Source organism: Streptomyces canus (assembly GCF_030815415.1).
Lineage (GTDB): Bacteria > Actinomycetota > Actinomycetes > Streptomycetales > Streptomycetaceae > Streptomyces > Streptomyces canus_F.
The window spans coordinates 8,201,054-8,257,859 of record NZ_JAUSWW010000001.1; the positions used below are offsets into that span (position 1 = coordinate 8,201,054).

A 56,806-nucleotide genomic window follows, 5' to 3' on the forward strand; every position below is an offset into this window, starting at 1 on the left:
CAACCACCTCTCGTCGAAGGGGGATTGAACCCGTGAAGGGTGATCGCGTGGAGATAGTCGTGGACGCAGGGGACACGACACGCACATACGAGGTGGTGGCGAGCAGGGCGGGCCGCCGAGTGGAGACAGCGGTACGCCGAGGCGTGGTGGAAGTGAGCGAAGTCACCCGCAACGGCTCAGTCGTCCGCACGGCCCGCTTCATGGCGACCCGGGTCCTGGCGCTGGTCGAGCAGCCGGTGCCGCGGGAGGACGGCTCGGAGAAAGCGGGATAGACCGGTCACCCCCTCCGGGAAGACCCGGAGACCTAGGCCCTCGTCTCCACCCAGGGGAGTACTCCCCAGGTCACGGCTCATCCTCCGGGAGGCCCGCCAATCGGTACGAGGGCATGACGTGCGGCGGGCGCCGTCCGCCTAGATTTGAGGTCAAGCGGCGGGTGCAGCACTCGTCCCCCGAGGTCAGACACCCGCCGCTGCCAAAGACAACGCAGACAGGTCAGGAGAGGGACCATGGCCCACACGGCACCGCGGACGATGATCCGCACCAAGGAGCGCACCGCGCTCCACCCCCGCCGACAGGGCCGTCGCCACCCCTTGGTGGCGACGCTCATGGCCCTTCCCCTGGCGGCCCTGCTCCTCCTCGTTTTCGACGGCTGGGAGACAGTGGCCACACAAGCGTCGTCCGTGGGCGTGATGCTGGGGCGCTGAGCGGCGACCCCAGGCCCGGAAGAGCGGTCCGGGCGGGGACATCCACCCATGAAACCCCGTGGGGACGGGGGTGCGGCGGACGGCACAAATGCCGGCGCAGCTGGGGAGCTGCGCCGGCATTGCTGTGCCCGCACCTTTGGGCCCTTTCGGCGCCCGAGGACGAGGGTTTGCCATCCCGATTCTCAGCCCGTCCGGCGTTTGAGGACGAGGCCCTTGGGGGCCGACGGGGGTCTGGGGGCGGAGCCCCCAGGGGCCGGGGTCGAAGGGGCCGTGCCCCTGGAGGATGGGACGGGTAGGGGCGGCGGGGGCGAGAACAGCCCGAGCCCGGCCACAACACCGAGCACCTGACGACGGCCACCCCTCCCCGTACCCTCACGACCAGACAACGCACCACCCCTCAGGGAGCCCCGTGACCACCACCCCCTTGCTCTCCGAGCTCACCGCCCGAGTCAAGGCCAGGGCCCACTCCCACCCCACCCCCTGCCCCTGCGGAGCAACCCGCGTACTGGCTGACCGCCCTGACGCCACAGTCGTCCGCCACGCCGACACCGTCGCCAAGGCCCACGCCCCGGACACACCTCCCACAGAGTTGACCTCCCGCCTCACCATGGCGGCCGCCCTCCCCGACGTCCTCCTCCCGCCACTCACCCCGACACCGGTCCCCCTGCACGGCCGCCTGGTCACGTTCTGGCCCTACGGCACCCCCGTAGACCCGGACACCCCGGACAAGGCCCCCTGGGAGGAGGCGGCAACCCTCCTCGCCCACCTCCACCGCACCCCCGCCCCACCCGGCACCCCCCTCATGCGCGGCCCCGCCAAAGCGGCCCAGTCCATCGCCCGCCTCCGCGCCGCACCCGCCGCCCCCGAACCCCTCGTACGCCCCGTCCTCGCCGCCTGGGCGGCCCTCCCCGCCTGGGCCCGCGCCGAGACCCCGATGCCGGACACCGGCACCCTGTGCCACGGCGACCTCCACCTCGGCCAGCTCGTCCGCCACCCCGCCCCCGACGGCCCGTGGCGCCTCATCGACGTCGACGACCTCGGACGGGGCGTCCCCGCCTGGGACCTCGCCCGCCCGGCCGCCTGGTACGCCTGCGGCCTCCTCCACCCCGAGGAGTGGACCCGCTTCCTCGACGCCTACCGCGCGGCGGGCGGCCCGGCCGTCCCCGCGGACGGCGACCCCTGGCCCGCCCTGGACGTCCCGGCCCGCGCCCTCACCGTGCAGACCGCGGCCCGCGCCCTGGCCAAGGCCGCCGCGGCGAACCGCTCCCTGGACGAGGTCGAACAGCTCGTCGTCGACGCCTGTGCACGAATGGGTTCCGCCCCACCCGAGTTGACCCGCACCGACGCGAAGTAGGGTGCAACCGACCGGAGCCGGACAGTGTCTGTCCTGGCGTAACGCGAAGCAGGACCAACCGGCGAGGAGTTGAGCCGACGATGCAGTGTCCGAAGTGTCACGCGCCCATGCACACGTACAACCGCAACGGTGTTCAGATCGAGCAGTGCAGCGGCTGCCGCGGGATCTTTCTCGACTACGGCGAGCTGGAGGCGCTGACCCGTCTGGAGACCCAGTGGACCCAGCCCGCCCCGCCGCCCCCGGCTGCCCCGCAGGCCTACCCGGCGGCGCCCGCGGCCCCCATGGCCCCCGCCTGGGGCGCCCCGCAGCACGGCGGTCACGGTGCCCACTACGGCCACAAGCGTCACAAGAGCTTCGGTCACATGCTGTTCTCCAGCTGACAGCCGGCAGACACGAAGAAGCCCCCGGCCGCAGGGCCGGGGGCTTCGGTGCGTGGACGATACTGGGATTGAACCAGTGACCTCTTCCGTGTCAGGGAAGCGCTCTCCCGCTGAGCTAATCGTCCAGGTCAGCCACCCCGATAAGAGGGGCTGCGTGCGCGATACTGGGATTGAACCAGTGACCTCTTCCGTGTCAGGGAAGCGCTCTCCCGCTGAGCTAATCGCGCGGGTTCGGACCTTGCCGTAGGAGCTGGAAGATCCAGTGGACGATACTGGGATTGAACCAGTGACCTCTTCCGTGTCAGGGAAGCGCTCTCCCGCTGAGCTAATCGTCCTTGGAGGTGGAGACGGGATTTGAACCCGTGTAGACGGCTTTGCAGGCCGTTGCCTCGCCTCTCGGCCACTCCACCAGGAGTGTAGGGGGTCGGGAAGATCCCCTTGCTCTTTCGAGCGAACGACGAGGTTCGAACTCGCGACCTCAACCTTGGCAAGGTTGCGCTCTACCAACTGAGCTACGTTCGCCTGTCTTTCCGATCCGCTCACGCGTCCCGGCGACGTGTTGAACTCTAGCGGATTCCGGGGCCAGCACAAAAACGCGTTTGTGCAGCGTGCTGCGCTGCACCCGCTCGCGCACCTGGTCACAGGCTCCGGAGGGACATGACCAGGTCACCCGCAGGACACCCGCCATAGACTCGACGCGTGCTCGACCTCGCCCCTCTCGCCCGCTTCGGCGGCCGCACAGCCACCGGACTCCTCGATGTCACCAGTGATCCCGCGGCCCTGGACTCCCGTGGCTTCTGGGCCGTCTGCGCCGACTTCGAGGGCCGTCTGACCTGCGCCCGCTTCCAGGACGTACGACAGGAGCAGGTGCCCGCCCCGGTGCCGGGGGCATGGCACGGACCGGCGGCCGACGACTGGACGTCCTCCCTGGACCGCGCCGGATACACGGCGGGCGTCCGCCGGATCCGCGAGCACATCGCGGCCGGCGAGGTCTACCAGGCCAATCTCTGCCGGGTGCTGACCGCGTCCGTCGCGCCCGACGCCGACGTGGACGCACTGACCGCCCTGCTGGCCCGCGGCAACCCGGCACCGTACGCAGGAACGATCCGGCTGCCGGAGCACGGCGTGGAGATAGCCACCGCCTCCCCCGAGCTGTTCCTGCGCCGTGACGGCCGGATCGTCGAATCCGGCCCGATCAAGGGCACCGGGCGCACCGAGGCGGACCTCCTGGAGAAGGACTACGCCGAGAACGTGATGATCGTGGACCTGGTCCGCAACGACATCGGGCGGGTCTGCGCCACGGGCAGTGTCAGCGTCCCCGACCTGTGTGCGGTCGAGAAGCACCCGGGCCTCGTCCACCTCGTCTCGACGGTCCGCGGCGAACTGCGCGAGGGCGCCGGCTGGCCCGAACTGCTCGACGCCGCCTTCCCGCCCGGCTCCGTCACCGGCGCCCCCAAGTCCAGCGCCCTGCGGATCATCGACGCCCTGGAGACGGCCCCGCGCGGCCCGTACTGCGGAGGCATCGGCTGGGTCGACGCCGACCGGGGCACCGGCGAGCTGGCCGTCGGCATCCGCACCTTCTGGATCGACCGCGCGGAAGGCGTGCTGCGGTTCGGCACCGGCGCCGGCATCACCTGGGGTTCGGACCCCGAGGGGGAGTGGCGGGAGACCGAGCTGAAGGCGGCCCGGCTGCTCGGGGTAGCGTCGGGTACGTACGAGGTGACTGAAGGGACCATCAGGTGAAGATCTGGCTCGACGGCGGGCTGCAGGACATCGAGTCCGCCCGTGTCTCCGTCTTCGACCACGGGCTGACCGTGGGCGACGGCATCTTCGAGACGGTGAAGGCGGTGGACGGCGAGCCGTTCGCGCTCACCCGGCACCTCGACCGGCTGACCCGCTCCGCGCGCGGCCTCGGCCTGCCCGACCCCGACCTCGACGAGGTGCGCCGCGGCTGCGCGGCCGTCATCGAGGCCAACCCGATGCCGCTCGGCCGGCTCCGCATCACCTACACCGGTGGCCACGGCCCCCTCGGCTCCGACCGCGGCGAGCACGGCCCCACCCTGGTCGTCGCCCTCGGCGAGACCACCCGCCGCCCCGACTCCACCTCCGTGATCACGGTCCCCTGGACCCGCAACGAACGCGGCGCCCTCGCCGGACTCAAGACCACCTCGTACGCCGAGAACGTCGTGGCACTCGCCCGGGCCCGCGAGCACGGCGCCTCCGAGGCGCTGTTCGCCAACACGGTCGGGCAGCTCTGCGAGGGCACCGGGTCGAACGTCTTCGTCGTCCTCGACGGTGAGCTCCACACCCCGCCGGTCGCCTCCGGCTGCCTCGCGGGCATCACACGCGCGCTGACGGTCGAATGGACCGGCGCCAAGGAGACCGACCTGCCCCTGGACGTCCTGGAGCGGGCCGACGAGGTCTTCCTCACCTCCACCCTGCGGGACGTACAGGCCGTCCACCGCGTCGACGACCGGGAACTGCCGGGCGCCCCGGGGCCGGTCACCGCCAAGGCCATGCGGATCTTCGACGAGCGGGCCGGGAACGACCTCGATCCGTAAAAGCCGTCGAAATTGGGCTGACGCGGCGGGGCGCGGCGGGTAGAACACCCGTGATGACCACGACCCTGCGGCCGACCGAGCCGCTCCAGCACAACGTCGACGGCACGCGTTCACGCCGCTACCAGGTATGCGTGAACAGCCGCCCTGTCGGCGCGATACACCTCGGCACGTCCCCCTCGTTCGGCGACTCGGTGGCCCGCATCCACGATCTGCGGATCGAGGAGCCCGACCGGCGGCGCGGCCGGGGCACGGTGGCCGCGCTCGCCGCCGAGGAGGTGGCACGTGGCTGGGGCTGCCGCGAGATCGAGGCGGTTGGCGTACCGGCGTCCGCTGAGGCGGCCCTGCGGCTGGTCAGGGCGCTGGGCTACGTCCTGCGCAATCGCGGCATGGTGAAGGAACTCGGCGACACCCCGCCCGAGCTGCCCGTCGGCAGCGTGGCCCGCCCCATGACGGAGGCCGACTTCGACGCCTGGCTGGTGCACGAGTCGGAGGACTACGCGCGCACCTGGATCGAACGCGGCGTACCGGAACCCGAGGCGCACGCCAAGTCGCGGCGCGACCACGACACGCTCCTGCCGCAGGGCTTCGCCACCGAGAACATGCAGTTCAGCATCCTGGAGCACGAGGGCACCCGCGTGGGCGTCCTCTGGCTCGCCCTGCGCGACGGCAAGCCCTTCATCTTCGACGTCGAGGTGGACGAGGCCCACCGCGGCCGCGGACACGGCCGCACCCTGATGTTGCTGGCGGAGACCCAGGCACACGCCCTCGGCAAGCGGACCCTGGGTCTGAACGTCTTCGCGGGCAACACCCCGGCCGAGCGGCTGTACGAGTCACTCGGCTACGAGACGACGCAGTATGCCTTCTACAAGTCGCTGCTGTAGCCGTACGACGGGTCAGGCACCCGGCGCGGCCAGCAGCCGGTCCGTGATCTCCTCGATGCGCTCGCGCAGCCCCTCCTGGCTCTTGCCGCCGTCGAGGCGCTCGCCGTCGATGACGTACGTCGGAGTGCCGGTCACGCCGATCGCCTTGCCCTCGGCCTGGTCGGCGTCCACGATCAGGATGTGCCGGCCGTCGATCAGCGCGGTGTCGAACTCCTCGGCGTCCAGCCCCAGTTCGCCGGCCACCTCGACCAGGAAGGGTTCTCCCCTGCGGTCCAGCTCCTCGACCCGGCCCAGCACGGCCTCGACGTAGTCCCAGCCCTTCCCCTGCTCCGCGGCCTCCTCGGCGGCCTGCGCGGCGGCGAAGGCGTGCTTGTGCTTCTCCAGCGGGAAGTGCCGCAGCCGCAGCTCCAGCCGGTCGCCGTAGCGCGCACGCAGGGCCCGGACGTCCTCCAGGGCGCTCCGGCAGTCCGGGCACTGAAGATCGCACCAGACGTCGAGCACGGGGACGACGGGACGCACGGGGGAGGAGTCGCTCATGTCCCCAGTCTCCCAGCAGCACCCTGGACGACCCAATCGGCCCCGGAACGCCGCAGGGGGCCCGCACCGCGACCGGCACCTACGGAGGATCCGACCCGGAGATGTCCCTGATGTCGGCTCGGAGCATGGCCCCGCGGGGTGGGGGCGGTGCAGGATGGAAGGGACGAACTGCCCTGCCGAGCCCTGCCTGGAGGACCGGATGATTGCCGAGACCGTCTGTTCCGCCGCCGCCGCGGCCGGCCTGGGCATCGCGGCGGTGACGGCGTACCGCAAGCGCTTCCTCGCCGCCGCTCGTCTCGTCGCGTACTCTCTCGTGCCCCTCGGCCTGATGATGACCGGTGTCGTCGATTGGGTGGCGGACACCGCGTTCAGCCCGACGGCCTGGGCCGGCTTCGGTGTGCTCGGTGTTTCCTGGCTGCTCTTCGTGAGCACGCGCGCGGTGGAGCGCAGGCGCGGCGGTACCCGCAAGGAGCGCAAGGCGACCCGGGCCGCGCAGAGCGAGGCGATCGCCCCGGCGGCCTCGGCACCCTCGCTGGGCCAGGCCTCCCGACCGACGGCCCGGCCCGCCGCCGCACCCCGTGCCGGTGCCGGGGACGACTTCAGCGACATCGAGGCCATTCTGAAGAAGCACGGCATATGACGGGTGCAGGCTGACTGAAACGACACAGTCAACCAGCATCTGTCCCGGAACCGTCCACGCCTTGAACCGTTCGTCACGGGATCCGGCGAACTGCCGTCCCGTCCTGGCGTGTTGGTCACCCGACCGGTGCCGACTGCGTCATCATCGCCCGCGAGATGCTGGACACGACACAGAGCGACGCCGCGCCGCCGCAGGACGAGCCGCGCGGGTGCCTTTTCGCCCTTTCCCAGCCACCGCTGATGATCTTTCTTGCGGTGATCGGGTGTCTACTGCTCATGGCTGCGCTGCACGATCTGCTGCTGCTCTGAGCCGTACCCGCGGTGCCCGGCGTCACCCGCCGGGTACCGCGTCGACACCACCCGGGGCCGGAGCTCAGCCCGCCGCCTCCTTGCGGCGCGCCCGGTAGGCGGCGACATGCAGCCGGTTCCCGCACGTACGGCTGTCGCAGTAGCGCCGTGACCGGTTGCGGGAGAGGTCGACGAAGGCGTGCCGGCAGTCGGGGGCCTCGCAGCGCCGCAGTCGCTCCTGCTCCCCGGCGACCACGAAGAAGGCCAGCGCCATGCCGCAGTCCGCCGCGAGGTGGTCGGCGATGGACGCACCGGGCGCGAAGTAGTGCACATGCCAGTCGTAGCCGTCGTGGTCGGTGAGCCGGGGAGTGGTGCCCGCCGCGGCCACCAGGTCGTTGATCAGTCCGGCCGCGGCCCGAGGGTCCGAGGCGGAGAAGATCGAGGCGAACCGGCCGCGGATCTTGCGCACCGCGGAGAGATCGAACTCCGAGAGCACCCCGACATCGCTGATCTCGTGCTTTTGTACGAAATCCTCGAGAGCCGCGACGTCCGGCAGCGCGTCCGGGGTCGTGGTGTCCTCCGGTGCGGTGTTCACCAGATCCACCACGGCATCGAGGGCGCACCGGGTGTCATGGGTGATCAGCACGTTTCGCTCCCTGGCCTGGGGGGTCGGGCGGGCGCCCGCCGATGCTGGCCGATGGTAGTGGCTCCACGAGCGCCCGTACCGGCCCCGGACCTCGCGAACCGGTGGTAACGCGCATACGCACCGGCGCCGCCCCGCGAGAATCCGCGGTGACGGCGCCGGTGTGCGTACCCATATGCGGTTGTCTTGGCCCGAGCCGTCACCCCGAGTCGACGGCGCCGGGCGGCTTGGTGGGACCTCTCGCCCTAGCTCTCCGCCAGGATGTGAGAGAGCTCCTGATCGAGGTCGAAGTGCCGGTGTTCCGTGCCAGGGGGCACGGCGGCGTCTGTTCGCTTCAGGAACGACTCCAGGGCCCGGGCCGGGGCCTCGAGCAGTGCTTCGCCTTCAGGGGAGCTCAGGGCGATGCACACGACGCCCTGACCGTGACTGCGCGACGGCCAGACACGGACGTCGCCGGTTCCGGTGGGCCGGTGGAGGCCCTCCGCGAGAAGGTCGCGGGCGAACACCCACTCGACGGTCTCCTCGGCTCCGGTGTGGAAGGTGGCGTGCACGGCGTAGGGATCGGCCGTGTCGTACCGCAGGCCTGCGGGGACAGGCAGGGAGGACTCGCTCGACACAACGAGGCGCAGGTGCAGCTCGCAGCTGACCGTGGTGTTCATAAGCGCCAGGGCCTTTCGCTCAGTGTGCGCTCGGGGATTCGCACGTCGGCGAAATCGACATGCCACCTACGGTGCCGTTGTAAACCCCTCTGAGTGTTTTGCGTGCCTTTACGTAACTCTTCCGGCCGAGACCCTGTTCGCGAGGTACGCCCATTTCGGTGACCGGTTTCCCTCGGGTAAAGTTTGGCCGTATGAATACGGGGAGTGACGAGCAGGCCGAGGTGGCCGTGGCAGCGGACGAGTCGAAGACGAGCGGGGCGCAGAGCGGGCACGGGCTCGGCTCGAAAGCGCCGGAATTCATCAAGGCGCGCCGCGTGCTGCACCTGAGCTGGCAGGTCGGGATCTTCATCATCGGCCTGGCCGTCGTGGTCCTGGGCATCATCATGCTTCCGCTGCCGGGGCCCGGCTGGGTCGTGATCTTCGGCGGCATGGCGATCTGGGCGACCGAGTTCGTCTGGGCCCAGCTGGTGCTGCGCTGGACCAAGCGCAAGGTGACCGAGGCGGCCCAGAAGGCGCTCGACCCCAAGGTGCGCCGGCGCAACATCATCCTGACGTCGATCGGCCTGGTGATCGTGGCCGCGATCGGCGCGGTCTACCTCTACAAGTTCGGCTTCGAGATGCCGTGGAACATCAAGAACCAGTGATCGGCGGCCCTGCGGGGGGTGCGGAAGCACCCCCTGACATGGGGTAATGTTCTTCCTGCGTCCGGGCGATTAGCTCAGTGGGAGAGCGCTTCGTTCACACCGAAGAGGTCACTGGTTCGAACCCAGTATCGCCCACCCGGACCGTCGGCCCGTCTGCTTCAGTGCAGACGGGCCGACGTCGTTCCGGGCCCTCCGCGTCGCCGACGAGTTTCGGCCGGACAACGTCCGGGCGCGACAGGCCAGTTCGCGTTCGATCCACCGAATGTCCGCGTCTCACCTGCGACTTCGCCGCCCTGGCGGGATCACTCGGCTCCGATGTGTCGTCAACTCGCCCGGCGGCCCCGCAAGAAAATCCTGTCCGAATCATTGACGCATTCCTGGGCCCCTCGTAGCTTGTGCCAGCAAGCGCTTACTTGAAACGATTCATGCAGGCGGCAATGACGCTGCGGGGAGGGGGCCCAACCATGGGAACCAGCAAGAATGTTGAGAGGCGTACGATCCTGAAGGTGGCCGGGGCCTCGGCCGCCACCATCGGGCTGGGAGCAACGACCGCATGTGGCGGTGACAGCGGTTCCGGAGACGGGACGGTGACACTCCGTTACGCATGGTGGGGTGGCGAGCCGCGCACCATCGCGATGAAGAAGGCGATCGCGGTCTTCGAGAAGAAGTACCCGAAGATCAAGATCAAGCCTGAATTCACCGACTACGCCGCGTTCTGGGAGAAGTTCCAGACGCAGGCCTCCGGCGGGAATCCGCCGGACGTATTCCAGAATGCTGTCGGCTTCCTGCGCAAGTACGACAAGCGCGGCATTCTTCTGGACCTCAAGGCGCAGGCGGACGCCGGGAATCTGAACCTGGAGAACTTCCGCAACGGCGTTCTGGCGAACGGTCAGGTCGACAGCAAGCAGCTCGGTGTCCCCGTCGGCGCCAACACCATGGCGCTGGTCATCGACCTCAAGGCCTTCAAGAAGGCCGGTGTCGAGGCGAAGATGGGCTGGACCTGGGACGAGTACTTCGACGCCCTCCAGACGATCCAGGACAAGCTGAAGATCGCCGGTGACACGGGCTACTTCGGCATCATGTACCTCTACGACCTGTATCTGCGCCAGAACGGCAAGGCGTTCTTCACCGACTCCGATCTCGGCTTCACCGAGGACGATCTGACGCAGTGGTGGACGGACGGCTACAAGCGCGTGAAGTCCGGACTCGTCGCCGACCCCAAGAAGATCGAGCAGGTCTACCCGAAGTCGGGCCTGTCGGCCGGGCTCGCCGCGTCCGAGTTCACCTGGGACAACTTCTCCATCCGTTACGAGGGCGAAGGCGAGTCGGACTACGGGCTCGCGCCGATCCCCACCACGGACGGCAAGCAGACCGGCCAGTACCTCGGTTCGCTGATGCTCAGTGCCTTCTCCGGCACCAAGCACCCCAAGGAAGCCGCCCAGTTCATCTCCTTCATGGTCCACGACCCCGAGGTCGGCAAGATCATGGGGTACGACCGCGGCATCCTCTCCACGACCGAGCAGTACGACGCGTTCCAGCCCACTGACGCCCAGAACAAGGGCGTGAAGGCGTACGAGGAAGAGGTCGCCAAGGCCGGTGTGCTGGGGAAGATCACCCCGCACCCGTCCGGCGCCGATGTCATCGAGGCGGCCTTCCTGCGCATCGGCGGCGAGGTCTCCCAGGGCAAGACCAAGCCGGCCGACGCCGCCAAGGCGCTGTTCAGCGAGGCCAAGGCCGCGTTCGCGGGCTGAGGGGACGTACCACCATGACGCTCGTCAAGGAAGCGCCCGCGCGCCCGGCGAAGAAGCGGTCCGCCGCTCCTGCCGCCGGGCGGCGCGGGCGGCGCCGCGAGAACCTCGTCGGCTATCTCTTCATGTCGCCGTGGATCGCGGGATTCCTGGTGCTCACGGCGGGGCCGATGATCGCGTCGCTGTACTACGCGTTCACCCGCTACAACCTCTTCACTCCACCGGAGTGGGTGGGCTTCGACAACTTCACGACCATGTTCCAGGACCCGCGCTGGCAGAAGTCGGTCGAGGTCACGCTGAAGTACGTCGTCGTGGCCACCCCGCTGAAGCTGCTGCTCGCGCTCGGTGTCGCGCTGCTGCTCGCGCAGAAGCGGCGCGGGCAGGGGCTGTACAGGGCCGCCTTCTACATGCCCTCGCTCATCGGTGCCAGCGTCTCCGTCGGCTTCGTGTGGCGGGCGCTGTTCTCGGACCACGCGATCGTGGACCGTACGCAGAAGGTCTTCGGGATGGACGTGGGCGGCTGGATCGGCAACCCGGACTACGTCCTCTACGCGCTGGTGGCGCTGAGCATCTGGCAGTTCGGCGCGCCAATGGTCATCTTCCTGGCCGGTCTCAAGCAGGTTCCGCAGGAGCTGTACGAGGCCGCCGAGATGGACGGGGCCGGACCCCTGCGGCGGTTCTGGAACATCACGCTGCCGATGATCTCCCCGGTGCTGTTCTTCAACGTGCTGCTGGAGTCCATCCACGCGTTCCAGGTGTTCGGGTCCGCCTACGTGGTCTCCAACACCCAGTGCGGGCCGGCCGACGCCACCCTCGTCTACACCTGTTACCTCTACCAGAAGGGCTTCAAGGAGGCCCAGATGGGCTTCGCCTCCGCGATGGCCTGGACGCTGGTGGTCGCGGTGGCGCTGGTCACGGCGGTCCTGTTCTGGTCGCAGAAGAAGTGGGTGCACTACGAGGAGGCCGCCAAGTGACCAGTGTCAGCACCCCTGTCGTGCGCACCGCCGACGAGCGCAAGCGCACCGGTTCGATCGCCTGGCACGTGGGCTCCCTCGCCGTCCTCGCGGTCGTCCTGTACCCGGTGATCTGGGTGCTCGGTGCCTCGTTCAAGCCCAGCAAGGACATCATCGCCAGCATCGACCTGCTGCCCGTCAAGCCGGTCTGGGAGAACTTCTCCGGGCTCGCCGACGGTATCTCCGGCATCTCCATCAGCACGTTCTTCACGAACTCGCTGATGTACGCGGGGCTTGCCGTGGCCGGGGTCGTGCTGTCCAGCTCGCTGACCGCGTACGCCTTCGCCAAGATCCGGTTCGCCGGGCGGAACCTGCTGTTCACGCTGATGATCGGCACGCTGCTGCTGCCGTATCACGTCCTGCTCATCCCGCAGTACGTGATGTTCCGCAAGCTCGAGCTCACCGACACCCTGGTGCCGCTCGTCGCGGGCAAGTTCCTGGCCACGGAGGCGTTCTTCGTCTTCCTGATGGTGCAGTTCATGCGCGGCCTCCCCAAGGAACTGGACGAGGCCGCCAAGCTCGACGGCTGCGGGCATCTGCGGACCTACTGGTCCATCGTGCTGCCGCTGTGCCGCCCCGCCCTCATCACCAGCGCGATCTTCACCTTCATCAATGCCTGGAACGACTTCATGGGGCCGTTGATCTACCTCAACACCCCCGACAAGTACACCGTCTCGCTCGGCCTGATGATGTTCCGCGATCAGGAGGGCATCTCCAACTACGGCAGCATGATCGCGATGTCGCTGGTGGCGCTGGTTCCGGTCATCGCCTTCTTCATGGCCTTCCAGAGGTATCTCATCGACGGTATGGCGACGTCCGGACTGAAGTGAGCGGAAAGGGCTGAGGCGGTCACCATGGCGGAAGCACGAGTGAAGGCCCGCTCCCGGCGCAGGGAGTCCATGTTCGGCGAGCGGTTCGCGGTCTTCGCGGAGTCGCTGCTCACCGGGGTGTGGATCGCCGTGGCCTGTCTCGGGGTCGTCACCTATCCCGCGGCCTTCGCCGCCGGCGCACGGCATCTGCGGCGTCGTACGACGCACGAGGCAGGTGGCTGGCGGGAGTTCGTCGTGGACTTCCGTACGGCCCTGCGCGGCGGGTGGGCCGTCGGGCTCGCCGGGTGGGCGGTGGCCGCCGCGGTCTGGGTGGACGTGCTGGCCGCGCGGGCCGGCCTGCCCGGTGGGCCGCTCGTCGGGGCCGTCGGCATCTTCGCGCTCATCGGGCTCACCGTGGCGCTGCTGCGCGCGGCGGCGCACTGGGCGCCCGGTGACGCCTGGCGGCTGCTGCTCGCGGACGCCGTACGGCGGACCGTGCTCGATCCCGCCGGGTCCTTCCTGATCGTCTGCGGACTGGGCGTCGTGGCCCTGTCCGCCATGTTCATCGCACCGCTGGCGGTCCCGGTCCTCGGGGCCGTCGCGGCGGCGGCCGTCGCCGTCGAGGAGCGCTACCGGCGCCGCTGACGCCCGGCGCCCTCGCACAAGGTCGGCGCCCCGGGCGTCGTACCTCTCTCTGTCATGCCCCTGACCAGCTGCACGGAAAAAGCTTCCCGCACGGAAGGAAAGGCAGGACCCCTATGTCTCCCATCCCCCGCAGGTCCATCCTCAAGGCGGCCGCCGTGGCCGGCGCCGCCGCACAGTTCAGCTGGGCCCTAGGAGCCAAGGACGCGCAGGCCGCGCCGAGAGCCGCAGAGGCCGACGACGGTCCGGTGACCCTGGACTGGCTGGAGGACGGCGGGCTGGGCGCCGCGCCCGGCTCCACCCTCGGCGTGCCCTGGCCCAAGGGCACCTATCAGGAGGACCAGACCTTCGCGCTGACGGACGCGGACGGCAAGTCCGTACCCGTGCAGTCCTGGCCGATCGCCTACTGGCCGGACGGATCCCTCAAGTGGACCGCCCACGCCGTGAGTTCGGGCAACGGCAAGCTCACCCTCGCCGCGGGCGAGGCCGCCGTACCGGACAAGAAGGTCACCGTCGACAAGAGCGGCGGCACCATCACCGTCTCCACCGGCGTCATCACCGCGAAGATCGGCAAGTCCGGTGCCACCCTGATCAAGTCGGTCACCCGCGGCTCCACCGAGATCGCCAAGAACGGCAAGCTCGTGCTGATCCGCCAGCCCGAGATCGAGGACGAGGACCAGGGCGCGGTCAAGACCGAGCGCTTCGACGGCGCCATCTCCGAGGTCACCGTCGAGCAGGACGGACCGGTCCGCGCGGTCGTCCGCATCGACGGCAAGCACCGCAAGGGCAGCCGGAGCTGGCTGCCGTTCTCCATCCGGCTGTACTTCTACGCCGGCGCCGACTCCTTCCGCATGGTGCACACCATCACCTTCGACGGCACCCAGGAGCCGGGCAAGGCCAGCGGCGACTTCATCCGCGGCATCGGCGTCCGCTTCACCGTGCCGATGCGCGACCAGTCCTACGACCGTCACATCCGCATCGGCGGTGACGGCACCGGTCTGCTGCGCGAGGCCGTCAAGGGCATCACCGGTCTGCGCCGGGACCCGGGCGCGGCCGTGCAGGCGGCGCAGTACGCGGGCGAGAAGCTGCCCGACCCGGCCACCTGGGACCAGCGGGTCACCACCCGCCTCCAGTACATCCCCGAGTGGGGCGACTACACCCTCTCCCAGCTCTCCGCCGACGGCTTCACCCTGCGCAAGCGCACCAAGAAGGGCCACGGCTGGATCGGCGCCGGCGGCGGCAAGCGGGCATCCGGTTTCGGCTACGTCGGTGGCGCGAGCGGCGGACTCTCCTTCGGCCTGCGGGACTTCTGGGAGAAGTTCCCCGCCCAGCTCGACATCCGCGACGCCCAGACCGACGAGGCCGAGGTCACCCTCTGGCTCTGGTCGCCCGAGGCACAGCCGATGGACCTGCGCTTCTACCACGACGGTATGGGCCAGGACACCTTCGCCGAGCAGCTCGAAGGCCTCAACATCACCTATGAGGACTACGAGCCCGAGTTCGGCACGCCGTACGGCATCGCGCGTACGTCGGAGCTGTTGTTCTGGGCCAACGAGACGACCCCGGCCCCGGCGAAACTCGCCGAACAGGTCGAGGCCGTACGGGTGCTGCCGCAGCTCGCCGCGCCGCCCAAGCAGCTCATCAAGGCCAAGGTCTTCGGCCCGGGCCTGTACTCCGAGCCCGACCGCTCCACGCCCGCCAAGGCGAAGATCGAGGACCACCTCGACTTCCTCTTCACCTACTACAAGGACCAGGTGGAGCAGCGCCGTTGGTACGGCTTCTGGGACTACGGCGACATCATGCACACCTACGACACGGTGCGCCACCAGTGGCGGTACGACGTCGGCGGCTACGCCTGGGACAACTCCGAGCTGTCGCCGGACCTCTGGCTCTGGTTCGCGTACCTCCGCTCGGGCCGCGCGGACATCTTCCGCTTCGCCGAGGCGATGACCCGCCACACCGGTGAGGTCGACGTCTACCACCTGGGCAAGTGGGCCGGGCTCGGTACCCGGCACGGAGTGCAGCACTACGCCGACAGCGCCAAGCAGCAGCGCATCGCCAACACGACGTACCGCCGCTACTACTACTTCCTCACCGCGGACGAGCGCGTCGGCGACCTCATGCACGCCAACGTCGACTCCGACGAGACCTTCCTCGTCCTCGACCCGATCCGCAAGATCCGCACCGAGCCGTACACCCCCGACCGGCACGCGCTGTCGATCGGCTTCGGCACGGACTGGAGCGGGCTCGTGTCGGCGTGGCTGACCGAGTGGGAGCGCAAGGGCCCGAAGTGGGAGAAGGCCAAGGCGCGCGTGCTCTCGACCATGGAAACGATCGGCGCCCAGCCGAACGGGTTCGTCCAGGGGACCGGGCTGTACGACCTCGACACCGGCAGGTTCGCGGTCGCCTCGGCACCCGTGGTCGGGGTCTCGCACCTCTCCGCGGTCTTCGGGCTCAACGAGCTGTGCGCCGAACTCATCGACCTCGTCGACATCCCGAAGTTCAACGAGGCGTACTACGACTACTGCCGCTACTTCAATGCCACCAAGGCTGAGCAGGCGGCGCGGTACGGGTCCAACTTCGGCTCGCTGCTGCTGTTCCAGGGGCACTCGCGGCTCGACGCGTACGCGGCTGTGCAGACCGGGGACGAGAAGCTCGCCAAGCGGGCGTGGGACAAGTTCTACAACTCCGACGGGTACAAGGAGTCGGCGCCCTGGAAGACGGAGAAGCTGAGCGGGCCGATGGCGTTGGTGCCGGGTAGTGAGGCGGCTTGGGTGTCCACGAACGACACCGCGTTGTACGGGCTTGCGGCCATTGAGAACCTGGCGCTGCTCGGGGACAAGATGCCTTCGTAGGGGTTGAGGCCGTGGGGAACTGCGCGACCGTTGTGGCTGGTCGCGCAGTTCCCCGCGCCCTGAGGTCAGTTCATCTTCCCCAGGACATCACGCACCCTGCGGACATTCCTGATGCGCTGCTCGTACGTCGCTCCCAGTGCCAGCAGCAGGAGGCCGGCCAGGGCCGGGGGCACCCAGCGGGGGAGGGCGTCGGTGACCTGGACGATGTACGGGGCCAGCTCGTGCAGGGCGTCCAGGGTCAGGACCGAGCCACCGAGCACGAGCGGGGCCTGGAGGTTGTGGCCGGCGCCCAGCAAGGTCAGCGACAGTGCGGCCAGGCCCAGCAGGAGGGGGCGGGTCCAGTGCGGGTCGGTCCAGGCCGCTGCGAGGCTCGGCAGGAACGTGGCGGCGAGGCCGGGGCCGAAGGCCGTCCAGGACGAGGTCAGGGGGTCGCGGCGCAGCCGCAGGAAGCCGACGACCAGCGCCGGGACGGTCACCGGGATCGTGTACGCCTCGGGCATGTCGACCTCCCAGGCCGCCAGGCGTACCCAGGCAGCCAGGACGAACAGGACGGCGGCCGCGTAGCCGACGGGGCGGCGGTCCGGGCGGATCGCCGTGCCCGCGGCGATCACCGCGCACAGGGCCAGGACCAGGGCGAGCATCGGCAGGTCGGTCGCGGCGAGCCCGATGGCGAGCAGTCCGGCGACGGCGCCCGCCACCTCGAGGGGAATCCGCTCGGTCACGCGCGGTGCGATCAGGGCCGCGGCCACCGGCGCCACCAGGACCAGCAGTGCGGTGTGCTGCGGCTGCCAGTCCGCGGCTGCTCCCGTCGCGCAGGCCAGCGCGGTGGCGTACGCGAGGGCGGCCGGGGCCGTGACGGACGTGAGCCGCCAGGAGACCGCCGCGAAGAACGCGGTGAGGGCGCCGAGCGCGGTGAGGGTCGCCGTCTGTGAGGCCAGCGCGGTGAAGGCGAGGTCGGCGGAGGCGGCGAGGGCGAGGATCGTCGCCGTCGGCTGTCCGTACGGGGCGGCGAGCGCGACCGCCGTCAGGGCGCCGAGCGTCAACAGGCCGGTCGTGTAGGGGAGTTCGAGGACGGCCGGAACCGTCAGGGCCGCGGCCCAGGTGAGCACCAGTGCGCCGGTCAGGGCTCGGGCGTGCCGGTCGGTGTTCCTGAACGCCAGGGCGAGCACCGCCGCGACGGCCACCAGGACGAGCGGAGCCGCCGCGATGTCCGGCGGCCAGGGCACGTCCACCGTCACCGCCTCACGCATGGTCGCCGGCGCTCCGGACCATGCCCGGAACGTCCAGGCGACCGGCCCCAGCAGGGTGATCGCCACGAGCGGCAGCGCCCACAGCACCGCGAGCCCCTGCACGACGGCGGAGGACCAGGCCAGTCCCTCGCGTACCGCCTCCGGCAGCCGCCCGGTCCGCACGGCCGCCAACAGGGCGATCCCGCAGGCGAGCTGCACCGGAACCGTCCACGCGTCCGGCACGGCGGGGCGGACCGCGCCGCCCAGCGCGGCGACCGTGAGGAGACCCGAGGTCACGGCGAGGCCGACGGCGTGGCCCTTGCCCGGGCTGCCGCGCCAGGCCGCGCCCAGAGCGATCGCCGCCGCGAGGAGGATGAGCGCCGCCGCACGGGCGGCGGCGCTCGGACCGGTGGCCGTCCAGGACAACCAGCCGGCCGTCAGTGCGCCCGAGGAGCCCAGGCCGTACGCGCCGACGGCGGCGACGACACGTACGGACCCGATCGTCACCCGGAGCGCGACAACTGTGTCGAACGCGGCCGTCACCAGCAGCGCGGCCGCGATGCCGTGGGCGCCCACGGAGGACGAGACCGCCCAGAAGAACAGCGGGAGTTGGGCCGCGGCCAGCGCGGCCGGGAGGGGCAGACGCAGCTCCGCCGCCCGCGGCAGCAGCCCGTACGCCAGCCAGAGCCCCGCCAGCAGCGCCGACGCGGCTGCGGTGTAGCCCGCGCCGCCCGTCCCGGGCAGGGCGACCTCGTACAGGGCGTACGCGTCGAGCACCGTCAGCGCCAGACCCAGACCCGCCACCGCCTCGGCCGTCGAGCGCAGCCCGCGCTTCACCAGGGGCAGCGGAGCGGCGAGCGCGGCCAGCGTGAGCGCGCCGAGTACCAGACCCCGGCCGGCGATCCCCAGATGCCCCCAGCTGACCAGCGTGAACACCATCGCGGCGATCGTGAGCAGGACACCGCCCAGCAGCAGGAGAAGGTTCTGCACGCCGGGCGCGCTGGTCTCCGGGCGAGGCGAGCCCACGGTGGCCGGCCGCGTCGTCGGCCGCGGCTGCAGCGCGGCGACCAGCCACGCCCGTCGGGCCAGCAACTGGGTCCGGCGGCGGTCGAGTTGCCACAGTTCGGCATCGAGGAGCCGCAACTCCTCGGCCGGGGGCGGAATGTGCGTCATGCCTTGGAGTGTGGTCCGCGTCACGTCGTAGGACATGAGTGCGCGTACTCAGACCGTACTCAGATCCGTGCGGGCAGACTCTGTGCATGGACTGGACCCATTACCGCTTCCGTACGCAGTGGGACCTGAGCGCGTCGCCCGCCACCGTCTACGACGCCCTGGAACAGGCCGAGGACTACCCCCGCTGGTGGCCCCAGGTCCGCGGCGTCGACCGTCTCGACGACACCACCGGCGTCATCACGATCCGGGCCACCCTGCCCTACGACCTGGTCTTCACCGCGCGAGAGGTGCGGCGCGACCGGACGGCCGGAGTGCTGGAGATCGCCATGACCGGGGACCTGGAGGGATGGGCGCGCTGGACGATCGACGGGGACGGAACGCGCAGCCTCGCCCGCTACGAGCAGGTGGTCGACGTGAACAAGCCGCTCCTGAGGCGCCTCGCCGTGCCCGGACGGCCGGTGTTCCGTGCCAACCACTGGCTGATGATGCGGGCCGGACGGCGGGGTCTGGCCGCGTACTTGGAAGCGGTTTGAAGGAAGGGCGCGGGGACCTGTATTGTTCAGTCCGTTCCCGGGCGATTAGCTCAGTGGGAGAGCGCTTCGTTCACACCGAAGAGGTCACTGGTTCGAACCCAGTATCGCCCACCGGGAGAATGCCGGTCCGCGTCACGCGGACCGGCTTCTTTGTGCCGAGACCCTGCTCAGGCGGCCGCCGCGGGCAGCTCCGGACGCAGCGGCCATGCCGTGTCCACCACCTCCGGGGTGCCACTGCGCGCGAACCACGCCTGCAGCCCCCGCGCCTGTGCCGCGTGCCACCCGGCCTGGAGCGCGTGCAGCTCGCCCGCGCTCAGCCGCTCGAGCCGGGCCGCGAAACGGCGCCCCACGGCCCGTACGACATCCAGCGCGGCCAGCGCGTCCGCGCCCGCGTCGTGCGCGCCGTCCAGCGTGACCTCGTAGTGCGCGCACAGGTCCGTCAGCGTGCGACGGCCCTTGCGGTAGCGGTCCAGATGTTTGTCGAGGACTCTCGGGTCCAGCACCAGCAGCCGCGACGACTCGAACCAGCGGTCCAGCGACGAAGCCCGATGGCGACGCAACTCCCGGTCCAGGATGGTCAGATCGAACGGCGCGTTCATGACCACCAGCGGGCGGCCCGCAGCGGCCTGTTCGGTCAGGTGTTCCGCTATCTCGTACATCACCGGCGCCGGCCAGCGGCCGTTGCGCTGCAGATGGTCGTCCGTCAGTCCATGCACCTCCGTCGCCGCCTCCGGCACCGGAACACCCGGGTTCACCAGCCATCGGGTCACCCGCGGACGGGTACCCGGGGCGTCCTGGACGACGACGGCGGCCGACACGATCCGGTCGGTCTCGACGTCGACACCCGTGGTCTCCGTGTCGAAGGCGGCCAGGGGCCCTTCGTACCAGCACGTCATTCCACTCAACCCCTCGTTCACCCACGGCAGCTGACGCACCGTCTTCTGCCTGTTTGGTGATACCCGGGCTGTTTGCGCCGTACGCCGGAAGGACACAACAGGAATACGGGTCCTTGCAGTTCAGCGACCCACGGTGCGGATTCACCGAACGTGGAAGGCTGTTGGTCATGGCGATAGCGCAGCCCGAGCGGGGCGGGCTGCTGCCCGAGCTCACGGGCCCCCTTCGCGGCACACTCGCCACCACCGCCTGCATGGAGACCTTGCAGGTGGGCTATCTGCACGCCGTCGCCGCGGCGGCCGGCTGCTCGTTGTCGCAGCCCTTCCCGGACAACGGCATCGACTGGCACGTCAGCCACGGCTCGCCCGGGCACACCGTCGACGACGAGGTCACCATCAAGGTGCAGCTCAAGTGCACGTACCAGGTCCCGCCGAACCCCCCGGGACGGTTCTTCTCCTTCACGCTCGACAACGACCATCTGCGCAAGCTCGCGCGCACCCCCGTCTCGGTGCACAAGATCCTCGTCGTCATGCTCGTGCCGAGATCCCAGGACGACTGGCTGCGCGCCAGCCACGACCGGCTCGATCTCCGGCACTGCTGCTACTGGGTCAACCTGGCCGGCCACCCGATCACCGGCCGCACCCGCACCACCGTGCGGATACCGACCTCACGCATCTTCGACGACCGGGCGCTGTGCGAGATCATGACGCGGGTCGGCACAGGAGGCAGACCATGACCCATCGCCCCCTGGAGGAGGCGCTGCGGCCCGTGCGGCCGCACCCGGCCGACGCCGCCTGGGACCGCGCACCCGAGCCCGACGAGGTCGACCCCGCCGTCCTTGCCGCCCTGCTGCACCGCCACGGCTGGCAGCGCCGCGGCGGCGCCCCGGGGCGCTACGGTCGCTGGACCCCACCCGGTCAGGGCACCGGTGGGACCAGCCTGCTGGTGCCCGAGAGTCGCGCCTTCCCCGACAGCGACGACCTGCTCGGCGAGGCGCTCGTCGCCCTCGCACGCAGCGGCACGCCCTCCGCCCGCGAGGTCCTCGTCGGCCTCGCCGTTCCCAGCGACGAGATCCGCTGGTGGCGGGACGCGCCGACCGGACCGGGCGGCACCGCGCCCTGGACGGTGGCGGAACAACTGCGCGCCGCCGCCCGCCAGATGCTGCTCGCCGGCGCGCTCGCCACCCGCGCGCGTGCCGGGTACCACGGCGCCCGCCACCGTCGCGCCGCCGCCACGCTCATGGAGAGCGTGCTCGTCGGTACGGCGACCGGCGGCGGCCTCACGGCCTTCGTGCCCGTGGGCAACGGGCGCCCCCTGGCCGTACGCCTCCACCAGGCCCTGTACGCCGCCCGCGAGGCCATCGACTACCAGCGCGCCACCGGTGGCATGGACGCCTTCGACGGCGCCGTCGAGGCGGGCGTCAGCCGTGAGCTCACCGAGGCGCTGATCGCCCTCGTGCGCGGGACCGAGGGCGCGCGCATCGCCGTCGAGTGGGCACCGGCCGCCGGGGTGCCGGCGGGCTGCGCCGCGGGGGTCGAGCCCGTCGAGTTCTCGCCCGGCGACCTGCCGGTGCTGCGCGAGGCAGGGGCCCGCTATCTCCGCGAGGAGCCGTCCGTGCCGGTGCGGATCACCGGTGCGGTGGTGCGGATGCGCCGGTCGGGGCCGCGCGGGGACGGCAGCGTACGGCTGCGGGTGATCGCGGGCGCCGAGGTGCCGCACATCCGGCTCACCCTGGACGAGGAGGCGTACCGGATCGCGGGGCACGCGCACCTCGTCGGGCTGCCGGTGCGGGTGCACGGCCGGCTGGAGAGCCGGGGCGGGTTCCGCCGGCTCACCGGAGCCTCCGGGGTCGCGCCCGTGCAGGTGGACGAGGCGGAGCGGGACCGGCTGATGAAGTCCCTCCAGGAGAATCTCGACTTCTTCGAGGAGGCCTGCGGGGAGGCCCCCGCAGGGGACTGATTTCGCGGAGGTGGCTCCGGGGTCGGTACGATCCCCTATTGCGCGCGCTCACGGTACGGCGCCCGCATCCACCTTCAGTCAGGAGAGACCGGTGTCAGACGTCCGTGTGATCATCCAACGCGATTCCGAGCGGGAAGAGCGCACGGTGACGACGGGCACTACGGCCGCCGAGCTCTTCGCCGGCGAGCGCTCGATCATCGCCGCGCGCGTGGCCGGTGAGCTGAAGGACCTCGCGTACGTCGTCGCCGAGGGCGACGAGGTCGAGGGCGTCGAGATCTCCTCCAAGGACGGTCTCGACATCCTGCGCCACTCCACCGCCCATGTCATGGCGCAGGCCGTGCAGGAGCTCTTCCCCGAGGCCAAGCTGGGCATCGGCCCGCCGGTCAAGGACGGCTTCTACTACGACTTCGACGTCGAGAAGCCGTTCACGCCCGAGGATCTCAAGGCCGTCGAGAAGAAGATGCAGGAGATCCAGAAGCGGGGGCAGCGCTTCTCCCGCCGTGTGGTGACCGACGAGGACGCCCGCGAGGAGCTGGCCGCCGAGCCGTACAAGCTGGAGTTGATCGGTCTCAAGGGCTCGGCCTCCTCCGACGACGGCGCGGACGTCGAGGTCGGCGCCGGTGAGCTGACGATCTACGACAACCTCGACGCCAAGACCGGCGACCTGTGCTGGAAGGACCTCTGCCGCGGTCCCCACCTGCCCACCACCCGGAACATCCCGGCGTTCAAGCTGATGCGCAACGCGGCCGCCTACTGGCGCGGCAGCGAGAAGAACCCGATGCTCCAGCGCATCTACGGCACCGCCTGGCCCTCCAAGGACGAGCTGAAGGCCCACCTCGACTTCCTCGCCGAGGCGGAGAAGCGCGACCACCGCAAGCTCGGTTCCGAGCTCGACCTGTTCTCCATCCCGGAGCAGATCGGCTCCGGCCTCGCCGTCTTCCACCCCAAGGGCGGCATCATCCGCCGGGTCATGGAGGACTACTCGCGCCGCCGCCACGAGGAGGAGGGCTACGAGTTCGTCTACACCCCGCACGCGACGAAGGGGAAGCTCTTCGAGCAGTCCGGGCACCTGGACTGGTACGCCGACGGCATGTACCCGCCCATGCAGCTCGACGAGGGCGTGGACTACTACCTGAAGCCCATGAACTGCCCGATGCACAACCTGATCTTCGACGCGCGCGGCCGCTCGTACCGTGAACTGCCGCTGCGCCTCTTCGAGTTCGGGACCGTGTACCGGTACGAGAAGTCCGGAGTCGTGCACGGACTCACCCGCGCGCGTGGCTTCACGCAGGACGACGCGCACATCTACTGCACCCGTGAGCAGATGTCGGAGGAGCTCGACAAGACGCTCACCTTCGTCCTCGGCCTGCTGCGGGACTACGGTCTGACCGACTTCTACCTGGAGCTGTCCACCAAGGACCCGGAGAAGTTCGTCGGCACCGACGAGGTCTGGGAAGAAGCCACGGAGACCCTCCGCCAGGTGGCCGAGAAGCAGGGCCTCCCGCTGGTCCCGGACCCGGGCGGCGCCGCGTTCTACGGTCCGAAGATCTCCGTCCAGACCAAGGACGCGATCGGCCGGACCTGGCAGATGTCGACGATCCAGCTCGACTTCAACCTGCCGGAGCGCTTCGACCTGGAGTACACGGGCCCCGACGGCTCCAAGCAGCGCCCGGTCATGATCCACCGCGCGCTGTTCGGTTCCATCGAGCGGTTCTTCGCGGTCCTCCTGGAGCACTACGCGGGCGCCTTCCCGGCGTGGCTGGCCCCGGTCCAGGCGACCGGCATCCCGATCGGGGACGCGCACGTGGAGTACCTGGAGAAGTTCGCCGCCGCGGCGAAGAAGCAGGGTCTGCGGGTCGAGGTGGACTCCTCCTCCGACCGGATGCAGAAGAAGATCAGGAACGCCCAGAAGCAGAAGGTGCCCTTCATGGTCATCGCGGGCGACGAGGACATGGCCGGCGGCTCGGTCTCCTTCCGCTACCGCGACGGCTCGCAGGAGAACGGCATCCCGTTCGACGAGGCCATCGCGAAGATCGCGAAGGTCGTCGAGGAGCGGGTCCAGGTCTGATCCCTCGCGGGGTCGGCGAAGACCTTCGAGAGGCCCCCGGGAGGCTCAGCTTCCCGGGGGCCTCTCGTCGTCCTCCCGCGCGAACATCTGGAGCAGCCAGGAGGCGAAGGCAGGAGCGCCGACAGACCGACGTACACGATCACGCGCGTGTGCAGGGCGAGCCGGGGCCGGCCGTGCCGTCGCCGGACGGCCTCGTAGACCTTCATGATCCGCAGGGGGCGGAGAAGGGGCAGCACCAGCACGACCATGTCCAGCCCCAGGGGGTTTCGCCGCAACCCCGCCGACACGCCGCGAACGGGCGAAGCCATATGCTTCCCTGCATGACGAGTGAGCCGGAGCAGCAGTGGGGAGTGGGGACCCAGGACGCGTTCCAGCGTCTGTGGACGCCCCATCGGATGGCCTACATCCAGGGCGAGAACAAGCCGACCGGCCCAGGCGCCGACGACGGATGCCCCTTCTGCTCCATCCCGGCCAAGTCCGACGAGGACGGCCTGATCGTCCGGCGCGGTGAGCAGGTCTACGCCGTGCTGAATCTTTATCCGTACAACGGTGGCCACCTGATGGTCGTGCCCTACCGGCACGTCGCCGACTACACGGACCTGACCGAGCCGGAGACCATCGAGCTCGCCGCTCTCACCAAGCAGGCGATGACCGCGCTGCGCACCGCGTCCGGCGCCCACGGTTTCAACATCGGTATGAACCAGGGCACGGTGGCCGGCGCCGGTATCGCCGCCCACCTCCACCAGCACATCGTCCCGCGCTGGGGCGGCGACACGAACTTCATGCCGGTCGTCGGGCACACACGGGTGCTGCCGCAGTTGCTCGCCGACACCCGGAAGATGCTGGCGGAGGCCTGGCCCTCGTAAGCGGCTACGCGTCGTACAGGTCGGCCTTCCTCGGTGACGGGTCCTGCACCGCGGTGCTGAGGAACGCCGACCGGTTGCCGAACTTCTCCGTGTCCACGCCGTTGTCCTCCAGGACCTTGATCGCCGCCGCGTGCACCACGCGCAGCACGGGCGTCGCGGCGCGCATCGCGTCGTCGGCCATGAAGCGGTGGCGCCACGGCTTGTCGGCCCAGACGTGCCGCAGACCGAACGGCTCGGGGAGGACGATCGTCCCGCCGAGCCAGTTCAGCAGCGGCGGGTACCAGGAGAGCGGGGCGCGGACGGCGAGACGTACGACCTCGTTGGTGGGGACCAGCGGGAGCTTCACCGTGCGCGTCTCCCACGGCCGGAACGACCTCTGGACGTTCCTCGTCGGGTCCTCGGGCTTGCCCATGAACAGCGGGTTGACCGGGCCCAGAGCGTGTCCGGTCACCTCGATGCGCAGCGTCTGGTGCAGCACGGTGACGGTGATCATCATCGTGATGATCAACTGGCCGTCCCACAGCGTCCACTGCACCCCGAGGTAGTGCCGGTCCCCGCTGCCGAACTGCTGCTTGTTGCAGATGTCCTGTATGGAGTGGGCCCGGTGCTGGAACGCCTCGATGTCCGTGGACTGCTCGGTCCGGGCCACCGCCTTGGCGTTCTCCCCGATCGGCGTGACGATCCAGTGCCGTATGGAGGCCTTCGGGAAGCCGCCGGTGTTGATCGTGTTCCGCTCCAGCATGCCCAGCTGCTTGTGGATGGCGCGGATGACGTCCCAGCTGCGGAACGGGTGGATCTCCCGGTCCGGGTCGGCCGGTGTCAGGTCCTCGGCGAGCTGCCAGCTGGCCCAGCGCGTGCCCATGCCCAGGATGCCCTTGGGGCCGGCGTAGAAGACGGAGTTGGACTGCTGCTCGGTGCTCAACCTGGCCAGCGACTGGCGCAGTTGCTCGGCCTGGGTCTCGCCGGGGCTGCTCGGCACTGCTTCGGGGACCTGGGCTCCGACACTGCTGCCCGCGATCAGTCCGTCCCAGCGCCCCCGCAGGTCCCTGGTCGAGCGATCGCAGATCTGCTTGGCCCAGAACCAGCCGACGACGGGAAGGACCACGCATGCGCGTGCGTACCAGCCCCAGAAGCCCGTGAACGGCATCTTGACCAGGAAGAGGACGGCGAGCGCGCCGACGCCGACGAGCAGGGCCGTGGCGAGGGCGGAGGCCTTCTTGTTGGGGTTCTTGTCGATGGTGGTGCGGATCGTGAAGACCAGGAGCCAGACCAGGAGCCCGGGCAGGAACAGCACACCGCACAGCACCATGACGGCGGACAGCCGTTTGTCCCGCTCCCGGCGGAGGCGGTAGGCCGCCAGGCAGTGGTCGACGACGACCTGCGGTTCGGTGCCGAAGGACTGGATGAGGGGCTTGCGTCCCGGGCCGATCATGCGCTCGATCACGGCCCGGGAGAACGCCTCACCGAGGTTGGGCTTGAAGAGGCCGCCGGTCCACCGCTGGCCCTCCTTGACCGTGGTCTCGTGCCATTCGCCGTTGGCCTTCGTGATGTCCTCGACCGGATTGTCCCGGTACGCGGCTGAGGCGAGGGCGAACGTGGCTGTCTGGCTCTCGTCGCCCGAGCGCGGAACCTGTGGTCCGAAGACGCTCTCGTAACCGGTTCCCACCGTCATGCCCGCCCCCGATCGCCGCCTGGTCGCTCCTGCGGCCTTCCCGACTTCCTTGCCCCGCACACCTGTTGATCAGGCCGTCCCGGTATCCGGGCCCGACTTGATCACCGCCATCAGCGTATCCGCCGCCACCGACATTCGTCGGCGGACGGCCGAAGCCGCCCGCCGACTCGGAGGGGAGCGATCCAGGAAAGCCACTTGTAGTGTGCCCAGCGCCAACTCCTAGGAGTCGCGCGCCTCTTCACGGATCCTCTCGGCGATCTGCGGCGGCATGGGTTCGTGCCGTGCGTAGGAGCGGTTGAAGCGTGCCGTGCCGTGCGACAGGGAGCGCAGGTCGACGGCGTACCGGCCGATCTCGATCTCCGGTACCTCGGCCCTGACGACGGTGCGGTTCCCGCTGGTCTGCTCGGTGCCGAGGACCCGGCCGCGCCGGCCGGACAGGTCGCTCATCACGGCGCCCACGTAGTCGTCGCCGACCAGAACGCTCACCTCGGCCACCGGTTCGAGGAGGTGGATCCTCGCGTCCGCCGCGGCCTCCCGCAGCGCCAGCGCGCCGGCTGTCTGGAATGCGGCGTCGGAGGAGTCCACCGAGTGCGCCTTGCCGTCGACCAGTGTGATCCGTACGTCGACGAGCGCGTGGCCGGCCGCGACGCCCCTGGCTGCCTGGGCCCGCACGCCCTTCTCGACGGAGGGAATGAACTGCCGGGGCACCGCGCCGCCGACGACCTTGTCCACGAACTCGATGCCCGAGCCGCCCGGCAGAGGCTCCACCTCGATCGCGCAGATGGCGAACTGCCCGTGCCCGCCGGACTGCTTGACATGCCGGCCGCGGCCCGCCGACTTGTCGGCGAACGTCTCCCGGAGGGAGACCCTGTGCGGTACGACGTCGACCTGGACGCCGTACCGGCTGCGCAGCCGCTCCAGCGCCACGTCGGCGTGTGCCTCGCCCAGGCACCACAGGACCACCTGGTGGGTGTCCTGGTTCTGTTCGAGCCGCATGGTCGGGTCCTCGGCGACCAGTCGGCTCAGGCCCTGTGAGAGCTTGTCCTCGTCGGCCTTGCTGTGTGCCTCGATCGCGAGCGGCAGCAGCGGGTCGGGCATCTGCCAGGGCTCCATCAGGAGCGGGTCGTCCTTGGCCGAGAGGGTGTCGCCGGTCTCCGCGCGGCTCAGCTTGGCCACGCACACCAGGTCGCCGGCGATGGCGTGCGTCACCGGGCGCTGCTGTTTGCCGAACGGGGTGGACAGGGCCCCGACGCGTTCGTCGACGTCGTGGTCCTCGTGCCCGCGGTCGGCCAGACCGTGTCCGGAGACGTGCACCGTCTCGTCGGGGCGCAGGGTGCCGGAGAAGATGCGGACGAGGGAGATACGGCCGACGTAGGGGTCGGAGGACGTCTTGACGACCTCCGCGACCAGCGGGCCCTCCGTGTCGCAGGCCTTCACCTCGCGCGGTGTGCCGTCGATGGTGGTGACGCCGGGCGTGGGGTGTTCGAAGGGTGTCGGGAAGCCCCTGGTGATGAGCTCCAGCACCTCGACCGTGCCGAGCCCCTGTTTGGCGCCCTCGGCCGCGGGGGCGGCGGCGAGGACGGGGAAGAAGACACCGCGCGCGACGGCTCGCTCCAGGTCCTCGATCAGTGTCTTGACGTCGACCTCTTCACCGCCGAGGTAGCGGTCCATGAGGGTCTCGTCCTCGCTCTCGGCGATGATCCCCTCGATCAGCCGGTTGCGGGCCTCCTCGATCTGCGGCAGCTGGTCCTCGCCGGGCTCGGACTCCTTGCGCTCACCGGAGGAGTAGTCGAACAGCTTCTGCGACAGCAGGCCGATCAGACCGGTCACGGGTGCGTGCCCGTCCGGCGCCTGCGGGCCGTGCAGCGGCAGGTACAGGGGGAGCACGGCGTCGGGGTCGTCCCCGCCGAACGCCTCCGCACAGGTCCGTGTCATCGCCTCGAAGTCCGCCCGCGCGGACTCCAGGTGGGTGATCACGAGCGCGCGCGGCATGCCGACGGCCGCGCACTCCTCCCAGACCATGCGGGTCGAGCCGTCCACGCCGTCGGAGGCCGAGACGACGAAAAGGGCCGCGTCCGCCGCTCGCAGACCGGCCCTCAGTTCCCCGACGAAGTCGGCGTATCCGGGGGTGTCGAGGAGATTGACCTTGATGCCGTCCCATTCGACGGGCACCAGGGAGAGCTGCACCGAACGGTTCTGCCGGTGTTCGATCTCGTCGTAGTCGGAGACGGTGCCGCCGTCCTCCACGCGACCCGCCCTGTTCACCGCCCCCGCTGTCAGCGCGAGAGCTTCCACCAATGTCGTCTTGCCCGATCCGGAGTGGCCGACCAGCACCACATTCCGTACGGACGCGGGGTGGTCGGCCGCTGTTGCCCTGCCGGCGGCTCCGGGGTGTGCGTTCGCCTTGTCGCCCATGGCCTTGCCTCCCGTGCACGGTGAGGTCACTGTGGGCGCTGCGGATCCTCCTCCGGACTTCGTCCGGGAGGTGCCCCCAGCGATGGCGGCTCCGGTGACGCCCGCGGTTCTTCGAGCTTTCCACTCCGGTCACGGTGCGTCCATACGGGGGACGCGATCCTGCCGTTACCCGTATGCCGTGCGGCCGTGACGCGGGGCGACAGTGCCCGGCGTTCGCACATGCGCGCGCGTGGCTACGATGGGCCAGCCGGTGGCCAGCAGGGGCCGCGCGGCCACACCGACCCTCGGGAAGGCCATGCTGAACAAGTACGCGCGTGCATTCTTCACGCGTGTCCTCACGCCGTTCGCCTCATTTCTCATCAGAAGGGGCGTCAGCCCTGACACGGTGACGCTGCTCGGCACCGCGGGGGTGGTCGCGGGGGCGCTGGTCTTCTTCCCCATGGGCGAGTTCTTCTGGGGCACGATCGTGATCACGCTGTTCGTGTTCTCGGACCTGGTCGACGGCAACATGGCCCGGCAGCTCGGCCGTTCCAGCCGCTGGGGCGCCTTCCTGGACTCCACGCTGGACCGGGTCGCCGACGGCGCGATCTTCGGCGGCTTCATCCTCTGGTACGCCGGTGGCGGTGACGACCTCGTCCTGTGCGCGGTCTCGATCTTCTGTCTGGCGAGCGGCCAGGTGGTGTCGTACACCAAGGCCCGGGGCGAGTCGATCGGTCTGCCGGTCGCCGTCAACGGTCTCGTCGAGCGGGCCGAGCGGCTGGTGATCTCGCTGGTCGCGGCCGGTCTCGCGGGTCTGCACACGTTCGGCGTGCCGGGCATCCAGTACCTGCTGCCGGTCGCGCTGTGGATCGTCGCCGTCGGCAGCCTCGTCACGCTGATCCAGCGCGTCGTCACGGTCCGTCGCGAGGCGGCGGAGGCGGACGCGGCCACCCCGCAGGAGACCCAGGGGAGCGAGGCGGCGAAGTGAGTGCCCAGGACCGGCTCACCGACGCGCTGTACGGCCTCGGCTGGGGAGCGGTGAAGAAGCTCCCCGAGCCGGTCGCCGTACGCCTCGGCCGGACCATCGCCGATCTCGCCTGGAAGCAGCGCGGCAAGGGCGTGCAGCGGCTGGAGAGCAACTACGCGCGCGTGGTGCCCGACGCGACCCCTGAGCGCCTCGCCGAGCTGTCCCGCGCGGGCATGCGCTCGTATCTGCGCTACTGGATGGAGTCCTTCCGGCTGCCCGCCTGGAGCGAGGAGCGCATCAAGGGCGGCTTCGAGGCCAAGGACCTGCACCACCTGACCGACGGCCTCGCCTCCGGCCGGGGTGTCATCCTCGCGCTGCCGCACATGGCCAACTGGGACCTCGCCGGCGCCTGGGTCACCACGAAGCTGGACACCCCGTTCACCACCGTCGCGGAACGGCTCAAGCCGGAGACGCTGTACGACCGGTTCGTCGCCTATCGCGAGGGCCTCGGCATGGAGGTCCTGCCGCACAGCGGGGGCACCGCCTTCGGCACCCTGGCCCGGCGGCTGCGCGACGGCGGTCTGGTCTGTCTGGTCGCCGAGCGCGACCTGTCCTCCTCCGGCGTCGAGGTCCAGTTCTTCGGCGAGGCGACCCGGATCCCCGCGGGCCCGGCGCTCCTCGCCCAGCAGACCGGCGCGCTGCTGCTGCCGGTGACGCTCTGGTACGACGACTCGCCCGTCATGCGGGGCAGGGTGCACCCCCCGGTCGAGGTGCCCGAGACAGGTACCCGCGCCGAGAAGACGTCTGTCATGGCACAGGCGCTGGCCGATGCCTTCGCCTCGGGGATCGCCGACCATCCGGAGGACTGGCACATGCTGCAGCGGTTGTGGCTCAAGGATCTCGACCCCAGTAAGGGGCCCTCGTGAGGATCGGCATCGTCTGCCCGTATTCCTGGGACGTGCCGGGCGGCGTCCAGTTCCACATCCGCGATCTCGCCGAGTACTTCATCCGCCTCGGCCACGACGTGTCCGTCCTGGCCCCGGCCGACGACGACACCCCGCTGCCGCCCTACGTCGTCTCGGCGGGCCGCGCGGTGCCGGTGCCGTACAACGGCTCGGTGGCCCGGCTGAACTTCGGCTTCCTCAGCGCCGCGCGGGTACGCCGCTGGCTGCACGACGGCGAGTTCGACGTCGTCCACATCCACGAGCCGTCCTCGCCCTCGCTCGGCCTGCTGGCCTGCTGGGCGGCGCAGGGCCCCCTCGTCGCGACGTTCCACACCTCGAACCCGCGTTCCAAGGCCATGATCGCCGCGTACTCCATCCTCCAGGCCGCCCTGGAGAAGATCAGCGCGCGCATCGCGGTGAGCGAGTACGCCCGCCGCACGCTGGTGGAGCACCTCGGCGGGGACGCGGTCGTCATCCCGAACGGCGTCGACGTCGACTTCTTCGCCAAGGCCGAGCCCAACCCCGAGTGGCAGGGCGACACCCTCGGCTTCGTCGGCCGCATCGACGAGCCCCGCAAGGGTCTGCCGGTGCTGATGAAGGCCCTGCCGAAGATCCTCGCCGAGCGCCCGCAGACCCGGCTCCTGGTGGCCGGGCGCGGCGACGAGGAGGAGGCCGTGGAGAACCTGCCCGCCGAACTCCGCTCGCGCGTGGAGTTCCTCGGCATGGTCAGCGACGAGGGCAAGGCGCGCTTCCTGCGCAGCGTCGACCTGTACGTCGCCCCCAACACCGGCGGCGAGAGCTTCGGGATCATCCTGGTCGAGGCGATGTCGGCCGGTGCCCCCGTCCTCGCCTCGGACCTGGACGCCTTCGCCCAGGTGCTCGACCAGGGCGCGGCGGGTGAACTCTTCGCCAACGAGGACGCCGACGCACTGGCCGACGCGGCACTGCGGCTGCTGGCCGATCCGGAGCGGCGGGCCGAACTGCGGGAGCGCGGGAGCGCCCACGTACGGCGGTTCGACTGGTCGACGGTCGGCGCGGACATCCTGTCGGTGTACGAGACGGTGACGGCGGGCGCGGCCGCAGTGGCGGCGGCCGACGACGACCGCACCACGAGCCTGTTGTCGCGGTTCGGGCTGGCGCGGGACTGAGGGGCGCGTAGGACCGGGGCCCGTACGTCGGTAACCTTTGCGCCCGTGACCCCAACCCTCATCTGGACCCTCGTCGCCCTGATCGCGATCGGCCTCTACCTGAGCTGGACCGCAGGACGACTGGACCGGCTGCACGCCCGGATCGACGCCTCCCGGGCCGCGCTGGACGCGCAGCTGCTGCGGCGCGCCTCGGTGACCCAGGAGCTGGCGACCTCCGGTGTCCTCGACCCGGCCGCCTCGATCGTGCTCTACGAGGCGGCGCACGCCGCGCGGCAGGCCGAGGAGGAGCAACGGGAGGTCGCCGAGAGCGAGCTGACCCAGGCCCTGCGAGCCGTCTTCGCGGAGACGCCGCAGGTGGAGACGGTGCGGGAGGCGCCCGGGGGAGTGGAAGCCGTCCGGGAGCTGACCGAGGCGGTGCGCCGGGTGCCGATGGCCCGGCGCTTCCACAACGACTCCGTACGGGCCGCCCGTGCCCTGCGGCGCCACCGCAAGGTCCGCTGGTTCCGGCTGGCGGGTCACGCCCCGTTCCCGCTGGCGTTCGAGATGGACGACGAGCCTCCTGTGGCCCTGGTGGACCGGGCCGCGTAGCCGCGCCCGCCCGGAAAACGATCCACCGCCTCCCCATTGGCCCTTGCTGTGGACTGCTCGCTTCACGTTTCCTCGGTACTGCAGAAATCCTCTTTTCACATCAGCGAGGTCAATCCGTGTCGCTCACCGAGAACCAGGCCCCCGAGACCGGCACCGCCCGTGTGAAGCGCGGCATGGCCGAGCAGCTCAAGGGCGGCGTGATCATGGACGTGGTCAACGCCGAGCAGGCGAAGATCGCCGAGGACGCCGGCGCCGTGGCCGTCATGGCCCTGGAGCGGGTCCCCGCCGACATCCGCAAGGACGGCGGCGTGGCCCGGATGTCGGACCCCACCATGATCGAGGAGATCATCGAGGCGGTCTCCATCCCCGTGATGGCCAAGTCCCGCATCGGCCACTTCGTCGAGGCCCAGGTCCTGCAGTCGCTCGGCGTCGACTACATCGACGAGTCCGAGGTCCTCACCCCGGCCGACGAGGTCAACCACTCCGACAAGTGGGCCTTCACGACCCCCTTCGTCTGCGGCGCCACCAACCTCGGTGAGGCCCTGCGCCGTATCGCCGAGGGCGCGGCCATGATCCGCTCCAAGGGCGAGGCCGGCACCGGCAACGTCGTCGAGGCCGTCCGTCACCTGCGCCAGATCAAGAACGAGATCGCCCGGCTGCGCGGCTACGACAACAACGAGCTGTACGCCGCCGCCAAGGAGCTGCGCGCCCCGTACGAGCTCGTCAAGGAAGTCTCCGAGCTCGGCAAGCTCCCGGTGGTCCTGTTCTCCGCCGGTGGCGTCGCCACCCCCGCCGACGCCGCCCTGATGCGCCAGCTCGGCGCCGAGGGCGTCTTCGTCGGCTCCGGCATCTTCAAGTCCGGCGACCCGGCCAAGCGCGCCGCCGCCATCGTGAAGGCCACCACCTTCTACGACGACCCGAAGATCATCGCGGACGCGTCCCGCAACCTGGGCGAGGCCATGGTCGGCATCAACTGCGACACCCTCCCCGAGGCCGAGCGCTACGCCAACCGCGGCTGGTAACCCACCCATGTCGAACGAAGCACCGGTCATCGGCGTCCTGGCTCTCCAGGGCGACGTACGGGAGCACCTCATCGCCCTGGCCGCGGCGGACACCGTGGCCAGGCCGGTCAGGCGCCCCGAGGAACTCGCCGAGATCGACGGCCTGGTCATCCCCGGCGGTGAGTCCACGACCATCTCCAAACTGGCCGTCCTGTTCGGCGTGATGGAGCCGCTCCGCGCGCGCGTGCGTGCCGGAATGCCTGTCTACGGCACCTGCGCGGGCATGATCATGCTGGCCGACAAGATCCTCGACCCGCGCTCGGGCCAGGAGACGATCGGCGGCATCGACATGATCGTGCGCCGCAACGCCTTCGGACGGCAGAACGAGTCCTTCGAAGCGACGGTCGACGTCGAGGGTGTCGAGGGCGATGCTGTAGAGGGCGTCTTCATCCGCGCCCCCTGGGTCGAGTCCGTAGGCGCCGAGACCGAGGTGCTCGCCGAGCACGAGGGCCACATCGTCGCGGTCCGCCAGGGCAACGCGCTCGCCACGTCGTTCCACCCGGAGCTGACCGGCGACCACCGCGTGCACGCCCTGTTCGTCGACATGGTGCGCGCGAACCGGGCGGCGGAGTCCTTGTAGGATCTCTGGCGTTCGTTGTTTGGATGGGTTACGCGAAGGAGACAGGCAGATGTCCGGCCACTCTAAATGGGCTACGACGAAGCACAAGAAGGCCGTGATCGACGCCAAGCGCGGCAAGCTCTTCGCGAAGATGATCAAGAACATCGAGGTCGCGGCCCGCACCGGCGGCGCCGACGTGTCCGGCAATCCGACGCTGTTCGACGCCATTCAGAAGGCCAAGAAGAGCTCGGTCCCGAACAAGAACATCGACTCCGCGGTCAAGCGCGGCGCCGGCCTCGAGGCCGGTGGCGCCGACTACGAGACGATCATGTACGAGGGCTACGGTCCGAACGGTGTCGCGGTGCTCATCGAGTGCCTCACCGACAACCGCAACCGCGCCGCCTCCGACGTGCGTGTCGCCATGACCCGCAACGGCGGTTCGATGGCCGACCCGGGCTCTGTCTCGTACCTCTTCAACCGCAAGGGCGTCGTGATCGTCCCCAAGGGCGAGCTGACCGAGGACGACGTCCTGGGAGCCGTCCTGGACGCGGGTGCCGAGGAAGTCAACGACCTCGGTGAGTCCTTCGAGATCCTCTCCGAGGCCACCGACCTGGTCGCGGTCCGTACCGCCCTCCAGGACGCCGGGATCGACTACGACTCCGCTGACGCCAACTTCGTCCCGACCATGCAGGTCGAGCTCGACGAGGAAGGCGCCCGCAAGATCTTCAAGCTGATCGACGCCCTCGAGGACAGCGACGACGTGCAGAACGTCTTCGCCAACTTCGACGTCAGCGACGAGGTCATGGAGAAGGTCGACGCGTAGCGCTGTCGCGAACTGAGCGGGTTCGGCGGGCCGGTGGGACACGTCCCACCGGCCCGCCGCCATTGTCGGTGGCAGCGGATAGCCTGACGAGAGTCAAAGATCGCCGTCCACGGGCCGCAACCATCAATTGAGGAACCCCGACGGCGCTCAGCCACGTCCGCGAGAGTGGCGGCGGTTTAGCCGCAAAGAGGGGAGGGGCGCGGTGCGTGTACTCGGGGTGGACCCCGGACTGACGCGGTGCGGTGTCGGTGTCGTCGAGGGGGTCGCGGGCCGACCGCTCACCATGGTCGGCGTCGGCGTCGTACGCACGCCCGCCGACGCCGAGTTGGGGCAGCGCCTCGTCGTCATCGAGCAGGGCATCGAGCAGTGGCTCGACGAGCACCGGCCCGAACTCGTCGCCGTGGAGCGGGTGTTCAGCCAGCACAACGTACGGACCGTGATGGGCACCGCCCAGGCCAGCGCCGTCGCGATGCTCTGTGCCGCCCGCCGCGGCATCCCCGTCGCCCTGCACACCCCCAGCGAGGTCAAGGCCGCCGTCACCGGCAGCGGGCGTGCCGACAAGGCCCAGGTCGGCGCCATGGTCACCCGCCTGCTCCGGCTCGACGCACCGCCCAAGCCCGCCGACGCCGCCGACGCCCTCGCGCTCGCCATCTGCCACATCTGGCGCGCTCCCGCACAGAACAGGCTCCAGCAGGCGGTCGCCCTGCACGCAGCCAACGCAACGAAAGGCCGTACGGCATGATCGCCTTCGTGAGCGGCACGATCGCCGCACTCGCCCCCGACGCCGCCGTCGTCGAGGTCGGCGGTGTCGGCATGGCCGTGCAGTGCACGCCCAACACCCTGTCCACGCTCCGCCTGGGCAAGCCGGCCAAGCTCGCCACCTCCCTCGTCGTACGGGAGGACTCGCTGACCCTCTACGGCTTCGTGGACGACGACGAACGCCAGGTCTTCGAACTGCTCCAGACCGCGAGCGGCGTCGGCCCCCGCCTGGCCCAGGCGATGCTGGCCGTGCACGCTCCGGACACCCTGCGCAGGGCGGTGGCCACAGGCGACGAGAAGGCGCTGATCGCCGTCCCCGGCATCGGCAAGAAGGGCGCCCAGAAGCTGCTCCTGGAGCTGAAGGACCGCCTGGGCGAGCCCATCGGCGCCCCCGCCGTCGGCTCCCCGGTCACCCAGGGCTGGCGCGACCAGCTGCACGCGGCCCTGATCGGCCTCGGCTACGCGACCCGCGAGGCCGACGAGGCCGTGTCCGCCGTGGCCCCCCAGGCCGAGGCCGCCGGGGGCACCCCGCAGGTGGGCCAACTGCTGAAGGCCGCCCTGCAGACCCTGAACCGCGCCCGCTAGGAGAACGTCAGTGAACTGGGACGACACCACCGACGCGACCGCCCCCGAGCGGCTGGTGGACTCTGTCGCCGACCGCGAGGACCAGGCCGTGGAGGCCGCCCTGCGCCCCAAGGACCTGGGCGAGTTCATCGGCCAGGAGAAGGTCCGCGAGCAGCTCGACCTCGTCCTGCGCGCCGCACGCGCGCGGGGCGCCACCGCCGACCACGTGCTGCTCTCCGGCGCCCCCGGCCTCGGCAAGACCACCCTCTCGATGATCATCGCGGCCGAGATGGGCGCCCCCATCCGCATCACCTCCGGCCCCGCCATCCAGCACGCCGGCGACCTGGCCGCGATCCTCTCCTCGCTCCAGGAGGGCGAGGTCCTCTTCCTCGACGAGATCCACCGCATGTCCCGGCCCGCCGAGGAGATGCTGTACATGGCGATGGAGGACTACCGCGTCGACGTGATCGTCGGCAAGGGCCCGGGCGCCACCGCCATCCCCCTCGAACTGCCCCCGTTCACCCTGGTCGGCGCCACCACGCGCGCGGGCCTGCTGCCGCCCCCGCTGCGCGACCGCTTCGGCTTCACCGCGCACATGGAGTTCTACGAGCCCGCCGAACTGGAGCGGGTCATCCACCGCTCCGCGAACCTCCTCGACGTCGAGATCGACACCGACGGCGCCGCCGAGATCGCCGGCCGCTCCCGCGGCACGCCCCGCATCGCCAACCGTCTGCTGCGCCGGGTGCGCGACTACGCCCAGGTCAAAGCGGACGGGTTCATCACACGTGACATCGCGGGGGCCGCACTGAAGGTCTACGAGGTCGACGCCCGCGGCCTCGACCGCCTGGACCGCGGAGTCCTGGAGGCCCTGCTCAAACTGTTCGGCGGCGGCCCCGTCGGCCTGTCCACCCTCGCGGTCGCGGTGGGGGAGGAGCGCGAGACCGTCGAGGAGGTCGCCGAGCCCTTCCTCGTCCGGGAGGGTCTGCTGGCCCGTACACCGCGTGGTCGCGTCGCCACTCCCGCCGCATGGGCGCACCTGGGCCTCACCCCGCCCCGCTCCGCGGCCACCGGAAACGGACAACAAGACCTGTTCGGGACGTGATGTCTTTGTGACGGTGCGGGATTGGCCGGGCCAGGAACCCGGGTGCCATGCTGAGCGTTGTTCCCTGCACGCGGACTCGCTTAGACTCCGCCGATGCCGCCTTTGTCGGCGGCGCGCACACCCCCAACCATCAGGCCGCTCACCATCGCGGTCACGTGAAGGAAGTACCGACCCGTGAGTCTCGTGACCCTCCTCCCGTTCGTCGTGCTCATCGGGGCCATGTTCCTGATGACCCGGTCGGCGAAGAAGAAGCAGCAGGCCGCCGCCGACATGCGGAACCAGATGCAGCCCGGCAGTGGCATCCGCACCATCGGGGGCATGTACGCCACGGTCAAGGAGGTCAACGACGAGACGATCCTCGTCGACGCGGGGCCGGGCGTCGAGCTCCTCTTCGCGAAGAACGCGATCGGTGCCGTCCTGACGGACGACGAGTACAACCGGATCGTCCACGGTGTCGAGCACGACCTGAAGACGGACGTCGTCCCCGACGACGCCTCCTCCCTCACCGAGACCGACGAGACCGCCGACGAAGCTGCCGCCGCCTCCGACGACGACAAGTCCGTCGACCTCGAAAAGAAGGACGAGCCCGCCGACGAGGCCGAGCCGGCCGCCGAGGCCGCCGAGGCGAAGACGGACGACGTGCCGAAGAAGACCGACGGCGACTCCGACGCGAAGTAGCCGTACCTCTGGGCGCGCGGGCCAGGCCTGCGCGCCCTCGGACGTACGCAGCTCGCAGGGGATCCCGACACCATGTCATGGCCGCCCGCCCGATGACCCGGCGCGAGGCGGCCCGAGAGGGAGTACGAGAAGGTGGCAGCAGCACCCAAGAGGGGCCGGAGCTCGAGTGCCCAGAGCAAGCCAGGGCGCTCGCTGGCCCTCATCCTGATCGCCATCGTGGCGCTCACCGGAGGGATGTTCCTCTCCGGTCACACCACGCCGCGTCTCGGCATCGACCTCGCCGGCGGTACCAGCATCACGCTGGAGGCGAAGGCCGACCAAGGGTCCGCGATCAACTCGGCCAACATGAACACCGCGGTCGAGATCATGAACCGCCGTGTCAACGGCCTGGGCGTCTCCGAGGCGGAGGTGCAGACCCAGGGTAAGAAGAACATCATCGTCAACATCCCCAAGGGCACCAACTCCAAGGAAGCCCGGGACCAGGTCGGCACCACCGCGAAGCTGTACTTCCGTCCGGTGCTGGCCCAGGACGCCACCGGCGCCGCCGCCGCGACGCCCTCGCCGAGCGCGTCCGCCAGTGGTTCCTCCAGCGCCTCGCCGAGCCCCTCCACGAGCGAGTCGGCCACCACGGGTGAGAAGGCGACCTCGTCGAGCTCCCCGTCGGCCTCCGCCACCACACAGGGCCGCGCCGCCTCCGACGCGCTGAAGGCCGACCCGACCCCGTCGGGGTCCGCCTCGCCCTCCGCCTCCGCGAGCCCGTCCGCCTCCGCGAGTGCCCCCACCGCCGCCGAAGCCAAGCTCCAGGCCGCGTACACCGCGCTCGACTGCTCCAAGCAGACGCAGCGCAACAAGGCCGGCGAAGGCGTGAAGCCCGAGGACCCGACCGTGGGCTGCGGTGAGATCCAGGGCGTCTGGTACAAGTACCTGCTCGGCCCGGCCGCCGTGGCCGGCACCGAGGTCGACGAGGCCAAGGCCGTCTACGACACGCAGACCGCCGCCGGCTGGCAGGTCACGATGGACTTCAACAAGAGCGGCGCCAAGAAGTTCGCCGACATCACCGGCCAGCTCGCCCAGAACACCCAGCCGCAGAACGAGTTCGGCATCGTCCTCGACGGCGAGGTCGTCTCCAGCCCGACCGTCAGCCAGTCCATCACCGGCGGCCAGGCCCAGATCTCCGGCAGCTTCACGCAGGAGGAGGCCCAGAGCCTCGCCAACATGCTGTCGTACGGCGCGCTCCCGCTCTCCTTCAAGGAGCAGAACGTGACCACGGTGACCGCCGCCCTCGGCACCGACCAGCTGCACGCCGGTCTGTTCGCCGGTGCGATCGGCCTCGCGCTGGTCATTCTGTACCTGGTGTTCTACTACCGCGGTCTGTCGCTGGTCGCGATCGCCTCACTGCTCGTCTCCGGCACCCTCACCTATGTGCTCATGGCGCTGCTCGGCCCGGCCATCGGCTTCGCGCTGAACCTGCCGGCCGTGTGCGGTGCCATCGTCGCCATCGGTATCACCGCGGACTCGTTCATCGTGTACTTCGAACGCATCCGTGACGAGATCCGTGAGGGCCGCTCCCTGCGCCCCGCCGTCGAGCGGGCCTGGCCGCGCGCCCGGCGCACCATCCTGGTCTCCGACTTCGTGTCGTTCCTCGCCGCGGCGGTGCTGTTCATCGTCACCGTCGGCAAGGTCCAGGGCTTCGCGTTCACTCTGGGTCTGACCACCGTCCTCGACGTCGTCGTGGTCTTCTTCTTCACCAAGCCGCTGATGACGCTGCTGGCCCGCCGCCCGTTCTTCGCGAGCGGCAACAAGTGGTCCGGCCTCGACCCGAAGAGCCTGGGTGCCAAGGCGCCACTGCGCCGCACCCGCCGTCCCGCCCCCGTTGAGACGAAGGAGGCGTGAGCATGTCGAAACTCGGCAACCTCGGCGCCCGACTGCACCGTGGCGAGATCAGTTACGACTTCGTCGGCCACCGCAAGCTCTGGTACGGCATCTCGATCCTGATCACCATCACGGCCATCGTCGGCCTGGCGGTGCGCGGCCTGAACATGGGCATCGACTTCCAGGGCGGCGCCGTCTTCACCACCGAGAAGACCAGCATCTCGGTCTCCCAGGCCCAGGAGTACGCGGAAGAGGCCTCCGGCCACGACGCCGTGGTGCAGAAGCTGGGCAACGGCACGCTGCGCATCCAGATCGCCGGCATGGACACCACGCAGTCCGACGAGATCAAGAACAAGCTCGCGACGGACTTCAAGGTCGACCCGGAGAAGATCGCCGCCGACCTCGTCGGTCCCAGCTGGGGCGACCAGATCGCCAACAAGGCCTGGCAGGGTCTGGCGATCTTCATGGTCCTGGTGGTGATCTATCTGGCGATCGCCTTCGAGTGGCGCATGGCCATCGCGGCGCTCGTCGCACTGATCCACGACATCACCATCACCGTCGGCATCTACGCCCTCGTCGGCTTCGAGGTCACGCCGGGCACGGTGATCGGTCTGCTGACCATCCTCGGTTACTCGCTCTACGACACGGTGGTCGTCTTCGACTCCCTCAAGGAGCAGACGAAGGACATCACCAAGCAGACCCGCTGGACCTACAGCGACATCGCCAACCGCTCGATCAACAGCACCCTGGTCCGCTCCATCAACACCACGGTGGTCGCGCTGCTGCCGGTGGCGGGCCTGCTGTTCATCGGTGGCGGCTTCCTCGGCGCGGGCACGCTCAACGACATCTCGCTGTCGCTGTTCGTCGGCCTCGCCGCCGGCGCGTACTCCTCGATCTTCATCGCGACGCCGCTCGTGGCGGACCTCAAGGAGCTCGAGCCGCAGATGAAGTCCCTCCGGAAGCGGGTCCTGGCCAAGCGCGCCCAGGTCGGCGCCGAGGGGGAGCAGGCCGAGGCCCGCGGCGGGGACGCGCACGGTGACGAGCCGGAGGACGCCCACGCGGTCGTCGGCCCGCGCACCCAGCCCGCCTCGCGCACCCGGGGCCGCGGCCGACCCTCGGGGAAGCGGCGATGACCGACATCAAGGAACTGCTGTTCAGCCGCATCCGTGATGTGGCCGACTACCCGGAGCCGGGGGTGATGTTCAAGGACATCACCCCGCTCCTGGCGGACCCGGCGGCCTTCACCGCGCTGACGGACGCGCTCGCGGAGATCGCCGGGCGCACCGGCGCGACCAAGGTCGTCGGCCTGGAGGCCCGCGGCTTCATCCTCGGCGCCCCGGTGGCCGTCCGCGCGGGCCTCGGCTTCATCCCCGTACGCAAGGCGGGCAAGCTCCCCGGAGCGACCCTCGCCCAGGCGTACGACCTGGAGTACGGCTCCGCGGAGATCGAGGTGCATGCGGAGGATCTGTCGTCGGACGACCGCATCCTGATCATCGACGACGTCCTGGCGACCGGCGGCACGGCGGAGGCCTCGATCCAGCTGATCCGCAGGGCGGGAGCCCAGGTCGCGGGTCTGGCGGTCCTGATGGAGCTGGGCTTCCTGTCGGGCCGCGCCCGCCTGGAACCGGCGCTGGCGGGCGCTCCGCTGGAAGCGCTACTGGTGGTCTGAGGCCGACATAGGTCTCACGAAAACGGCCGTCCTGGTTACCCAGGGCGGCCGTTTCGCGCCCCTGAAGGGGCGCGGGGAACTGCGCGACCAGCCACAGCGGCGCCGCAGTCGGCCATGCGCCTTGGCCCCTCGGACAAGTCCCGGAATGCCAGTGCACGCCCCTCACGTTTCATCGGTAGACGGTCCTCACACCCGCCTGAAGGCGATCCCGAGCCGCAGGATCGCTACCATGGGGTCTCCGGAGCCTGATCGGGGGACCCGGATCGCGCACGAGGAGTCCTCTTGCCAGACGAGGCCCAGCCACTGACCGCCGCCAAGCCCGAGCCTTCGGCAGGCGCCGCGGCCACGCCCGCGCCGAGCGCGAAGAACGCCGCGCAGGGCTCGGTCGAGCACGCCCAGTCCGCGCCCGTCGACAAGTCGGCCGAGCAGCCGCGCCCCAAGCCGGCCGCGCCCGAGCGCCCCGCCCCCGCGTCCACGCCCGCCGCGGTCCGGCCGCCGGCCGGCCAGCCCGCCCGCTCCGGCTCCTCCAACCGCGTCCGCGCCCGTCTCGCCCGCCTGGGAGTCCAGCGCTCCAACCCGTACAACCCGGTCCTGGAGCCGCTGCTGCGGATAGTGCGCAGCAACGACCCGAAGATCGAGACCGCGACCCTCCGCAAGATCGAGACCGCCTACCAGGTCGCCGAGCGCTGGCACCGCGGCCAGAAGCGCAAGAGCGGCGACCCGTACATCACGCACCCCCTCGCGGTGACCACCATCCTCGCCGAGCTCGGCATGGACCCCGCCACCCTCATGGCGGGCCTCCTCCACGACACCGTCGAGGACACCGAGTACGGCCTGGACCAGCTCCGCCGCGACTTCGGCGACTCGGTCGCCCTGCTCGTCGACGGCGTCACCAAGCTGGACAAGGTCAAGTTCGGCGAGGCCGCCCAGGCCGAGACCGTACGCAAGATGGTCGTCGCCATGGCCAAGGACCCGCGCGTCCTGGTCATCAAGCTCGCCGACCGCCTGCACAACATGCGCACCATGCGCTATCTCAAGCGCGAGAAGCAGGAGAAGAAGGCGCGCGAGACCCTCGAGATCTACGCGCCGCTCGCCCACCGCCTGGGCATGAACACCATCAAGTGGGAACTGGAGGACCTCGCCTTCGCGATCCTCTACCCCAAGATGTACGACGAGATCGTCCGCCTCGTCGCCGAGCGCGCCCCCAAGCGCGACGAGTACCTCGCCATAGTGACCGACGAGGTGCAGCAGGATCTGCGCGCGGCCCGCATCAAGGCGACCGTCACCGGCCGACCGAAGCACTACTACAGCGTCTACCAGAAGATGATCGTCCGCGGCCGTGACTTCGCGGAGATCTACGACCTGGTGGGCATCCGCGTCCTCGTGGACACGGTCAGGGACTGCTACGCGGCCCTGGGCACCGTCCACGCCCGCTGGAACCCGGTTCCGGGGCGGTTCAAGGACTACATCGCGATGCCCAAGTTCAACATGTACCAGTCGCTGCACACCACGGTCATCGGCCCCAACGGCAAGCCCGTCGAGCTCCAGATCCGCACCTTCGACATGCACCGCCGCGCCGAGTACGGCATCGCCGCGCACTGGAAGTACAAGCAGGAGGCCGTCGCCGGGACCTCCAAGGTGCGTTCGGACCAGCCGAGGACCACCGGCAAGGACGACCACCTCAACGACATGGCGTGGCTGCGCCAGTTGCTCGACTGGCAGAAGGAGACCGAGGACCCCGGAGAGTTCCTGGAGTCCCTGCGCTTCGACCTGTCGCGCAACGAGGTCTTCGTCTTCACCCCCAAGGGCGACGTGATAGCGCTGCCCGCCGGCTCGACACCCGTGGACTTCTCGTACGCGGTCCACACCGAGGTCGGCCACCGCACCATAGGGGCGAGGGTCAACGGCCGCCTCGTACCGCTCGAATCCACCCTGGACAACGGCGACTTGGTGGAGGTCTTCACCTCCAAGGCAGCCGGCGCGGGCCCGTCCCGCGACTGGCTCGGGTTCGTCAAGTCCCCGCGGGCCCGCAACAAGATCCGGGCCTGGTTCTCCAAAGAGCGCCGCGACGAGGCGATCGAGCAGGGCAAGGACGCCATCGTCCGCGCGATGCGCAAGCAGAACCTGCCGATCCAGCGCATCCTGACCGGCGACTCCCTCGTGACGCTCGCCCACGAGATGCGCTACCCCGACATCTCCGCGCTGTACGCGGCGATCGGCGAGGGCCATGTCTCCGCGCAGAACGTCGTGCAGAAGCTGGTCTCCGCGCTCGGCGGCGAGGAGGCGGCCACCGAGGAGATCGACGAGTCGGTCCCGCCGTCGCGCGGCCGTGGCCGCAAGCGCCGTTCCAGCGCCGACCCCGGCGTCGTGGTCAAGGGCGTCGACGACGTGTGGGTCAAGCTCGCCCGCTGCTGCACCCCCGTACCCGGCGACCCCATCATCGGTTTCGTCACACGCGGTAGCGGCGTATCGGTTCACCGCAGCGACTGTGTGAACGTGGAGTCACTGTCCCGCGAGCCCGAGCGCATCCTCGAGGTCGAGTGGGCGCCCACCCAGTCCTCGGTCTTCCTGGTCGCCATCCAGGTCGAGGCCCTGGACCGCTCCCGGCTCCTCTCCGACGTCACCCGCGTCCTGTCCGACCAGCACGTCAACATCCTCTCCGCGGCCGTCCAGACCTCCCGCGACCGCGTCGCCACCTCCCGCTTCACCTTCGAGATGGGCGATCCGAAGCACCTCGGCCACGTCCTGAAGGCGGTACGCGGCGTGGAGGGCGTCTACGACGTCTACCGCGTGACGTCGGCGCGCGCCCGGGCGTAGGGCACAGCACGAGAAGGGCCCCGTACACGAGGTACGGGGCCCTTCTCGTCGTAGCAGCAGCTGAACCGCGGCCCTGTCAGCCGCCGAACTCCTGCAGACCCTTCAGCGCCTGGTCCAGAAGCGCCTGGCGGCCCTCCAGTTCACGCTCGAGCTTGTCGGCGCGGGCGTTGTTGCCCTGGGCGCGGGCCTGCTCGATCTGGCGCTGGAGCTTGGCCACGGCGTCCTGGAGCTGACCGGTGAGACCCTCGGCACGCGCGCGTGCCTCCGGGTTCGTCCGGCGCCACTCGGTCTCCTCGGCCTCCTGGATGGCCCGCTCGACGGCGTGCATCCGGCCCTCGACCTTGGGACGCGCGTCGCGCGGGACGTGGCCGATGGCCTCCCAGCGCTCGTTGATCTGGCGGAACGCGGACCGCGCCGCCTTGAGGTCGGTGACCGGGAGGATCTTCTCGGCCTCCCCGGCCAGCTCCTCCTTGAGCTTCAGGTTCTCCGTCTGCTCGGCGTCGCGCTCGGCGAAGACCGAGCTGCGAGCGGCGAAGAAGACGTCCTGGGCGCCGCGGAAGCGGTTCCACAGGTCGTCCTCGTGCTCGCGCTGGGCACGGCCCGCGGCCTTCCACTCCGCCATCAGCTCGCGGTAGCGGGCGGCCGTCGGACCCCAGTCGGTGGAGCCGGACAGCGCCTCGGCCTCGGAGACCAGCCGTTCCTTGGTCTTCCGGGCCTCCTCGCGCTGTGCGTCGAGCGAGGCGAAGTGGGCCTTGCGACGCTTGGAGAACGCCGACCGGGCGTGCGAGAAGCGGTGCCACAGTTCGTCGTCGGACTTGCGGTCCAGCCGCGGCAGACCCTTCCAGGTGTCCACCAGGGCCCGCAACCGCTCACCGGCCGCCCGCCACTGGTCGGACTGCGCCAGCTCCTCCGCCTCGACGACCAGCGCCTCCTTGGAGTGACGGGCCTCGTCGGACTGCTTGGCGCGCTGCTGCTTGCGCTCCTCGCGGCGCTTCTCGACCGTCTCCACGAGCTTGTCCAGACGCACCTTGAGGGCGTCCAGGTCACCGACCGCGTGGTGCGCGTCCACCTGCTCGCGAATGTGGTCGATGGCGACCTGCGCGTCCTTCGCCGACAGATCGGTGGTCTTCACTCGCTTCTCGAGGAGGCCGATCTCGACAACCAGGCCCTCGTACTTGCGCTCGAAGTAGGCCAGCGCCTCCTCAGGGGAGCCGGCCTGCCAGGAACCGACGACCTGCTCGCCGTCGGCCGTACGCACGTACACGGTCCCCGTCTCGTCGACGCGGCCCCACGGGTCGCTGCTCACAGCGCCTCCTCCACATGATGCCTGCGTGGGGCTTCAGCACCCCCGGGCATCGTCCACAGTTTCGTCACGGCCAACATAGGCGACCGGCGGGTTGCCTGTCCGCATCCCGCGCGACCGAAATTTGGCTGTTGGGGGTCAGGATTTGGTGACAGTCGCCTTGTTGATCACGACCGTTGCGTTGGGAGCGCCGTCACCCGCTCCGGTGCTCTCACCCGCGGCCGCGATCTTCTTCAGAACCGTCATACCGGACTCGGAGACGGTCCCGAACGGCGTGTAGCTCGGCGGCAGCTGACTGTCCTGGTAGACGAGGAAGAACTGGCTGCCTCCGGTGTGCGCCTTGCCGGTGTTCGCCATCGCGATGGTGCCCGCCGGGTAGATGTTGTCCTTGAGGCTTTTGTCCTTCAGGTTCTCGTCCGGGATCGTGTAGCCGGGACCACCGCTGCCGCTGCCCGTCGGGTCGCCGCACTGAAGCACGTAGATGCCGTTGGTGGTGAGCCGGTGGCACTTGGTGTGGTCGAAGTAGCCCTTGGCCGCGAGGAAGTCGAACGAGTTGACGGTGTGCGGGGCCGCCTTCGTCTTGAGCGCGATGTCTATGTCACCGCACGTCGTCGCCAGCTTCATCGTGTACTTCGCCGACTTGTCGATCGTCAGCGACGGCTCCTTCTTCCAGGTCGCCGTCTTGACCTTGCCCTCCGCCGGCTTCTTGCACGGGTCGGCGATCGCGCTGGGCGTCGGCGACGGCGTGGCCGCGGCGGCGTCGGACTTGTCGTCGTCGCCCTTGAGGACGTCCGACGTATAGAGCGCCAGACTGCCCACCAGGATCACGCCGAGCACCGACGCGATCACGGAGTTGCGCATGCGGGCCTTGCGCCGCGCGGCCGTGCGCCGCTGCTGCTGCCGCAAGAACTTCTCCCGGGCGAGCTGCCGCTTCCGCTGTTCCTGGGTGACCACCGGGTTCTCTCCTCATGCGTCTCGTACGCCTGCTGGGACGCCTGCGTCTAGTGAGCCGACCGCGTGCGTGTGCCCCGTACCGTATATGGGTTCGCTGAGGAAACGGCAGCGCCGGTAGGCTCTGACCACAGGCGCAGCCGTTTTTTAAGCCCACCCTTATCAACACAACGAAGGACGATCGTGCTCATTGCCGGGTTCCCCGCCGGGGCCTGGGGGACGAACTGTTATCTCGTCGCCCCCGCCGCCGGTGAGGAGTGCGTGATCATCGACCCGGGCCATCAGGCCGCCCAGGGAGTCGAAGAGGCACTGAAGAAGCATCGGCTCAAGCCCGTCGCCGTCGTCCTCACCCATGGCCACATCGACCACGTGGCCTCGGTCGTCCCGGTCTGCGGCGCGCACGACGTACCCGCCTGGATCCACCCCGAGGACCGGTTCATGATGAGCGACCCGGAGAAGGCGCTCGGCCGCTCCATCGGGATGCCGCTCATGGGCGAGCTGACCGTGGGGGAGCCGGACGACGTCAAGGAACTGACCGACGGCGTGAAGCTGGAACTGGCGGGACTGGAGCTCACCGTGGCGCACGCGCCCGGCCATACCAGGGGGTCGGTGACCTTCGGCCTGCCCGAGGTGGCGGACATTCCTCCGCTTCTCTTCTCGGGCGACCTGCTGTTCGCCGGCTCCATCGGACGCACCGATTTCCCCGGTGGCTCCATGGACGACATGCTCGAGTCCCTGGCCCGCGTGGTCCTGCCTCTCGACGACTCGACCGTGGTGCTGCCCGGCCACAACGAGCACACGACCATCGGCCGTGAGCGTGCCACCAACCCGTATCTGCGGCAGGTGGCCGCCGGCCCGGGAGCGCATGCCGACGCTCCCCGACGAGGAATGTGACGAGACTTTCCGTGAGCACCTTCAAGGCCCCCAAGGGCACGTACGACCTCATCCCGCCGGACAGCGCGAAGTTCCTCGCGGTGCGCGAGGCGATCGCGGCTCCGCTGCGCAACTCCGGCTACGGCTACATCGAGACGCCCGGCTTCGAGAGCGTCGAGCTGTTCGCGCGCGGTGTCGGTGAGTCCACCGACATCGTGACCAAGGAGATGTACGCCTTCGAGACCAAGGGCGGCGACAGGCTGGCCCTGCGCCCCGAGGGCACCGCCTCCGTGCTGCGCGCGGCGCTGGAAGCCAACCTCCACAAGGCGGGCAACCTCCCCGTCAAGCTCTGGTACTCGGGCTCGTACTACCGCTACGAGCGTCCCCAGAAGGGCCGTTACCGCCACTTCTCCCAGGTGGGCGCCGAGGCGATCGGTGCCGAGGACCCGGCGCTGGACGCCGAGCTGATCATCCTGGCGGACCAGGCGTACCGCTCGCTGGGGCTGCGCGACTTCCGCATCCTCCTCAACAGCCTGGGCGACAAGGAGTGCCGCCCGGTGTACCGGGAGGCGCTGCAGACCTTCCTCCGGGGGCTCGACCTCGACGAGGAGACCCTGCGCCGCGCGGAGATCAACCCGCTGCGCGTCCTGGACGACAAGCGCGAAGCGGTCCAGAAGCAGCTCGGCGACGCCCCGCTCCTGCGTGACTACCTCTGCGACGGCTGCAAGGCGTACCACGAGGAGGTCCGCGAACTGATCACCGCGGCGGGCGTCGCCTTCGAGGACGACCCCAGGCTGGTGCGCGGCCTGGACTACTACACCCGTACGACCTTCGAGTTCGTCCACGACGGCCTGGGCTCCCAGTCCGCGGTGGGCGGCGGCGGTCGCTACGACGGCCTGTCCGAGATGATCGGCGGCCCCGCGCTGCCGTCGGTGGGCTGGGCGCTGGGCGTCGACCGCACGGTGCTGGCGCTGGAGGCGGAGGGCGTCGAGCTCGAGCTCCCCTCCACGACCAGTGTCTTCGCGGTCCCGCTGGGCGAGGAGGCCCGTCGGATCCTCTTCGCGAAGGTCACCGAGCTGCGCAAGGTGGGCATCGCGGCCGACTTCTCGTACGGGGCCAAGGGCCTCAAGGGCGCCATGAAGAACGCCAACCGCAGCGGCGCCCGCTACACGGTCGTCGCCGGCGAACGCGACCTCGCCGAGGGCGTCGTCCAGCTCAAGGACATGGAGTCCGGTGAGCAGACGGCGATCGGCGTGAACGAGATCGTGGCCGAGCTGGAGGCCCGGCTCGGCTGATACGGCGTGCTGAGGTGCCGGGTCCTTCCAGGGGACCCGGCACCTTTCTGGTGGGCCGTCAACTCGGCGGGTACCGATTCGTCCTGCCGGGCGATTCCGACATGTGAGCGCCACGCACGCGTGCCTTCGGCCCCAGCCCGCCGTACACCCCGCCCCTGCCGATGCCGGGATATCGCTTGCGAGGCCCCGTACGTCCACCACGAGTGCGTCCACGTGTGCTGTGTCATGCCCTCGAACCTCGGCCGGAACCGAACGCTCGGGGACGGCCAGACGTACTTCCTTATGTCCACTGAACGGTGGACACGGCCCCGTGTACGGCACAATGGCCCCTGCCCGAAGAAGGTCCAACTCTCAAGCAGACGGAATCGGCGTGATGAGCAAGACCACAGTCAAAGACGTCCCCACCGAGCCCGAGGGGACCGCCGCTGAGCCACGGCTGGTGGGTGGCAGTCGAGCCTTCGCCATCATGCTGCTGCTCACCGGCGCGGCCGGCCTGCTCGCCGCCTGGGTCATCACGATCGACAAGTTCAAGCTGCTCGAGGCCAAGATCGCGGGCACGAGCTACACCCCGGGCTGCAGCCTGAACCCCGTCGTCTCCTGCGGCAGCGTGATGGAGTCGAAGCAGGCCGCCGCCTTCGGCTTCCCCAACCCGGTGCTCGGCCTCGTCACCTACGGCATCGTCATCGGCGTCGGCATGAGCCTGCTGGCCCGCGCCCGCTTCCCGCGCTGGTACTGGCTGACCTTCAACGCGGGCACCCTCTTCGGCGTCTCCTTCTGCGCCTGGCTGATGTTCCAGTCGCTGTACCGGATCAACGCGCTGTGCCTGTGGTGCTCCCTGGCCTGGGTCGCGACGATCATCATGTTCTGGTACGTGACCTCGTTCAACGTGCGTAACGGCTTCCTGCCCGCCCCGCGCTGGCTGAAGAGCTTCTTCGGCGAGTTCACCTGGGTGCTGCCGGTTCTGCACATCGGGATCATCGGCATGCTGATCCTGACGCGCTGGTGGGACTTCTGGACCAGCTGACCGGCACTGCACAGGCGCCGGCGGGATTGTCAGTGCGGTGAATTAGGGTTCTTGACGTGGAGCCCGACCTGTTCACCGCAGCCGCCGAAGAGCGCCAGGAGAAAGACCCCGCCGGGAGCCCCCTGGCGGTGCGGATGCGCCCGCGCACCCTCGACGAGGTGGTGGGCCAGCAGCATCTGCTGAAGCCCGGCTCGCCCCTGCGCCGCCTGGTCGGCGAGGCCACGGGCGGCCCGGCGGGCCCGTCCTCGGTCATCCTGTGGGGTCCGCCCGGCACCGGCAAGACGACCCTCGCCTACGTCGTCTCCAAGGCCACCAACAAGCGCTTCGTCGAACTGTCGGCGATCACCGCGGGCGTCAAGGAGGTCCGCGCGGTCATCGAGGGAGCCCGCCGTGCCACCGGCGGGTACGGCAAGGAGACCGTCCTCTTCCTCGACGAGATCCACCGCTTCAGCAAGGCCCAGCAGGATTCCCTCCTCCCGGCCGTCGAGAACCGCTGGGTCACCCTGATCGCGGCGACCACCGAGAACCCGTACTTCTCGGTGATCTCCCCGCTGCTGTCCCGCTCGCTCCTGCTGACCCTCGAACCCCTCACGGACGACGATCTCCGCGGACTTCTGCGCAGGGCGCTCGGCGACGACCGCGGCCTCAAGGACGCCGTCACCCTCCCCGACGACACCGAGGACCACCTCCTGCGGATCGCCGGCGGCGACGCCCGCCGGGCCCTGACCGCCCTGGAGGCCGCCGCCGGGGCCGCGCTCGACAAGGGCGAGCCCGAGATCTCCCTCACCACCCTCGAGGAGACGGTCGACCGCGCGGCCGTGACGTACGACCGCGACGGCGACCAGCACTACGACGTCGCCAGCGCCCTCATCAAATCCATCCGCGGCTCGGACGTCGACGCCGCGCTGCACTACCTGGCCCGGATGATCGAGGCCGGCGAGGACCCCCGCTTCATCGCCCGCCGCCTGATGATCTCCGCGAGCGAGGACATCGGTCTGGCCGATCCCCAGGCCCTGCCGATCGCGGTCGCCGCCGCCCAGGCCGTCGCCATGATCGGCTTCCCCGAGGCCGCGCTGACCCTCAGCCACGCCACCATCGCCCTCGCGCTGGCCCCCAAGTCCAACGCCGCGACCATGGCGATCGGCGCCGCCATGGAGGACGTACGCAAGGGACTGGCCGGATCCGTGCCGCCCCACCTGCGCGACGGGCACTACAAGGGCGCCGCCAAGCTCGGCCACGCACAGGGGTATGTGTATCCGCATGATCTGCCCGAGGGCATCGCCGAGCAGCAGTACGCCCCGGACGCCCTCAAGGACCGCGAGTACTACGCGCCGACCAGACACGGCGCCGAGGCGCGGTACGCGGACGCGGTCGAGTGGACCAGAGCGCACCTCGGTCGCAAGCGGTCCTGAGCGCCCTGTAGAATCCCTCGGAGTGCTGCGTCCTGTGCAGTCAGAACAGGACAGTCAGCCGGAGCCAGTCAGAGGACCCAGTCCCCGGATCGGCTCCAGGAGCGTCGCGCACCGTTCGATTGGTGTCGCGGGCAGCCCACCACCACTCGTCGTATGACGGGACCGGTCGGTGGGCCACTCGCGTGCTGCACGTATGTGCCCAGACCAGGGGAGCGGCTGCCCATCAGGCCCGGCAACGGACCCGGAGGGTTTCCCCGGCTGCGGATGCGACCTCCCTCAACCCTGACGAGCCGAACACTGAGAAATGAGAGATTGTGGCGAACCAGTCCCGCCCCAAGGTCAAGAAGTCGCGTGCCCTCGGCATCGCGCTGACCCCGAAGGCCGTCAAGTACTTCGAGGCCCGCCCCTACCCCCCGGGTGAGCACGGCCGTGGCCGCAAGCAGAACTCGGACTACAAGGTCCGTCTGCTCGAGAAGCAGCGTCTGCGTGCGCAGTACGACGTGTCCGAGCGTCAGCTCGTCCGCGCCTACGAGCGTGCCTCCAAGGTGCAGGGCAAGACCGGTGAGGCCCTGATCATCGAGCTCGAGCGCCGTCTCGACGCGCTGGTCCTGCGTTCGGGCATCGCCCGCACGATCTACCAGGCCCGCCAGATGGTCGTCCACGGTCACATCGAGGTCAACGGCGGCAAGGTCGACAAGCCGTCGTTCCGCGTCCGTCCCGACGACGTCGTGATGGTCCGCGAGCGCAGCCGCAGCAAGACGCTGTTCGAGGTCGCCCGCGCCGGTGGGTTCGCCCCCGACGGTGAGACCCCGCGCTACCTCCAGGTGAACCTCGGCGCCCTGGCGTTCCGCCTGGACCGCGAGCCGAACCGCAAGGAGATCCCGGTGATCTGCGACGAGCAGCTCGTCGTCGAGTACTACGCCCGCTGATCACCAGCCGGACGTAGCACACGCACCACTCAGCCCGCCGTCTCCCCACCCTTGCGGGTGGGCGAGGCGGCGGGTTCCTGCATGCCGACGCCACCCTGAGCGTGCCGTGCCGGTCCGCGCGGCACGGGCAACGCCCGCGGACTCCGCCCCAGCGCCCGGGCCACGGCAGCGTCCCGGCCGAGCCAGCCCCCCGTCCGCACGCACTCCGCGTAGCGGAGCCGAACAGCGGCAGGCCCACCGAGGGCCATATCGAGGCGGCGGCGCCCTGCAGCACCGCGGCCTCCGCTGTATCACCCCTGGCCGCCGTGACCAGCGCCAGCAGTTCGATCGTCAGCACCGAGCCGAGCAGATCGTGGAAGGCGTGGGCGGCGCCCAGACAGTCGGTCAGCAGCGTGCGGGCCCGCCATCAGATCGCCCTCGCTCCACGCCGCGTACGCCAGCACATACAGCGCGTACGACCTGGTCCAGCCCTCGCCGTGGTCCTCGCAGACCCGGCGGACGTCCTGGCACAGCCGTACGCCTCCGGCAGATCGCCCTGGAACGCGCGCGTCATCGCCAGCTCGACCTGACCCATCAGGACGTTGCTGTTGAGCTCGCCGATCTCCTGGTAACGCTCCAGCGCCGAGCGCAGCAGCGTCTCCGCGCGGGCCATGTCGTCGCTGACCAGGGCCAGACAGCCGGTGCGGTGCTCGGCGTACGCCACCGCCGTCGGGTTCGCGGACCGCTCCGCCTCTTCCCGGCACTCATGGAGTGCGGCCGGCGCCGGCACCGTGTCGCCCTGGAGGATCGCGACGTAGCCGAGCACCCACAGGGTCTTGAGCCGGGGCAGTTCGTTGTCGGACTCCAGCCGCACGGCCCGCTCCAGCCAGTGCCGGCCCTCCGACAGTCGTCCGCAGCCGACCCAGAAGAACCAGAGCGAACCCGCCAGGTACTGGCCCAGATGTGCCTCGTCAGGGTCGCCGAGGCAGTGCTCCAGGGCGCTGCGCAGATTCGGCAGCTCCGCGTCGATACGGGCGGCCACCTCGGCCTGCCGCGGGGAGAACCAGTCCAGCTCGCACCAGGTCGCCAGGCCCAGCTACCAGTCGCGGTGCCGTAGCCGCAGCCGGTCCGCGTCCCCGGTCGCCTCCAGCCACTCGGCGCCGTACGCCCGGACTGTGTCCAGCATCCGGTAGCGCACGCCCGTCGAGGCCGGAGACGACGGCGAAGCAGGCCCAGCAGGTCAGCACCAACGTCGTCTCCGGCCTTGCCGCAACGACGCGGCCTCTACACGTACTCCACGGCCTCCAGGTCGAACAGCCCCGCGAACACCGAGAGGCGTGACCACAGCAGCCGCTCCGGAGGCGTGCACAGCTCATGGCTCCAGCCGATCGTCGTACGCAGCGTCCGATGCCCAGGGCAGAGTGTCCCGCCCCCCGCCGGTCAGCAGCCGGAACCGGTCGTCGAGCCGCTCCAGCAACTGACCGGGGGCAGGGCCCGCAGCCGCCCGGCGGCCAGCTCCACGGCGAGCGGGATGCCGCCGAGGCGCCGGCACAGTCCCGTACGTCGGGATCGGCGGCGACGGACACTGCCCTGCCGGTCCGCCCGGTCCACGAAGAGCTCCACGGCCTCGGCCTCGGTGAGCGGCTCCAGCGCGAACACCCGCTCGCCCGCCACCGACAGCAGCCGACGGCCCACGGCGAGCACCCTCAGCCCCGGCGCCCGGTGCAGCAGATCGGTCACCAGCTCGGCGCAGACGTCCACCAAGTGCTCGAACCCGTCGAGAACCAGCAGGAGTTCACGCCCCGGCCGCGCCAGGTGTGCCAGCAGGATCTCGCGCGGCAGCCGGGCGGTGTGGTCGGTCAGCCCCAGCGCCTCCACGACCGCGAAGTCGACGAACTCCGGATCGCGCACCGACGCCAGATCGACCCGCCACGCCCCGTCCCGCAGCGCCGCCCGTGCCGCCAGCCGGGATTTGCCGATGCCGCCGGGGCCGGTCAGGGTCACCAGTCGCGAGCTCTCCAGAGCCAGCGAGAGTGCGGCGAGTTCGGCCGAGCGACCCACGAACGCGTCCAGTTCGAGGGGGAGATTGCCGTCGCGGAGCCGATCGTCACGCATGGAACGCGGAGCGTACTGAAGCGTGTTCGGTCCGTACAATCGCTCCGCGCGACGCGGCCTCGCGCGCACGGTAATACCGGTGCGGAGGCCCGCCCGCGGCGCGATAGGCTCACTGCACGACTTTTTCGATGTTCAGGCACGTACAGGGAGCGGGTGCGCGGTGTCCGGTGGCGAGGTGGCCGGGATCCTGGTGGCCGTCTTCTGGGCGATCCTGGTCTCCTTCCTCGCCGTCGCGCTGGCGAGGCTGGCCCAGACGCTCAGGGCGACCACCAAGCTGGTGGCGGACGTGACCGACCAGGCCGTCCCGCTCCTGGCGGACGCCTCCTCGGCGGTCCGCTCCGCGCAGACCCAGATCGATCGGGTGGACGCGATCGCCTCGGACGTCCAGGAGGTCACCTCCAACGCCTCCGCCCTGTCCACCACCGTCGCCTCCACCTTCGGCGGCCCCCTGGTCAAGGTCGCGGCCTTCGGATACGGCGTGCGCAGAGCGATCAGCGGCCGCAAGGACGACGTGCCCGCCAAGGCACCCCGGCGTACCGTGATCGTGGGCCGCACCGTTCCGGCGTCACGACGGAGCAAGCGGAAGAAGGACTGAGACCTAGCGATGTTCCGCCGTACGTTCTGGTTCAGCACGGGCGTCGCCGCCGGTGTGTGGGCCACCACCAAGGTCAACCGCAAGCTGAGGCAGCTGACCCCCGAGAGCCTCGCCGCGACGGCGGCGAACAAGGCGCTCGAGGCCGGTCACCGCATCAAGGACCGCGCGGTGGGCTTCGCGCTCGACGTCCGCGACAACATGGCCCAGCGGGAAGAAGAACTGGGCGACGCACTGGGGCTGAACGCCCCGGTCGACCCCGAAGTCCCCGCGCCCCGGCGGTACACCGCCATCGAGAACCGCAACAACCCGAAGTACGTCGAGGGATCGACGTACCGGACGTACCCGTACAACCGAAACGAGGACCACTGATGGAGTCGGCCGAGATCCGCCGCCGCTGGCTGAGCTTCTACGAGGAGCGCGGTCACACCGTCGTCCCTTCGGCGTCGCTCATCGCGGACGACCCGACTCTGCTCCTGGTCCCCGCCGGCATGGTCCCCTTCAAGCCCTACTTCCTCGGTGAGGTCAAGCCGCCGTGGGCGCGCGCCACCAGCGTGCAGAAGTGCGTGCGCACGCCCGACATCGAAGAGGTCGGCAAGACCACCCGGCACGGCACGTTCTTCCAGATGTGCGGCAACTTCTCCTTCGGCGACTACTTCAAGGAAGGCGCCATCAAGTACGCCTGGGAGCTGCTCACCAGCCCCCAGGACAAGGGTGGTTACGGCCTGGAGCCGGAGAAGCTCTGGATCACCGTCTACAAGGACGACGACGAGGCCGAGCGCATCTGGAACGAGATCATCGGCGTGCCCAAGGAGCGCATCCAGCGCCTCGGCATGAAGGACAACTACTGGTCCATGGGCGTCCCCGGACCCTGTGGCCCCTGTTCCGAGATCAACTACGACCGCGGCCCCGAGTTCGGCGTCGCGGGCGGCCCCGCCGTCAACGACGAGCGGTACGTGGAGATCTGGAACCTCGTCTTCATGCAGTACGAGCGCGGCGAGGGCATCGGCAAGGACAACTTCGAGATCCTCGGCGAGCTCCCCAGCAAGAACATCGACACGGGCCTCGGCCTCGAGCGGCTCGCGATGATTCTGCAGGGCGTGCAGAACATGTACGAGATCGACACCTCCATGGCCGTCATCAAGAAGGCCACCGAGCTGACGGGCGTCGCGTACGGCGACGCCCACGCGTCGGACGTCTCCCTGCGCGTGGTCACCGACCACATGCGGACGTCCGTGATGCTCATCGGCGACGGTGTGACCCCCGGCAACGAGGGCCGTGGCTACGTCCTGCGCCGCATCATGCGCCGCGCCATCCGCAACATGCGGCTGCTCGGCGCCACCGGTCCGGTCGTGCTCGACCTGATCGACACCGTGATCGCCATGATGGGCCGGCAGTACCCCGAGCTCGTCACCGACCGCGAGCGGATCGAGAAGGTCGCCGTCGCCGAGGAGAACGCGTTCCTCAAGGCCCTCAAGGGCGGCACGAACATCCTCGACACCGCCGTCACCGAGACCAGGCAGGCCGGTGGCACGGTCCTGTCCGGCGACAAGGCGTTCCTGCTCCACGACACCTGGGGCTTCCCGATCGACCTCACCCTGGAGATGGCCGCCGAGCAGGGGCTGTCCGTGGACGAG

The 56,806-nt window shown here is 69.9% G+C and carries 52 protein-coding genes, 7 tRNA genes and 2 pseudogenes (1 of these 61 only partly in view); 45 read left to right on the forward strand and 16 right to left on the reverse strand.

Annotation, left to right across the window (positions count from 1 at the left end; all coding sequences use genetic code 11):
• Positions 1-32: 32 nt before the first annotated feature.
• The 4 genes from QF037_RS37925 (at position 33) to QF037_RS37940 (ending at position 2,438) form a co-directional block, all read left to right on the forward strand.
• On the forward strand, positions 33-272 hold the full coding sequence (locus QF037_RS37925; protein ID WP_266894923.1) for a hypothetical protein: 240 nt from the start codon (positions 33-35) through the stop codon (positions 270-272).
• Between the two features lie 234 nt (positions 273-506).
• The gene (locus QF037_RS37930) at positions 507-704 is read left to right on the forward strand and encodes a hypothetical protein (protein WP_046261531.1); all 198 of its coding nucleotides are present in this window, start codon (positions 507-509) and stop codon (positions 702-704) included.
• A gap of 409 nt (positions 705-1,113) precedes the next feature.
• A complete protein-coding gene (locus tag QF037_RS37935; RefSeq protein WP_307033176.1) occupies positions 1,114-2,058 on the forward strand; it encodes a phosphotransferase in 945 nt (314 codons plus the stop codon).
• Positions 2,059-2,138: 80 nt separating this feature from the next.
• Positions 2,139-2,438, forward strand: a complete 300-nt coding sequence (locus QF037_RS37940; RefSeq protein ID WP_307033178.1) for a TFIIB-type zinc ribbon-containing protein — start codon at positions 2,139-2,141, stop codon at positions 2,436-2,438.
• A gap of 53 nt (positions 2,439-2,491) precedes the next feature.
• On the opposite strand, the gene QF037_RS37945 is transcribed toward QF037_RS37940, so the two are convergent.
• The 5 genes from QF037_RS37945 to QF037_RS37965 form a co-directional block, all read right to left on the reverse strand.
• Positions 2,492-2,563, reverse strand: a tRNA-Val gene (locus tag QF037_RS37945).
• Positions 2,564-2,593: 30 nt separating this feature from the next.
• Positions 2,594-2,665, reverse strand: a tRNA-Val gene (locus QF037_RS37950).
• A gap of 36 nt (positions 2,666-2,701) precedes the next feature.
• Positions 2,702-2,773, reverse strand: a tRNA-Val gene (locus tag QF037_RS37955).
• A gap of 1 nt (position 2,774) precedes the next feature.
• Positions 2,775-2,848 (reverse strand) — tRNA-Cys (locus tag QF037_RS37960).
• 39 nt (positions 2,849-2,887) lie between these two features.
• Positions 2,888-2,960: transfer RNA gene (locus QF037_RS37965), tRNA-Gly, on the reverse strand.
• A 177-nt stretch (positions 2,961-3,137) separates the two neighbouring features.
• Between QF037_RS37965 and QF037_RS37970 the strand changes: the two genes are divergently transcribed.
• The 3 genes from QF037_RS37970 to QF037_RS37980 are packed head-to-tail and all read left to right on the forward strand — an operon-like array spanning position 3,138 to position 5,880.
• A complete protein-coding gene (locus QF037_RS37970) occupies positions 3,138-4,181 on the forward strand; it encodes a chorismate-binding protein (RefSeq protein WP_307033180.1) in 1,044 nt (347 codons plus the stop codon).
• Positions 4,178-4,999, forward strand: coding sequence for an aminotransferase class IV (locus QF037_RS37975; protein WP_307033182.1), 822 nt, complete (start codon positions 4,178-4,180; stop codon positions 4,997-4,999). Before QF037_RS37970 ends, QF037_RS37975 begins: the two co-directional genes overlap by 4 nt.
• A gap of 53 nt (positions 5,000-5,052) precedes the next feature.
• The gene (locus QF037_RS37980) at positions 5,053-5,880 is read left to right on the forward strand and encodes a GNAT family N-acetyltransferase (protein ID WP_307033184.1); all 828 of its coding nucleotides are present in this window, start codon (positions 5,053-5,055) and stop codon (positions 5,878-5,880) included.
• A gap of 12 nt (positions 5,881-5,892) precedes the next feature.
• On the opposite strand, the gene QF037_RS37985 is transcribed toward QF037_RS37980, so the two are convergent.
• A complete protein-coding gene (locus QF037_RS37985) occupies positions 5,893-6,417 on the reverse strand; it encodes a DsbA family protein (RefSeq protein WP_307033186.1) in 525 nt (174 codons plus the stop codon).
• 199 nt (positions 6,418-6,616) lie between these two features.
• Here QF037_RS37985 and QF037_RS37990 point away from each other — a divergent pair, with 199 nt between their 5' ends.
• Both QF037_RS37990 and QF037_RS37995 read left to right on the forward strand, forming a co-directional pair.
• On the forward strand, positions 6,617-7,057 hold the full coding sequence (locus QF037_RS37990; protein ID WP_307033189.1) for a hypothetical protein: 441 nt from the start codon (positions 6,617-6,619) through the stop codon (positions 7,055-7,057).
• Between the two features lie 155 nt (positions 7,058-7,212).
• Positions 7,213-7,365 carry a hypothetical protein gene (locus QF037_RS37995; protein ID WP_020138043.1) on the forward strand — a complete coding sequence of 51 codons (153 nt, stop codon included), beginning with the start codon at positions 7,213-7,215 and terminating at the stop codon, positions 7,363-7,365.
• 64 nt (positions 7,366-7,429) lie between these two features.
• Here the strand turns inward: QF037_RS37995 and QF037_RS38000 are convergent, their stop codons facing one another.
• The gene (locus QF037_RS38000; protein WP_307033191.1) at positions 7,430-7,990 is read right to left on the reverse strand and encodes a CGNR zinc finger domain-containing protein; all 561 of its coding nucleotides are present in this window, start codon (positions 7,988-7,990) and stop codon (positions 7,430-7,432) included.
• A gap of 242 nt (positions 7,991-8,232) precedes the next feature.
• Positions 8,233-8,646, reverse strand: coding sequence for an SsgA family sporulation/cell division regulator (locus tag QF037_RS38005; RefSeq protein ID WP_004002642.1), 414 nt, complete (start codon positions 8,644-8,646; stop codon positions 8,233-8,235).
• A gap of 191 nt (positions 8,647-8,837) precedes the next feature.
• On the opposite strand from QF037_RS38005, the gene QF037_RS38010 reads away from it, so the two are divergent.
• From QF037_RS38010 to QF037_RS38040, 7 genes are all read left to right on the forward strand, one after another.
• Positions 8,838-9,290 (forward strand): TIGR02611 family protein, encoded by a 453-nt coding sequence (locus tag QF037_RS38010; RefSeq protein WP_307033193.1) that lies wholly within the window; start codon positions 8,838-8,840, stop codon positions 9,288-9,290.
• A 63-nt stretch (positions 9,291-9,353) separates the two neighbouring features.
• Positions 9,354-9,425, forward strand: a tRNA-Val gene (locus QF037_RS38015).
• 329 nt (positions 9,426-9,754) lie between these two features.
• The gene (locus QF037_RS38020; protein WP_307033195.1) at positions 9,755-11,041 is read left to right on the forward strand and encodes an ABC transporter substrate-binding protein; all 1,287 of its coding nucleotides are present in this window, start codon (positions 9,755-9,757) and stop codon (positions 11,039-11,041) included.
• A gap of 14 nt (positions 11,042-11,055) precedes the next feature.
• The gene (locus QF037_RS38025) at positions 11,056-12,012 is read left to right on the forward strand and encodes a carbohydrate ABC transporter permease (RefSeq protein WP_307033197.1); all 957 of its coding nucleotides are present in this window, start codon (positions 11,056-11,058) and stop codon (positions 12,010-12,012) included.
• On the forward strand, positions 12,009-12,881 hold the full coding sequence (locus tag QF037_RS38030; RefSeq protein ID WP_307033199.1) for a carbohydrate ABC transporter permease: 873 nt from the start codon (positions 12,009-12,011) through the stop codon (positions 12,879-12,881). Before QF037_RS38025 ends, QF037_RS38030 begins: the two co-directional genes overlap by 4 nt.
• Positions 12,882-12,905: 24 nt before the next feature.
• Complete coding sequence (locus QF037_RS38035; protein ID WP_307033201.1) at positions 12,906-13,505, forward strand: hypothetical protein; 600 nt, start codon at positions 12,906-12,908, stop codon at positions 13,503-13,505.
• Positions 13,506-13,618: 113 nt separating this feature from the next.
• The gene (locus QF037_RS38040) at positions 13,619-16,357 is read left to right on the forward strand and encodes an exo-rhamnogalacturonan lyase family protein (RefSeq protein WP_307033203.1); all 2,739 of its coding nucleotides are present in this window, start codon (positions 13,619-13,621) and stop codon (positions 16,355-16,357) included.
• A gap of 65 nt (positions 16,358-16,422) precedes the next feature.
• Here the strand turns inward: QF037_RS38040 and QF037_RS38045 are convergent, their stop codons facing one another.
• Positions 16,423-18,795 (reverse strand): SCO7613 C-terminal domain-containing membrane protein, encoded by a 2,373-nt coding sequence (locus QF037_RS38045; RefSeq protein ID WP_307033205.1) that lies wholly within the window; start codon positions 18,793-18,795, stop codon positions 16,423-16,425.
• A 50-nt stretch (positions 18,796-18,845) separates the two neighbouring features.
• Here QF037_RS38045 and QF037_RS38050 point away from each other — a divergent pair, with 50 nt between their 5' ends.
• Together QF037_RS38050 and QF037_RS38055 are read left to right on the forward strand one after the other, a co-directional pair.
• The gene (locus QF037_RS38050) at positions 18,846-19,292 is read left to right on the forward strand and encodes an SRPBCC family protein (RefSeq protein ID WP_307033207.1); all 447 of its coding nucleotides are present in this window, start codon (positions 18,846-18,848) and stop codon (positions 19,290-19,292) included.
• A 39-nt stretch (positions 19,293-19,331) separates the two neighbouring features.
• Positions 19,332-19,403, forward strand: a tRNA-Val gene (locus tag QF037_RS38055).
• Between the two features lie 56 nt (positions 19,404-19,459).
• On the opposite strand, the gene QF037_RS38060 is transcribed toward QF037_RS38055, so the two are convergent.
• Positions 19,460-20,188 carry a 3'-5' exonuclease gene (locus QF037_RS38060; protein WP_307033209.1) on the reverse strand — a complete coding sequence of 243 codons (729 nt, stop codon included), beginning with the start codon at positions 20,186-20,188 and terminating at the stop codon, positions 19,460-19,462.
• A 167-nt stretch (positions 20,189-20,355) separates the two neighbouring features.
• Between QF037_RS38060 and QF037_RS38065 the strand changes: the two genes are divergently transcribed.
• The 3 genes from QF037_RS38065 to thrS all read left to right on the forward strand — a co-directional run bounded on the left by QF037_RS38065 (position 20,356) and on the right by thrS (position 24,213).
• Positions 20,356-20,922 carry a DUF4365 domain-containing protein gene (locus QF037_RS38065; protein WP_307033211.1) on the forward strand — a complete coding sequence of 189 codons (567 nt, stop codon included), beginning with the start codon at positions 20,356-20,358 and terminating at the stop codon, positions 20,920-20,922.
• Positions 20,919-22,145 carry a hypothetical protein gene (locus QF037_RS38070; protein ID WP_307033213.1) on the forward strand — a complete coding sequence of 409 codons (1,227 nt, stop codon included), beginning with the start codon at positions 20,919-20,921 and terminating at the stop codon, positions 22,143-22,145. The genes QF037_RS38065 and QF037_RS38070 overlap by 4 nt, the downstream gene beginning before the upstream one ends.
• A gap of 91 nt (positions 22,146-22,236) precedes the next feature.
• Positions 22,237-24,213, forward strand: a complete 1,977-nt coding sequence (gene thrS / locus QF037_RS38075) for a threonine--tRNA ligase (RefSeq protein ID WP_307033215.1) — start codon at positions 22,237-22,239, stop codon at positions 24,211-24,213.
• A 110-nt stretch (positions 24,214-24,323) separates the two neighbouring features.
• Here thrS and QF037_RS38080 read toward each other — a convergent pair.
• Positions 24,324-24,605, reverse strand: a pseudogene (locus QF037_RS38080) (hypothetical protein); the annotation flags it as partial.
• On the opposite strand from QF037_RS38080, the gene QF037_RS38085 reads away from it, so the two are divergent.
• On the forward strand, positions 24,522-25,079 hold the full coding sequence (locus tag QF037_RS38085) for an HIT family protein (RefSeq protein ID WP_266833230.1): 558 nt from the start codon (positions 24,522-24,524) through the stop codon (positions 25,077-25,079). The pseudogene QF037_RS38080 and the gene QF037_RS38085 overlap by 84 nt on opposite strands.
• Before the next feature lie 4 nt (positions 25,080-25,083).
• Here QF037_RS38085 and QF037_RS38090 read toward each other — a convergent pair whose 3' ends face one another.
• Both QF037_RS38090 and QF037_RS38095 read right to left on the reverse strand, forming a co-directional pair.
• A complete protein-coding gene (locus QF037_RS38090) occupies positions 25,084-26,751 on the reverse strand; it encodes a hypothetical protein (protein ID WP_307033217.1) in 1,668 nt (555 codons plus the stop codon).
• Positions 26,752-26,970: 219 nt separating this feature from the next.
• Complete coding sequence (locus tag QF037_RS38095; RefSeq protein ID WP_307033219.1) at positions 26,971-29,166, reverse strand: elongation factor G-like protein EF-G2; 2,196 nt, start codon at positions 29,164-29,166, stop codon at positions 26,971-26,973.
• 238 nt (positions 29,167-29,404) lie between these two features.
• On the opposite strand from QF037_RS38095, the gene pgsA reads away from it, so the two are divergent.
• The 15 genes from pgsA (at position 29,405) to QF037_RS38170 (ending at position 44,696) form a co-directional block, all read left to right on the forward strand.
• Positions 29,405-30,133 carry a phosphatidylinositol phosphate synthase gene (pgsA, locus tag QF037_RS38100; protein ID WP_307037570.1) on the forward strand — a complete coding sequence of 243 codons (729 nt, stop codon included), beginning with the start codon at positions 29,405-29,407 and terminating at the stop codon, positions 30,131-30,133.
• Entirely contained in the window at positions 30,130-31,038 is a 909-nt protein-coding gene (locus QF037_RS38105) for a phosphatidylinositol mannoside acyltransferase (protein WP_307033221.1), read from the forward strand. The genes pgsA and QF037_RS38105 overlap by 4 nt, the downstream gene beginning before the upstream one ends.
• The gene (locus QF037_RS38110) at positions 31,035-32,204 is read left to right on the forward strand and encodes a glycosyltransferase family 4 protein (RefSeq protein WP_307033223.1); all 1,170 of its coding nucleotides are present in this window, start codon (positions 31,035-31,037) and stop codon (positions 32,202-32,204) included. The genes QF037_RS38105 and QF037_RS38110 overlap by 4 nt, the downstream gene beginning before the upstream one ends.
• 45 nt (positions 32,205-32,249) lie before the next feature.
• Positions 32,250-32,792, forward strand: a complete 543-nt coding sequence (locus QF037_RS38115) for a hypothetical protein (RefSeq protein WP_307033225.1) — start codon at positions 32,250-32,252, stop codon at positions 32,790-32,792.
• A 116-nt stretch (positions 32,793-32,908) separates the two neighbouring features.
• Positions 32,909-33,814 carry a pyridoxal 5'-phosphate synthase lyase subunit PdxS gene (gene pdxS / locus QF037_RS38120; RefSeq protein ID WP_266894972.1) on the forward strand — a complete coding sequence of 302 codons (906 nt, stop codon included), beginning with the start codon at positions 32,909-32,911 and terminating at the stop codon, positions 33,812-33,814.
• Between the two features lie 7 nt (positions 33,815-33,821).
• On the forward strand, positions 33,822-34,433 hold the full coding sequence (pdxT, locus tag QF037_RS38125; RefSeq protein WP_307033228.1) for a pyridoxal 5'-phosphate synthase glutaminase subunit PdxT: 612 nt from the start codon (positions 33,822-33,824) through the stop codon (positions 34,431-34,433).
• 49 nt (positions 34,434-34,482) lie between these two features.
• On the forward strand, positions 34,483-35,235 hold the full coding sequence (locus QF037_RS38130; RefSeq protein ID WP_266833215.1) for a YebC/PmpR family DNA-binding transcriptional regulator: 753 nt from the start codon (positions 34,483-34,485) through the stop codon (positions 35,233-35,235).
• Positions 35,236-35,437: 202 nt separating this feature from the next.
• Entirely contained in the window at positions 35,438-35,977 is a 540-nt protein-coding gene (ruvC, locus tag QF037_RS38135; RefSeq protein WP_307033230.1) for a crossover junction endodeoxyribonuclease RuvC, read from the forward strand.
• Positions 35,974-36,579, forward strand: a complete 606-nt coding sequence (ruvA, locus tag QF037_RS38140) for a Holliday junction branch migration protein RuvA (RefSeq protein WP_307033232.1) — start codon at positions 35,974-35,976, stop codon at positions 36,577-36,579. The genes ruvC and ruvA overlap by 4 nt, the downstream gene beginning before the upstream one ends.
• A gap of 10 nt (positions 36,580-36,589) precedes the next feature.
• On the forward strand, positions 36,590-37,660 hold the full coding sequence (gene ruvB / locus QF037_RS38145; protein ID WP_307033234.1) for a Holliday junction branch migration DNA helicase RuvB: 1,071 nt from the start codon (positions 36,590-36,592) through the stop codon (positions 37,658-37,660).
• Between the two features lie 174 nt (positions 37,661-37,834).
• The gene (gene yajC / locus QF037_RS38150) at positions 37,835-38,338 is read left to right on the forward strand and encodes a preprotein translocase subunit YajC (RefSeq protein WP_307033236.1); all 504 of its coding nucleotides are present in this window, start codon (positions 37,835-37,837) and stop codon (positions 38,336-38,338) included.
• Between the two features lie 234 nt (positions 38,339-38,572).
• Entirely contained in the window at positions 38,573-40,231 is a 1,659-nt protein-coding gene (gene secD / locus QF037_RS38155; protein ID WP_307037571.1) for a protein translocase subunit SecD, read from the forward strand.
• A 2-nt stretch (positions 40,232-40,233) separates the two neighbouring features.
• Positions 40,234-41,343 carry a protein translocase subunit SecF gene (gene secF / locus QF037_RS38160; protein WP_307033238.1) on the forward strand — a complete coding sequence of 370 codons (1,110 nt, stop codon included), beginning with the start codon at positions 40,234-40,236 and terminating at the stop codon, positions 41,341-41,343.
• On the forward strand, positions 41,340-41,879 hold the full coding sequence (locus QF037_RS38165) for an adenine phosphoribosyltransferase (RefSeq protein WP_307033240.1): 540 nt from the start codon (positions 41,340-41,342) through the stop codon (positions 41,877-41,879). Before secF ends, QF037_RS38165 begins: the two co-directional genes overlap by 4 nt.
• A gap of 282 nt (positions 41,880-42,161) precedes the next feature.
• On the forward strand, positions 42,162-44,696 hold the full coding sequence (locus tag QF037_RS38170; protein WP_307033241.1) for a RelA/SpoT family protein: 2,535 nt from the start codon (positions 42,162-42,164) through the stop codon (positions 44,694-44,696).
• Positions 44,697-44,772: 76 nt separating this feature from the next.
• Here the strand turns inward: QF037_RS38170 and QF037_RS38175 are convergent, their stop codons facing one another.
• Together QF037_RS38175 and QF037_RS38180 are read right to left on the reverse strand one after the other, a co-directional pair.
• Positions 44,773-46,002, reverse strand: coding sequence for a DUF349 domain-containing protein (locus QF037_RS38175; RefSeq protein WP_307033244.1), 1,230 nt, complete (start codon positions 46,000-46,002; stop codon positions 44,773-44,775).
• Positions 46,003-46,137: 135 nt separating this feature from the next.
• Positions 46,138-46,953 (reverse strand): peptidylprolyl isomerase, encoded by an 816-nt coding sequence (locus QF037_RS38180; RefSeq protein WP_307033246.1) that lies wholly within the window; start codon positions 46,951-46,953, stop codon positions 46,138-46,140.
• A 180-nt stretch (positions 46,954-47,133) separates the two neighbouring features.
• On the opposite strand from QF037_RS38180, the gene QF037_RS38185 reads away from it, so the two are divergent.
• From QF037_RS38185 to rpsD, 5 genes are all read left to right on the forward strand, one after another.
• Complete coding sequence (locus QF037_RS38185; RefSeq protein ID WP_307033248.1) at positions 47,134-47,844, forward strand: MBL fold metallo-hydrolase; 711 nt, start codon at positions 47,134-47,136, stop codon at positions 47,842-47,844.
• A gap of 11 nt (positions 47,845-47,855) precedes the next feature.
• Entirely contained in the window at positions 47,856-49,118 is a 1,263-nt protein-coding gene (hisS, locus tag QF037_RS38190) for a histidine--tRNA ligase (RefSeq protein ID WP_307033250.1), read from the forward strand.
• Positions 49,119-49,491: 373 nt separating this feature from the next.
• A complete protein-coding gene (locus QF037_RS38195; RefSeq protein ID WP_307033252.1) occupies positions 49,492-50,142 on the forward strand; it encodes a vitamin K epoxide reductase family protein in 651 nt (216 codons plus the stop codon).
• A 56-nt stretch (positions 50,143-50,198) separates the two neighbouring features.
• Positions 50,199-51,554, forward strand: coding sequence for a replication-associated recombination protein A (locus tag QF037_RS38200; protein WP_307033254.1), 1,356 nt, complete (start codon positions 50,199-50,201; stop codon positions 51,552-51,554).
• A 314-nt stretch (positions 51,555-51,868) separates the two neighbouring features.
• Positions 51,869-52,483 (forward strand): 30S ribosomal protein S4, encoded by a 615-nt coding sequence (gene rpsD, locus QF037_RS38205; RefSeq protein WP_266833177.1) that lies wholly within the window; start codon positions 51,869-51,871, stop codon positions 52,481-52,483.
• A 29-nt stretch (positions 52,484-52,512) separates the two neighbouring features.
• Here rpsD and QF037_RS38210 read toward each other — a convergent pair.
• Positions 52,513-54,577: pseudogene (locus QF037_RS38210) on the reverse strand (ATP-binding protein).
• Between the two features lie 160 nt (positions 54,578-54,737).
• On the opposite strand from QF037_RS38210, the gene QF037_RS38215 reads away from it, so the two are divergent.
• The 3 genes in view from QF037_RS38215 to alaS are tightly spaced (at most 9 nt apart) and all read left to right on the forward strand, a layout consistent with a single transcriptional unit that may run on beyond the window.
• Complete coding sequence (locus tag QF037_RS38215) at positions 54,738-55,172, forward strand: DUF948 domain-containing protein (RefSeq protein ID WP_046260067.1); 435 nt, start codon at positions 54,738-54,740, stop codon at positions 55,170-55,172.
• Between the two features lie 9 nt (positions 55,173-55,181).
• On the forward strand, positions 55,182-55,541 hold the full coding sequence (locus tag QF037_RS38220; RefSeq protein ID WP_307033256.1) for a hypothetical protein: 360 nt from the start codon (positions 55,182-55,184) through the stop codon (positions 55,539-55,541).
• Positions 55,541-56,806 carry the 5' portion of an alanine--tRNA ligase gene (alaS, locus tag QF037_RS38225; protein WP_307033258.1) on the forward strand. 1,407 nt of this gene lie beyond the right edge of the window, so 1,266 of the gene's 2,673 nt are visible here — the first part of the coding sequence; its start codon is at positions 55,541-55,543; its stop codon lies beyond the right edge, outside the window. The genes QF037_RS38220 and alaS overlap by 1 nt, the downstream gene beginning before the upstream one ends.

Excerpts from the sequence above, each read along its gene's own strand:
- QF037_RS37930 (WP_046261531.1), top strand. The coding sequence starts at position 507 with ATGGCCCACACGGCACCGCGGACGATGATCCGCACCAAGGAGCGCACC.
- QF037_RS37940 (WP_307033178.1), top strand. The coding sequence starts at position 2,139 with ATGCAGTGTCCGAAGTGTCACGCGCCCATGCACACGTACAACCGCAAC.
- QF037_RS37980 (WP_307033184.1), top strand. The coding sequence starts at position 5,053 with ATGACCACGACCCTGCGGCCGACCGAGCCGCTCCAGCACAACGTCGAC.
- QF037_RS37985 (WP_307033186.1), bottom strand. The coding sequence starts at position 6,417 with ATGAGCGACTCCTCCCCCGTGCGTCCCGTCGTCCCCGTGCTCGACGTC.
- QF037_RS37990 (WP_307033189.1), top strand. The coding sequence starts at position 6,617 with ATGATTGCCGAGACCGTCTGTTCCGCCGCCGCCGCGGCCGGCCTGGGC.
- QF037_RS37995 (WP_020138043.1), top strand. The coding sequence starts at position 7,213 with ATGCTGGACACGACACAGAGCGACGCCGCGCCGCCGCAGGACGAGCCG.
- QF037_RS38005 (WP_004002642.1), bottom strand. The coding sequence starts at position 8,646 with ATGAACACCACGGTCAGCTGCGAGCTGCACCTGCGCCTCGTTGTGTCG.
- QF037_RS38010 (WP_307033193.1), top strand. The coding sequence starts at position 8,838 with ATGAATACGGGGAGTGACGAGCAGGCCGAGGTGGCCGTGGCAGCGGAC.
- QF037_RS38020 (WP_307033195.1), top strand. The coding sequence starts at position 9,755 with ATGGGAACCAGCAAGAATGTTGAGAGGCGTACGATCCTGAAGGTGGCC.
- QF037_RS38025 (WP_307033197.1), top strand. The coding sequence starts at position 11,056 with ATGACGCTCGTCAAGGAAGCGCCCGCGCGCCCGGCGAAGAAGCGGTCC.
- QF037_RS38035 (WP_307033201.1), top strand. The coding sequence starts at position 12,906 with ATGGCGGAAGCACGAGTGAAGGCCCGCTCCCGGCGCAGGGAGTCCATG.
- QF037_RS38040 (WP_307033203.1), top strand. The coding sequence starts at position 13,619 with ATGTCTCCCATCCCCCGCAGGTCCATCCTCAAGGCGGCCGCCGTGGCC.
- QF037_RS38045 (WP_307033205.1), bottom strand. The coding sequence starts at position 18,795 with ATGTCCTACGACGTGACGCGGACCACACTCCAAGGCATGACGCACATT.
- QF037_RS38050 (WP_307033207.1), top strand. The coding sequence starts at position 18,846 with ATGGACTGGACCCATTACCGCTTCCGTACGCAGTGGGACCTGAGCGCG.
- QF037_RS38060 (WP_307033209.1), bottom strand. The coding sequence starts at position 20,188 with ATGACGTGCTGGTACGAAGGGCCCCTGGCCGCCTTCGACACGGAGACC.
- QF037_RS38065 (WP_307033211.1), top strand. The coding sequence starts at position 20,356 with ATGGCGATAGCGCAGCCCGAGCGGGGCGGGCTGCTGCCCGAGCTCACG.
- QF037_RS38070 (WP_307033213.1), top strand. The coding sequence starts at position 20,919 with ATGACCCATCGCCCCCTGGAGGAGGCGCTGCGGCCCGTGCGGCCGCAC.
- QF037_RS38085 (WP_266833230.1), top strand. The coding sequence starts at position 24,522 with ATGCTTCCCTGCATGACGAGTGAGCCGGAGCAGCAGTGGGGAGTGGGG.
- QF037_RS38090 (WP_307033217.1), bottom strand. The coding sequence starts at position 26,751 with ATGACGGTGGGAACCGGTTACGAGAGCGTCTTCGGACCACAGGTTCCG.
- QF037_RS38095 (WP_307033219.1), bottom strand. The coding sequence starts at position 29,166 with ATGGGCGACAAGGCGAACGCACACCCCGGAGCCGCCGGCAGGGCAACA.
- pgsA (WP_307037570.1), top strand. The coding sequence starts at position 29,405 with ATGGGCCAGCCGGTGGCCAGCAGGGGCCGCGCGGCCACACCGACCCTC.
- pdxT (WP_307033228.1), top strand. The coding sequence starts at position 33,822 with ATGTCGAACGAAGCACCGGTCATCGGCGTCCTGGCTCTCCAGGGCGAC.
- QF037_RS38130 (WP_266833215.1), top strand. The coding sequence starts at position 34,483 with ATGTCCGGCCACTCTAAATGGGCTACGACGAAGCACAAGAAGGCCGTG.
- ruvA (WP_307033232.1), top strand. The coding sequence starts at position 35,974 with ATGATCGCCTTCGTGAGCGGCACGATCGCCGCACTCGCCCCCGACGCC.
- secD (WP_307037571.1), top strand. The coding sequence starts at position 38,573 with ATGTTCCTCTCCGGTCACACCACGCCGCGTCTCGGCATCGACCTCGCC.
- secF (WP_307033238.1), top strand. The coding sequence starts at position 40,234 with ATGTCGAAACTCGGCAACCTCGGCGCCCGACTGCACCGTGGCGAGATC.
- QF037_RS38165 (WP_307033240.1), top strand. The coding sequence starts at position 41,340 with ATGACCGACATCAAGGAACTGCTGTTCAGCCGCATCCGTGATGTGGCC.
- QF037_RS38195 (WP_307033252.1), top strand. The coding sequence starts at position 49,492 with ATGAGCAAGACCACAGTCAAAGACGTCCCCACCGAGCCCGAGGGGACC.
- QF037_RS38220 (WP_307033256.1), top strand. The coding sequence starts at position 55,182 with ATGTTCCGCCGTACGTTCTGGTTCAGCACGGGCGTCGCCGCCGGTGTG.